The 57,671-nt window shown below is 51.7% G+C and carries 39 protein-coding genes and 1 other RNA gene; 30 read left to right on the forward strand and 10 right to left on the reverse strand.

Annotation, left to right across the window (positions count from 1 at the left end; translation table 11 throughout):
* Positions 1 to 265 precede the first annotated feature (265 nt).
* The 6 genes from B036_RS0124380 to lpxB all read left to right on the forward strand — a co-directional run bounded on the left by B036_RS0124380 (position 266) and on the right by lpxB (position 6,836).
* Positions 266 to 1,819, forward strand: coding sequence for a helicase HerA-like domain-containing protein (locus B036_RS0124380; RefSeq protein ID WP_020571363.1), 1,554 nt, complete (start codon positions 266 to 268; stop codon positions 1,817 to 1,819).
* Positions 1,820 to 2,106: 287 nt separating this feature from the next.
* On the forward strand, positions 2,107 to 2,595 hold the full coding sequence (locus B036_RS0124385; protein WP_020571364.1) for a DUF4442 domain-containing protein: 489 nt from the start codon (positions 2,107 to 2,109) through the stop codon (positions 2,593 to 2,595).
* Positions 2,596 to 2,893: 298 nt separating this feature from the next.
* Positions 2,894 to 3,214 carry an ArsR/SmtB family transcription factor gene (locus B036_RS0124390; protein WP_020571365.1) on the forward strand — a complete coding sequence of 107 codons (321 nt, stop codon included), beginning with the start codon at positions 2,894 to 2,896 and terminating at the stop codon, positions 3,212 to 3,214.
* A gap of 171 nt (positions 3,215 to 3,385) precedes the next feature.
* Positions 3,386 to 4,141, forward strand: coding sequence for a ZIP family metal transporter (locus tag B036_RS0124395; protein WP_020571366.1), 756 nt, complete (start codon positions 3,386 to 3,388; stop codon positions 4,139 to 4,141).
* Between the two features lie 246 nt (positions 4,142 to 4,387).
* Entirely contained in the window at positions 4,388 to 5,299 is a 912-nt protein-coding gene (locus tag B036_RS0124400) for a DMT family transporter (protein WP_020571367.1), read from the forward strand.
* A 355-nt stretch (positions 5,300 to 5,654) separates the two neighbouring features.
* Positions 5,655 to 6,836, forward strand: coding sequence for a lipid-A-disaccharide synthase (gene lpxB / locus B036_RS0124405; protein ID WP_020571368.1), 1,182 nt, complete (start codon positions 5,655 to 5,657; stop codon positions 6,834 to 6,836).
* Here the strand turns inward: lpxB and B036_RS34350 are convergent.
* The 4 genes from B036_RS34350 to B036_RS0124425 form a co-directional block, all read right to left on the reverse strand.
* A complete protein-coding gene (locus B036_RS34350; RefSeq protein WP_020571369.1) occupies positions 6,823 to 7,269 on the reverse strand; it encodes a YqaE/Pmp3 family membrane protein in 447 nt (148 codons plus the stop codon). The two genes, lpxB and B036_RS34350, sit on opposite strands and share 14 nt — an antisense overlap.
* Positions 7,270 to 7,397: 128 nt before the next feature.
* Positions 7,398 to 8,159 (reverse strand): creatininase family protein, encoded by a 762-nt coding sequence (locus B036_RS0124415; protein ID WP_020571370.1) that lies wholly within the window; start codon positions 8,157 to 8,159, stop codon positions 7,398 to 7,400.
* Between the two features lie 108 nt (positions 8,160 to 8,267).
* Positions 8,268 to 8,759: a hypothetical protein gene (locus B036_RS0124420; protein WP_020571371.1), complete on the reverse strand. Its 492-nt coding sequence runs from the start codon at positions 8,757 to 8,759 to the stop codon at positions 8,268 to 8,270.
* Positions 8,760 to 8,850: 91 nt separating this feature from the next.
* A complete protein-coding gene (locus tag B036_RS0124425; protein WP_020571372.1) occupies positions 8,851 to 9,837 on the reverse strand; it encodes an aldo/keto reductase in 987 nt (328 codons plus the stop codon).
* Between the two features lie 190 nt (positions 9,838 to 10,027).
* Here B036_RS0124425 and B036_RS0124430 point away from each other — a divergent pair, with 190 nt between their 5' ends.
* A complete protein-coding gene (locus tag B036_RS0124430; protein ID WP_020571373.1) occupies positions 10,028 to 10,657 on the forward strand; it encodes a DUF1684 domain-containing protein in 630 nt (209 codons plus the stop codon).
* A 200-nt stretch (positions 10,658 to 10,857) separates the two neighbouring features.
* Here the strand turns inward: B036_RS0124430 and B036_RS30920 are convergent, their stop codons facing one another.
* Positions 10,858 to 12,684, reverse strand: coding sequence for an ABC transporter ATP-binding protein (locus tag B036_RS30920; protein ID WP_020571374.1), 1,827 nt, complete (start codon positions 12,682 to 12,684; stop codon positions 10,858 to 10,860).
* 102 nt (positions 12,685 to 12,786) lie between these two features.
* Between B036_RS30920 and B036_RS0124440 the strand changes: the two genes are divergently transcribed.
* Entirely contained in the window at positions 12,787 to 13,362 is a 576-nt protein-coding gene (locus B036_RS0124440; protein WP_020571375.1) for an aspartyl/asparaginyl beta-hydroxylase domain-containing protein, read from the forward strand.
* Here the strand turns inward: B036_RS0124440 and purB are convergent.
* A complete protein-coding gene (gene purB / locus B036_RS0124445) occupies positions 13,359 to 14,699 on the reverse strand; it encodes an adenylosuccinate lyase (protein WP_020571376.1) in 1,341 nt (446 codons plus the stop codon). The two genes, B036_RS0124440 and purB, sit on opposite strands and share 4 nt — an antisense overlap.
* Positions 14,700 to 15,142: 443 nt before the next feature.
* On the opposite strand from purB, the gene B036_RS0124450 reads away from it, so the two are divergent.
* The 19 genes from B036_RS0124450 (at position 15,143) to B036_RS0124550 (ending at position 49,240) form a co-directional block, all read left to right on the forward strand.
* A complete protein-coding gene (locus tag B036_RS0124450) occupies positions 15,143 to 17,077 on the forward strand; it encodes a sialate O-acetylesterase (RefSeq protein ID WP_020571377.1) in 1,935 nt (644 codons plus the stop codon).
* A 238-nt stretch (positions 17,078 to 17,315) separates the two neighbouring features.
* Entirely contained in the window at positions 17,316 to 18,182 is an 867-nt protein-coding gene (locus tag B036_RS32620; RefSeq protein ID WP_020571378.1) for a thioredoxin family protein, read from the forward strand.
* A 191-nt stretch (positions 18,183 to 18,373) separates the two neighbouring features.
* The gene (locus tag B036_RS0124460; protein ID WP_020571379.1) at positions 18,374 to 19,357 is read left to right on the forward strand and encodes an NAD(P)H-quinone oxidoreductase; all 984 of its coding nucleotides are present in this window, start codon (positions 18,374 to 18,376) and stop codon (positions 19,355 to 19,357) included.
* Positions 19,358 to 19,575: 218 nt separating this feature from the next.
* The gene (locus B036_RS0124465) at positions 19,576 to 23,436 is read left to right on the forward strand and encodes a two-component regulator propeller domain-containing protein (protein ID WP_169435097.1); all 3,861 of its coding nucleotides are present in this window, start codon (positions 19,576 to 19,578) and stop codon (positions 23,434 to 23,436) included.
* A 108-nt stretch (positions 23,437 to 23,544) separates the two neighbouring features.
* A complete protein-coding gene (locus B036_RS30930; RefSeq protein WP_044103731.1) occupies positions 23,545 to 24,957 on the forward strand; it encodes a sulfatase in 1,413 nt (470 codons plus the stop codon).
* 61 nt (positions 24,958 to 25,018) lie between these two features.
* Positions 25,019 to 26,824 carry an alpha-L-fucosidase gene (locus B036_RS0124475; RefSeq protein ID WP_020571382.1) on the forward strand — a complete coding sequence of 602 codons (1,806 nt, stop codon included), beginning with the start codon at positions 25,019 to 25,021 and terminating at the stop codon, positions 26,822 to 26,824.
* 257 nt (positions 26,825 to 27,081) lie between these two features.
* Positions 27,082 to 30,243: a SusC/RagA family TonB-linked outer membrane protein gene (locus B036_RS30935; RefSeq protein WP_020571384.1), complete on the forward strand. Its 3,162-nt coding sequence runs from the start codon at positions 27,082 to 27,084 to the stop codon at positions 30,241 to 30,243.
* 27 nt (positions 30,244 to 30,270) lie between these two features.
* Complete coding sequence (locus B036_RS0124490) at positions 30,271 to 31,806, forward strand: RagB/SusD family nutrient uptake outer membrane protein (protein ID WP_020571385.1); 1,536 nt, start codon at positions 30,271 to 30,273, stop codon at positions 31,804 to 31,806.
* A gap of 280 nt (positions 31,807 to 32,086) precedes the next feature.
* Positions 32,087 to 33,733, forward strand: a complete 1,647-nt coding sequence (locus B036_RS0124500) for a sulfatase family protein (RefSeq protein WP_020571387.1) — start codon at positions 32,087 to 32,089, stop codon at positions 33,731 to 33,733.
* Positions 33,733 to 36,810 (forward strand): sulfatase-like hydrolase/transferase, encoded by a 3,078-nt coding sequence (locus B036_RS32625; RefSeq protein ID WP_020571388.1) that lies wholly within the window; start codon positions 33,733 to 33,735, stop codon positions 36,808 to 36,810. Before B036_RS0124500 ends, B036_RS32625 begins: the two co-directional genes overlap by 1 nt.
* A gap of 344 nt (positions 36,811 to 37,154) precedes the next feature.
* Positions 37,155 to 38,912, forward strand: a complete 1,758-nt coding sequence (locus B036_RS0124510; RefSeq protein ID WP_083926307.1) for an endo-1,4-beta-xylanase — start codon at positions 37,155 to 37,157, stop codon at positions 38,910 to 38,912.
* Positions 38,913 to 39,116: 204 nt separating this feature from the next.
* On the forward strand, positions 39,117 to 39,470 hold the full coding sequence (locus B036_RS0124515) for a hypothetical protein (RefSeq protein ID WP_020571390.1): 354 nt from the start codon (positions 39,117 to 39,119) through the stop codon (positions 39,468 to 39,470).
* A 213-nt stretch (positions 39,471 to 39,683) separates the two neighbouring features.
* Positions 39,684 to 41,747: an autotransporter outer membrane beta-barrel domain-containing protein gene (locus tag B036_RS32630; protein ID WP_020571391.1), complete on the forward strand. Its 2,064-nt coding sequence runs from the start codon at positions 39,684 to 39,686 to the stop codon at positions 41,745 to 41,747.
* Positions 41,748 to 41,848: 101 nt separating this feature from the next.
* Positions 41,849 to 43,531: a hypothetical protein gene (locus B036_RS0124525; RefSeq protein WP_020571392.1), complete on the forward strand. Its 1,683-nt coding sequence runs from the start codon at positions 41,849 to 41,851 to the stop codon at positions 43,529 to 43,531.
* A gap of 29 nt (positions 43,532 to 43,560) precedes the next feature.
* Positions 43,561 to 45,750, forward strand: coding sequence for a T9SS type A sorting domain-containing protein (locus tag B036_RS0124530; protein ID WP_020571393.1), 2,190 nt, complete (start codon positions 43,561 to 43,563; stop codon positions 45,748 to 45,750).
* Positions 45,751 to 46,093: 343 nt separating this feature from the next.
* The gene (locus B036_RS0124535) at positions 46,094 to 47,254 is read left to right on the forward strand and encodes a T9SS type A sorting domain-containing protein (RefSeq protein ID WP_020571394.1); all 1,161 of its coding nucleotides are present in this window, start codon (positions 46,094 to 46,096) and stop codon (positions 47,252 to 47,254) included.
* A gap of 176 nt (positions 47,255 to 47,430) precedes the next feature.
* Entirely contained in the window at positions 47,431 to 48,186 is a 756-nt protein-coding gene (lipB, locus tag B036_RS0124540; RefSeq protein WP_020571395.1) for a lipoyl(octanoyl) transferase LipB, read from the forward strand.
* 89 nt (positions 48,187 to 48,275) lie between these two features.
* Entirely contained in the window at positions 48,276 to 48,824 is a 549-nt protein-coding gene (locus B036_RS0124545) for an RNA polymerase sigma factor (protein WP_020571396.1), read from the forward strand.
* An 11-nt stretch (positions 48,825 to 48,835) separates the two neighbouring features.
* Positions 48,836 to 49,240 (forward strand): hypothetical protein, encoded by a 405-nt coding sequence (locus B036_RS0124550; protein WP_020571397.1) that lies wholly within the window; start codon positions 48,836 to 48,838, stop codon positions 49,238 to 49,240.
* Between the two features lie 114 nt (positions 49,241 to 49,354).
* On the opposite strand, the gene B036_RS0124555 is transcribed toward B036_RS0124550, so the two are convergent.
* Positions 49,355 to 50,575, reverse strand: coding sequence for a porin family protein (locus B036_RS0124555; RefSeq protein ID WP_020571398.1), 1,221 nt, complete (start codon positions 50,573 to 50,575; stop codon positions 49,355 to 49,357).
* Between the two features lie 327 nt (positions 50,576 to 50,902).
* Here B036_RS0124555 and B036_RS32635 point away from each other — a divergent pair, with 327 nt between their 5' ends.
* A complete protein-coding gene (locus B036_RS32635) occupies positions 50,903 to 52,291 on the forward strand; it encodes an adenylate/guanylate cyclase domain-containing protein (protein ID WP_020571399.1) in 1,389 nt (462 codons plus the stop codon).
* 291 nt (positions 52,292 to 52,582) lie between these two features.
* Here the strand turns inward: B036_RS32635 and B036_RS32640 are convergent, their stop codons facing one another.
* Together B036_RS32640 and B036_RS30960 are read right to left on the reverse strand one after the other, a co-directional pair.
* Entirely contained in the window at positions 52,583 to 53,269 is a 687-nt protein-coding gene (locus B036_RS32640) for a phosphatase PAP2 family protein (RefSeq protein WP_020571400.1), read from the reverse strand.
* Between the two features lie 146 nt (positions 53,270 to 53,415).
* Positions 53,416 to 54,147: a spondin domain-containing protein gene (locus B036_RS30960; RefSeq protein ID WP_020571401.1), complete on the reverse strand. Its 732-nt coding sequence runs from the start codon at positions 54,145 to 54,147 to the stop codon at positions 53,416 to 53,418.
* 359 nt (positions 54,148 to 54,506) lie between these two features.
* Here B036_RS30960 and ssrA point away from each other — a divergent pair.
* Positions 54,507 to 54,882: a transfer-messenger RNA gene (gene ssrA, locus B036_RS33085) on the forward strand.
* Positions 54,883 to 55,233: 351 nt separating this feature from the next.
* Here ssrA and B036_RS0124575 read toward each other — a convergent pair.
* Positions 55,234 to 55,668, reverse strand: coding sequence for a DUF3293 domain-containing protein (locus B036_RS0124575; protein ID WP_020571402.1), 435 nt, complete (start codon positions 55,666 to 55,668; stop codon positions 55,234 to 55,236).
* A gap of 105 nt (positions 55,669 to 55,773) precedes the next feature.
* Between B036_RS0124575 and yidC the strand changes: the two genes are divergently transcribed.
* Positions 55,774 to 57,645, forward strand: coding sequence for a membrane protein insertase YidC (yidC, locus tag B036_RS0124580; RefSeq protein WP_157472385.1), 1,872 nt, complete (start codon positions 55,774 to 55,776; stop codon positions 57,643 to 57,645).
* Positions 57,646 to 57,671 lie beyond the last annotated feature (26 nt).

Consider the following 57,671-nt stretch of genomic DNA (forward strand, 5'->3'; position numbering starts at 1 on the left):
CGCCCCTGCAACCCCTGCAACCAGAGCGCAGCGCCCCTGCACCCCCTGCAACCGGAGCGCAGCGCCCCTGCAACCCCTGCAACCAGAGCGCAGCGACCCTGCACCCACTGCAACCAAAGCGCAGCGACCCTGCACCCCCTGCAACCAGAGCGCAGCGACCCTGCAACCCCTGCAACCAGAGCACAGCGCCCCTGAAACTTGGAGCGTAGCGACTACCTTGCAACTTTCGTACCTTGTCGCCCAACAAGAAAAGTAAAACTAAAAGATGTCCAACCAAGACCAATTTCGCCAAGTCATTGAAGAAGGCTACACCTTCCAAGGCCCTAGTTTTGTACTGGGCGGCGCCATGCTCGGAGAAGAAACCCTAACGGGCGCGCTGGTCCGCATTCCCCTGGGAACCCTGAACCGCCATGGATTGATTGCCGGTGCAACGGGTACCGGTAAAACCAAGACCCTCCAGATCATTGCCGAACAACTGAGTAAGGAGGGGGTCCCGAGTTTACTCATGGACATTAAGGGCGACCTTTCGGGGATCGCAATAGCTAGTGGCGGGCATCCCAAAATTGACGAACGTCACGCAGCCATCGGGATTCCCTTCGAGGCCAGCGGCAGCCCGGTGGAATTGCTCACCCTCAGCGAAGAACCTGGTGCCAGGCTGCGGGCAACGGTCGTTGAGTTCGGCCCGGTGCTGTTCTCCAAGATGCTGAATTTGAATGATACTCAATCTGGCATCGTAGCGGTGACTTTCCAATATGCTGAAGAAAATAAACTTCCGCTGCTGGACCTGAAGGACTTCCGGAAAATCCTGCAGTGGATTACCGGAGAAGGAAAGGAGGAAATAGAAGCAGATTACGGTCGTATCAGCACCGCAAGTACTGGCGCGATCATGCGTCGAATTGTCGAGCTGGAAACTCAGGGCGCCAAGGAATTCTTCGGGGAGACCAGTTTTGACGTCGACGACCTGACCCGCCTGGACGAACTTGGCCGGGGCATGGTCTCCATTCTCCGACTGACCGACGTTCAGGATCGGCCGAAGCTGTTCAGCACCTTCATGCTGCAACTGCTGGCTGAGGTATACGCTACCTTCCCGGAAGAAGGGGACCTCGACCGGCCAAAGCTGGTGATCTTTATCGATGAAGCCCACCTGGTTTTTGAGGAGGCTACGGATGCGCTGCTCGATCAGCTGGAATCCATCATCAAACTCATTCGTTCGAAAGGGGTTGGGCTGTTCTTCGTGACACAGAATCCCGCCGATATTCCGAGTGACATTCTCGGTCAGTTGGGCCTGAAAATCCAACACGCACTCCGGGCCTTCACGGCTAAAGACCGCAAGGCCATCAAACTGGCCAGCGAAAACTACCCGTTGACCGATTTCTACGATGTGGATACGGTACTGACTGAATTGGGTACGGGGGAAGCCCTGGTAACGGTTCTGGACCGGAAGGGCCGGCCTACTCCGTTGGCGCGCACGATGCTTCGAGCGCCAGAGAGCCGGATGGATATACTGACCAATTCTGAGATTAAAGACATCGTTCAGCGCAGCCCACTCGTTCGGAAATATAACCAGGAGATTGACCGGGAAAGCGCCTACGAGATCCTGGAAAAGAAGATGGAGGCTGCCGCTAAAGCAGAGCACAAAGCTGAAATGGAGGAGCAAAAGGCGAAAGCCAGGAAAACCTCCACCCGCTCCCGGAGTAAGGAGAAATCAATTTTCGAACAAGTCATGAGCAATACCACTACGCGGCAGATTGGTCGTACGGTGGCGCGGGAGTTTACCCGGGGATTGTTGGGCGTGTTGGGGATTAAGACGCGGCGGTAGAGAATGAGAGAATCATGGAATGAGAGAATAGCTGCCGCACAGAAGAGCTCACTTCGCTCGTTTGGGCAGGCTGCATTCTATCCTCAATTATTCTCCCATTCTCTTTCAGGCGCGGTCGCAGGTACAAGGAACGGTAGAGGAGCAAGGATACGGCCTGCCTTAACGAGCGTAGCGAGCTCTCCCTTGCGGCAACTATTCAATCCTTCAATAACTCACTTATTCTCTTATTTCGTTTGGATCAGGAGATACTCACGAGAAACAGTCCAATAGCCCCAATAGTCCAAAAAATGCCCAATCTAATAGCCTCCGCCCTGGCCCGCATCGAAAAGCTGCCCAAAAGCCTGCAAAACCGGGCACTGAACTTCGCCCTTAGCCGCGCCGTACCATTTGTGGGGACGGCAAAAGTACACTACGAAAAGGTGAGTGAACGGGAATGGATCGCCTATGTACCTAATAAGAAGGGCGTCCAGAACCACATGAAGCAGGTACACGCAGGCGCGATGATCACCCTGGCAGAATCTGTGGCCGTAACGATGATGGGGATGAACCTACCGGCAGAGCGTTTGCCGCTGGTGAAAAGCCTGGAAGCTAAGTTTGTCCGGCGGTCCTCCGGCCGCATCCGGGCTGTCGCCCGGCTGACCGAAGAGCAGTTGCACCGGATTAAGACGGAGCCGAAGGGTGAGGTGGTCATCGAGGTCGATATCCGGGATGAAACGGGGGAGGTTCCGGTCGTCATCACTGTGGTGCCGGCCTGGACTACGCGGAAGAAGAAATGATCAGGTTTCAGGGACCAGTATTCAGCGGTCAGGACTAAGCATTCATGGACCAGAATTCAGTTTTCAGGATTCAGTCGTCAGGGGGCTGAACTCAGGTTTTACTGGATAGGCTGCCGATAAGAAATTCAAGTGTTGGGACCTGAAAGCAAAACCCTGAAGGCAGCATACTGGTATCTGAAAACTGGCTAATGAATCCTGAATCCTGAAAACTAAATACTGAATCCTGGCTACTGAATCCTAAGCCCTGAAAACTAATATCCCCAGCAACTTGTATCTTAGGGCAAGTAATCAACCACCAATGGAACAAGTGAAGCCTACCGCCCTCAACGAGCAAGAAGCCGAAAAACTGGAACGCATCGCTTTCATCCTTAAAACGGTGGCCCACCCGCTCCGCCTCGGAATTGTGCATTTACTGGAGCAGCATCCCCGCTTGAACGTCACGGATATTTGCGAAGCCCTCGGTTACGAACAATCTCTGGTCAGCCACCACCTACAAAATATGAAGCTAAAAGGTATCCTTTCCGTAAAACGGGATGGCCGCTCCATGATGTACTCGCTGAAAGAACGCGACGTAAGCCTGATCATCGAATGTCTCGAGAATTGTCAGTGCAATATGTAGTAAGTGATGTTTGATTGTTAATTCCTGATAGCCGGCCCCGAACGCTGACTCCTGAGCCCTGAACACTGCTCCCTGAACGCTGAACCCTGAACCCTGCTTCCTATTTCCTGAACACTTTGGGATAAAATGCGACATCGTCGCATTAACTTTGCAGCCGCTAGACTCCCTACTATGGCCCTGTGGCAATATCTATTACTTTTCGGCAGTGTTCTTCTCGGCGGCGGTCTTGCCCAAGCCCTGCGTGGACGTGAAGACCGGATGCGGAAAGATTATCTTCCGCTATTACTTTCCTTCAGTGGCGCCTACCTGCTGGGCATTGCGGCAATGGAAATGATGCCAACGGTTTTTCGCGAAACGACCTACCATACCGGGGTGTGGCTTTTGGGCGGATTTTTTGTTCAGCTGTTGCTGGAAGGCTTGAGCCAGGGAGTGGAACATGGCCACGTACACGCACACAAACAGGTTGGGTATCGTTATGGGCTCACTGTAATGGTCGGCCTCGGGTTGCATGCCCTGCTGGAAGGCCTGCCGCTGGGGACCATTGCTGAAACGGTGACGGAATTAGCGGGGCATGATCACGGTAATCTTGATGGGAACCACCTCTTGATTGGTATTGTTCTGCATAAAATTCCTGCGGCATTTGCCCTTGGTTTACTGCTCCGCTATTCTGGCTATTCCAAAAAATTCATGTGGGGATGTCTGCTGGTCTTCGCCGGCCTATCACCCCTGGGAGCAGCGCTCGGTGAAATCGTCAGTATTAACCCCATTTGGAGAAACCGCGTTTTGGCGCTGGTAATTGGAAGTTTCCTCCACATCTCTACCACCATTCTTTTTGAAGCAGATGGCGGCCGCGAGCACGGAATATCCGCCAAGAAGTTTGGCGTGGTAGTGCTGGGGATGCTGATAGCTTACTTTACGGCGCACTAAAAAGACGGAGCTTTTTCTTAGACGGGCTTCGCCCTCGGTAGTGTGTAGACGCTTCGCTTGTAGAAGGTAGGCTAACGCACGTGGCTGCTCGCTTCGCTCGATGTGTACGAGTTTTCTTCTTAGTGTAGTACTTAATGTGCTTAATGACCTTAATGGTAAAAAAGCCCCGCAATCGTAGAACCCTCCATATCCGACCACAGACCACCGCATAATAATAGCACCTTTGTCAAGACAACAACCCCAGTCATGGCAACACCTCCGGCTATCTCCGACCGGGACCGTAAAATTGGTCTCTTCCTAACCCTGGCGGGTGCGGTGCTCTTTTCCTGCAAGGCCATTGTAATTAAGTTGTCTTATCAGGATTACGAAGTAGAAAGTATTGTGCTTTTGGGCCTACGTATGGCTTTCTCACTCCCCTTTTTTCTGGGCATCGGATATTATAAACGGGCCCGTACGGGCGAACAGCAGGCTATGGAAGCCAAAGATGTTCTGCTGATCATGACTATTGGAATAATGGGGTATTACCTGGCCAGTTATACGGATTTTCTGGGGCTGCAATACCTCAGCGCGGGAATGGAACGGTTGGTTTTGTTCATCTACCCGACCCTGGTGCTACTGATTCAGTGGTTGGCCTTCGGGACGAGGATCAAGAAAGTCCAGTGGGCGGCTACTGCGATTTGTTATGCTGGCATCGCATTGGCCTTCAGCGGGTCAGATTTTTACATCGGAAATCAATTTTCACTGGGAGCAGGCCTGGTCTTTTTGAGTGCCTTGTTATACAGTTTTTACGTGATTGGCAGTGGCCGGCTCACCCCAAAACTTGGTAGTGTCAGATTTACCAGCGTAGCGTTGATCGCGGCAAGTGTGGCGGTTCTCTTCCATGTCTTCGCCGCAGGAAACACCCTGCTTGGCTTGCCCTGGGGCTTATATGGTTACGGGCTTCTGCTGGCCATTTTCTGTACCGTTATTCCTGGTTACATGGTCACGGAGGGCATCCGTCGGATCGGCGCCAGTAACGCTGCTATCCTGGGGGCGATCGGGCCGGTTGCGACCATTGTTCTCGAATATTTTGTATTGGGGGAATACCTGAATCTGGTGCAGGGGCTGGGGGCCTTGCTGGTCATTGTGGGGGTGGTGTTGATTGGGAGGAGTAAGTAGTCTTGTAGTTTGGGGGTCTTGTAGTCTGCGCTAGGTGCTCGCTCCGCTCGTGGAGCTTCGCCATCATCGAAAGGCTATGCTATATAATCTGGTAATGACAGCGCATAATGCTTTTGGTGGGTCAGCTCGCAGAGCTTGGTCGCACAGGTCTGGGTTTTAACCCAGATAGGGCAGCCAAATACCTTTATGCCAGAATACAACTATGTTGAGCAGTTAGGTGGAATACGGTTTGCCTTGTAGTACTTCTGGGCGGGACAAAGGAATTATCTTCGCCATGATATTCTCACGAACGATAGCGAGTATCCCCTGCGGTAGCGACTACAATGCTACCAGACCACCAGACCACAAGACTATTATGAAATACTACCTAATCGCCGGCGAACCTTCAGGAGACCTCCACGGCTCCTACCTGATTCGTGCGATCCGCGCCGAAGACCCTGCTGCGGAGTTTCGGGTTTGGGGAGGAGACCTGATGGCTGCGGCTGGGGCGGAGTTGGTGATGCACTATCGGGAACTGGCGTTTATGGGGGTGGTGGAAGTGATCCGGAATTTACCGACCATCCTGAAGAACCAGCGGAAATGCCAGGAAGACATCGCGGCTTACGCGCCGGACCGGCTCATCCTGATCGACTATTCTGGCTTCAATCTCCGAATTGCGAAATGGGCGCGGCCTGAAGGACTGGACATCAGCTATTACATCAGCCCGCAGGTGTGGGCGTCCAGGTCTGGAAGGGTAAAACAGATCAGGGCCAATGTGGATCGTATGCTGGTCATCCTGCCTTTCGAGGAGGCCTGGTATGCGGAGCGTGGGGTCAATGTTTCCTTTGTGGGGCACCCCTTGCTGGACGTCGTCCGGGAAGCAGAGGAGAAAGGGATAAAGGCGCAAGGGAATAAAGGGGCGCGGCCGCAGGATGCAAAGAAAGTTGAAGTGCAGGCGAACTACCAGACTACTGAACTACTAGACTATCAGACTATAATCGCCCTCCTCCCCGGTTCCCGCAAACAAGAAATTACCGTAGGCCTGCCGTTAATGTTGGCTGCTGCCGCCCGTCACCCCGAGCACCATTACGCGATCGCCGGAGCACCGGCGCAGGATCTTGCTTTCTACGAACGGATCATTGCATCCTGCGCGCCGCCGCCCAACCTGAGTGTAGTCATGAACGATACCTATGGCTTGCTTCAAAGGGCCGATACTGCCGTAGTGACCAGCGGAACTGCGACTCTGGAGACCGCCCTCTTCGGCGTGCCCCAGGTGGTGGTTTACAAAGGCAACTGGCTGGCCTATCGCATCGCCAAATGGATGGTCGGTGACCGCATCAAATACATCAGCCTCGTCAACCTGGTGATGGATGCCCCCGTCGTCCCTGAACTGATTCAGGCCGATTTTAACCCGGATAACCTGGCGGAGCACCTGCAAAAAATAATTGCCGGCCCCGTACGGGACCAGCAATTAAAAGATCTTCAGCGCTTGCGTAAGCAGCTGGGATCTGGTGGTGCAGCAACGCGTGCTGCGCGGGCGATCGTTACTTCTTCTTAGCGTTACCCGTTACTACCAGAAGGGCGTAGATGACGCCTGGAAGAAAGAACAATAAGGTTAGCAGCAGGCTGATCCAGAATTTTGTCCCGATTTCTTCGGTATACAGGAATACGGCGAGTGGTGGAAGCAAAATGGCCAGGATGACCAACAAAATAGTAGTGTCATCCGCAGCGCGGGTGCCATTTTTTACCTCTTGCTTGTATTGCTTGACGGCTTCCTTCATTTCCTGCTTCTGAGCTTTCTTGAAGGCGCGGCGGTCAGCCGGCGTCATAGCAGCTAGTTTAGCTTTATAAGCTTCAGCGGCTTCTTTGGCAGCTGTTTCGGATGAGTTGGAAGTTGCAGGGGGCGAAGCCGGAGCCACAATGATGGCGTGGGCGGGAGCACTGATGAAAAACATCAGGGCAAGGAATAGAGTAAAAGTACGTAATTGCATAAGCCAGATTTTGAATTAAGAGTGAGAGCAATAGTGCATAGAAGGGGACTTTAGGTCCACATCTTACGTGGTGAACCTCAGCTGAAGAACCAAGGTTCGGACTGGCAAGGTAACTTTTTTACTTTTCGTTATTCGTAGAAATTATCCTTTTCAATCTTTGACAGGTCAATGAATAATTGAGCAAATTTTTCCGTCACGTCCCGAAAGAATCTTTCGCCCTTTTCGGCGGTGGCTTTTCGGGGGTCGCCCGTCCCCGTGCTCTCCGTAATCTGTGACCAGGGGCGTTCCCGCCAAACCCAACCTTCCTTGAACGCCTTGATGCGGGGTTGCCGTTCTGCGCCGTCGCCAGCCTCTTGTAAAGGTAATACAAGGTCTGGCCGGAGGTGGAGTACCAGACTGGTTTCCACTTCATCGGCGTGGTCTCCGCCTTCTTCCACGTAATCGTCGCGGTCCAGTGCCTTGAACCAATTGGTTTCCACCAGCAACATTTCGGGGAACTCCACCCCGAGTTGCCGCAACATCGTCCGGAAGTTGTTGCCTCCGTGGCTGTTGAATACCACTAGTTTCTTTATTCCCTGCCGGTCCAGCACCGTAATCAAATCCCGAAGAATATGGAGCTGCGTACTGGGCATCAGGTTCATGTCAAGCCTGATGTCGTGCTGTCCGGTATTAACGCCGAAAGGGATACAGGGCAGCACGATCACTTTTGCACCCGCTTCCCAGGCAATGCGGGCGGCTTCGGCAGAGATGGCCTCACCTTCGATGATGTCCGTAGCGTAAGGCAGGTGGTAGTTATGGGCTTCTGTCGCTGCCCAGGGAAGGACGGCAACCTCGTAATCGGTGGATTTTACGGCTTTCCAGTTGGTTTCTGCCAGGACGTAGGGGCGCATGGGATGATGGTTTATTACGTAAGTGCGTAATATACACGTCAATCACAAACCCATTAGACATTGAGAGTGAACTAGTAGGTTGATTCAGAAGTCCCCTGAATCAATCCACTAGGCCGAAAGCAAATCCGGTTCGAAACCTTTCTCCCAACCCATGTACATGTAAAGGTGCTCACCAAAGTCAGGGGTTTCCCCGCGTAGAATAGCGGAACGCCAGGTTCGGGCGAAATAGATTCGGGAGGGCAGGTGCCAGAAGCTCCGGCAGTTTTTCAGGAATTTGAGTACGATCTTCTTTTCTCCCCGTTGCAGCAGTCGGTGTGCGAGCAGCATATTAGGGCCAAAAGAACCCATTATTAGGGAGCCCGGAATTTTGCTGGCTTTAATCAGCTCCATCTTCGCAGTGGGAACATCATTATTGTCCAAAGCCATAAGGCCGAAGTAAATATGACGCATGTGCAGGGCGAACGTATAAAACTGGCCACGACCAAACCTGGCCGAAGCGTCTTCCCATACGGTAAGAATGCCATCGAGGGCCGCAAGCTTTTTGTGCTTATAGGCTTTATAAGCTAATAAAGGGTACTCATTTAATTCTGTGCTAGGCATTGGTAGGTATTTATTTGACGCTAACCTATGGCCTGCGTTCAAATCCACCTAGTCCCTTCGACAAATTCAAGCAAATAGTCGATGAGGTGATTTACCACAACTGATGCACCCCCGCCTTCACCATCTCCTCATAAATGGCATTCATTCCATCAATCTGCTCCTGCGTCAGTGGCGGCATTTCCGGAGCGGAAATATTGGACGCCAGGTGCTCAATCTTCGATGCGCCGGGGATGATGCAGCTTACTTCGGGGAACCGAAGAATCCACTGTAGCGCCCGGGGTGCCAGATTTTTCTCTCCGGGGAAGAGTTGTTTCATGCGTTCCATGGCTTTGAGCCCGAGGGTGTAGTCCACCCCGCTAAAGGTTTCCCCTTTGTCGAATCCAGCACCGTCGCGGTTAAAGTGGCGGTGGTCTTCTTTGCCGAAAGTGGAATCTGTATTGAATTTCCCCGTCAGCAGGCCGGAGGCCAGCGGTACCCGGACGATGATGCCGACGTTGCGCTCCCGCGCCTCGGCGAAGAACAATTCCGATGGTCGTTGGCGAAAGACGTTGAAGATGATCTGTACCGTGGTCACGTTATCGTACTGCATGCCCTTCAGGGCCTCCTCTACTTTTTCAACGCTTACTCCGAGGTGCTGGATCTTGCCTTCTTCCTTTAATCGTTCGAACAGACCAAAAATTTCCGGGCGGTAGTAAACCTCCATTGGCGGGCAGTGTAGCTGGATCAGGTCGAGGGTCTCCAGCCCCGTCCGGCGCAGGCTGTCCTCCACGTACCCACGCAGCGCTTTTTCAGTATACCCTTCGTTAAGGTGTGGCGTTATTTGACGGCCACACTTGGAGGCAACGTAGATCCGCTCAGAGCGGGAACGGACCACCCGGCCTACCGCCTCCTCACTAAGGCCGGCAGAGTATACATCCGCCGTGTCGATAAAATTGACGCCGGCATCAATGGCAGCGTGGAGAATTCCCTCTGCCACCTGGTTACTGAACGGGTCTCCCCATTTGCCTCCCACCTGCCAGGTGCCAAGGGAGATTTCAGAAACGGAGAAATTGGTTTTGCCAAGGGGACGGAAATTCATGAAGTTGTTTTAACGGTGTAAAATAGATGGAAGCCATTTTCCAAACCAACCACTGGGCTTACTGGTTGAAAGACCCTGCTGCTTTTATTCTGTGATTGCACCCGCGGCCGCGCCAAAGGACAGTCAGCGAGTCGAATGGCCAGGCAGTCAGATAGTCAAGCCCTCCGTATCTTGCCGAAAATCTAAACCTATGCGACTTCTGCTTGGCTTTTGTCTTGTCTTAGTTTTTACTGCTTGCAACACCGCTAAAACGACCGCGCGCGCCTCCGAAAATGACGCCGCTACCCACCAGGCGGAACTAAATGCTACCTACCTCGATGCTAACCGCTCGATACTGCCGCCCGAAAAACTGGCGAAGCTGCAAAAACTTGGTGGACTTCCATTTTACAGCATCGATCCTGCTTACCGCGTTACCGCAAAGCTTGAGCGCTTCGAAGCACCTGAAGTGATCAAGATGCAGACCAGCTCTACCCGATTGGCCGAATATGCAATCTATGCCCTGGCCACCTTCGAATTGAACGGGAAAGCCGTTTCCATCCCGTTATACAGAAGCCTGCGGATAGACATTGCTCCGAAGTATCGAAACCTGCTATTCCTGCCCTTTAAAGACCATACTTCCGGAAAGACAACCTACGGTGGCGGCCGCTACCTCGATCTTTCCATTCCGGACGGCGACGAGTTGGTGATCGACTTTAACAAGGCCTACCATCCGTACTGTGCGTATACCACGGGCTATTCCTGTCCGGTCGTTCCGGAGGACAATTACCTCGATATGGCGGTCGAAGCGGGGATTAAAATGGTGGATTTAGAAGAACAATAGTAGTCACAGAGTCGGAGAACAGCTGCCGCACTGGGATGATCGCTTCGCTCGTGTTTTATGCTGGTCGGGCAGGGGCAAGCCCCGCCCGCACCAGCGTCAAGTTTGGCAGCCGCGTTCGCGCAGCGAACACGGGATGATTCTGCGCTAGCCAGTAGGGGCGGGGCTTGCCCCGCCCCGCTGGCGAAAATTTAGCTGGGAAATCACTCCACCTCCTCCAGTAGCTGACTATCATACAATTCAGTATAAAGACCATCCTGCCCAAGCAACTCGGCGTGGCTGCCGCTTTCCACGATCCGGCCCTTGTCGAGAACGACGATGCGGTCCACACTCCTCAGCGTTGACAGCCGGTGGGCGATGATGATGCCTGTTCGGCTGGCGTCGGATAAGGCGGCATCAATGGCCTGTTGGATTTCCTTCTCTGCCTTATTGTCCAGCGAGCTGGTTGCCTCATCGAAGATCACAATGGGAGAGGCACTTGCCTCCAGAATGGCCCGGGCAATAGCAACGCGTTGCCGTTGCCCTCCGGAGAGTTTAATGCCCCGTTCCCCTACGGCTGTTTCGTACCCTTCGGGCGTTTCCAGAATGAAATCGTGGGCCTGCGCCTTGCGAGCGGCGGCTTCGATTTCTTCCTGGGTGGCAGTTGGCTTACCGTAGGCAATGTTTTCGCGCAAACTCCGATGGAAAAGGCTGGGGTCCTGAGGCACCAGTGAAATTTTTGCCCGGAGGTAAGCCTGGCGGAGCTCCCGGATATCCGTCCCGTCGATCAGGATGGCGCCTTCATCAACGTCCATGTGCCGTTGGAGTAAGGTGATGAGGGTAGACTTGCCCGAACCACTTGGCCCAACGATGCCCACTTTCTCTCCCGCGCGAATGCGGAAATTGAAGTTGGAGAATACGTCGGAGCCATCGGGGTAATTAAAGGAGACGTCCTGGAAGTTCACTTCGCCGTCTGAAATGCCGTCGGGAATGGCCTTAGGTGCGTCGTTGATGTCGGGGGCTGTCCGGATGTGTTCCATGAACTTGTTGGCATCGGCGTAGGCCTGGGTCATAGCGTTAATCATCCGGGAGAAATTCCAAACCTCCTGGGAGATGTTGTTGGAATAATAGAGGATAAGCACGATGGTACCTGCGCTGATTTCACCCCGCATCCAGGAGCGGGCACCGATGAGCAGAACGCCGACATCAAGGATGACGAGTAGAATGCCCTGCAGACCGTTTCGCCACCGACTCCAGTATTTGTTGCGGTGTCGTGCCCGGTGAAGTACCTCATGACGTTCTTTGTAATGGCCCTTTTCGCGGGTCTCCGCCCCAAAGGTCTTTATGGTCATTGCGTTGCTCAGGTTGTCGGCGAGCAGGCCAGTCATGCCGGAGTTGAGCTCGGCAACTTTGCGCTCGAGCACAAATTTCTTGCGCGATACCAGCACTACGACAACGAGGTACACCAAAAACCATACAATGATGCCCAGCGCACCGATTGGGAAAATAAACGCGAGTGCGCCGAGGCTACCGAAGAACACGATCACCCACCAAAAAAAGGTAAAGGTGCCGTGGTCCATGAAGACGTCAAAAGCACTCCGCATTTGGCGATGGTCGTTCAGCAGCGAACCGGCAAAATTGTTGACGAAGAATTTACGACCATGCTTGAGGTAATCTCCGAACATGCCGATCTCGATGCGCTGGATGGTGCCCAGACGAAAGTGATCGAAGAACCAGTCGCCAGCCCGAAAGGCCCCAATACGGAGCGCATAAAGGAATCCTGCAATGGTGATGTAACCGAGTAGGACGGCATACTGAGCTTGCCGCGCAGCGGCATCCAACCCGTTAATGTCCGTCGTCATCCCGTCAATGATTTTCTGGTAGTAGATTGGTACGAGGATATTGATGGCCACGATACCGATAGCGTAGCATATGTAGATGCCCACAAAATACCAACGGTAGGGCCTGGCCGCAGCGGCCCAGTAACCTAGGATTTGGCGGAAACTTTGATACACCGCTGTGGCGGAGGGGCGGGTTGTTGATTGTTTCATGGCTTGGTCGTGAGTGGGGAGCCGTTAACAATCCACAACGTTGAAAAATTCCCGAAATCTAATATTATTTTTTATCCTGTGCTAAAACCTTCTTGTACCCCTATGATTCCCGACCGCGTAAAACTTAGCCTTTTTTTTGATACTGCTTTACTCCAGGCAGACCTGCTACATCTTGAGCGACTTGGTATCGGCTGGACGGATCACTTCGTTACCAGAAATTACGCAGGCTCATGGTCCATCCTTCCCCTGCGGGCCAACCGTGGGGCCGTCCATCCAATTCAGCAAATTTACTCTGACCCTGCTTCAAAAGACTATGTCGATACACCCATACTTGAACACAGTCCTTACCTGAAGGAAGTATTAGCGGGATTTCATTCCACCCTTTACGCTGCCCGGTTGATGCGGCTGGGAACAGGCGCTTTGATCAAAGAACATCGGGACCACGATCTGGACGTTGAAGGCGGCTGTGTCCGGCTGCACATTCCGATTCTAACCAACCCCAAAGTCCACTTTATGCTGAACGGTCAAAGGGTGGTTATGGAAGCAGGAGAATGCTGGTACCTCCGGTTATCCGATCCGCACAGTGTATGGAATGATGGGCCAGACCGTATCCACCTGGTGGTCGATATGTTGGCAAACGATTGGGTGAAGGAGCAACTCCTGATAAAGGTGGCCTAGAACCGGCCCACATAAGTCTCCGGCCGAATCAATTTCAACTCCGCCTTGATGGCGTCACTGACGTTGAGCCCGTCAATAAATTCGTGGAGGATTCCTTCGTTGAAGTGCGTCCGCCCGCGGGTCAGTTCCTTCAGGGCTTCATAGGGCTTGGGGTAGCCTTCCCGGCGAAGGACGTTCTGGATAGCTTCGGCGCAGACGATCCAGTTGGCTTCCAGGTCGGCAGCCAGCTTCTCCTGATTCAGGACCAACTTGCTGAAGCCTTTGTCGATGGCTTTAACCGCCAACAACACGTGGGCCATGGGCAAGCCGACGTTGCGGAGAACGGTGCTGTCCGTCAGGTCGCGCTGCAGGCGACTGATGGGAAGCTTGTCTGCCAGGTGAGTGAACAGCGCCCGGGCGATGCCGAGGTTGCCCTCCGCGTTCTCGAAGTCGATGGGGTTGACTTTGTGCGGCATGGCCGAACTGCCAATTTCGCCGGCGATGGTTTTCTGGCGGAAGTACTCCATGGAGATGTACTGCCAAATGTCGCGGCACATGTCGATCAGGATGGTGCTGATGCGGTTGAGGGCGTGAAAGATGGCCCCGAGGTTGTCGTAGTGCTCAATCTGCGTAGTTGGATAAGAACGCTTAAGGCCGAGGCTTTTACTGACGAACTGGTCGGCAAAAGCATGCCAATCGTAATCCGGGAAGGTCACGTAGTGGGCGTTCATATTACCGGTGGCACCGCCGAATTTGGCGGGGATGGGTACTTCCTGTAGCTGGCGCAGCTGCTCGCGCAGCCGGTGTGTCCAAACGCTGAATTCCTTGCCCAGCAGGGTAGGGGAAGCGGGTTGGCCGTGGGTCTTGGCCAGCATTGGCACCTCTGCCCAGGCCATGGCGTGGCGGTCAACCATGCTGACGAGGCCTTCCAGTGCGGGACAAATGACCTCTTCCAGCGCATCTTTGATGGTAAGGGGAATGGCCGTGTTGTTGATGTCCTGGCTGGTGAGGCCGAAGTGGACGAACTCCAGTACGTCTTCCATCCCAGCTTCGGTCATGCGCGCCTTGACAAAATATTCTACGGCTTTGACGTCGTGGTTGGTGGTCCGTTCCGTAGTCTTGATTTCCTCCGCATCGGCATCCGAAAAGTTGTGGACCATCTGATTGAGATCGTCCATTTGTGCAACGGAAAAATGCTGTAATTGGGGCAAGCCAAGTTGGTGAAGCGCCTGAATATACCGTACTTCAACGAGGACGCGGTACCGGATCAGGGCGAATTCACTGAAGTATTCCTGTAGTTCCTTGGTTTTGCCGGCGTAGCGGCCGTCAATGGGGCCAATGGCACGAAGTGCGGACATGTAGATGGGTTGAAAAATGAAAGAGGACCTGGAGGATAGTCACGGTGATTGACAGGCCAGCTGAGGTTAATGGACCACAAAAGTAATAAGCGCAGGGCAATCATAAGATCGCTCGTCGGCCGAGGCGACTGCGTGGCAGCCTGACTCGTCCGCCGGGAGATCGGAACCACCCGCTAAATTGAGTCTCTGCTCGTCGGACGAGTCAGGTCGTTTCTCCCCCCTCGACCGACAAGCGGAGCCTTAGTCTTTTCAGGCGAGGACGCAGGTGCAGGGAACCGGATTAAAGAAGCAATCAAAGTGGCCACAGACGGTTCTATAACCACAACCTTGCTCCATCCACCTCCCTTTGCACCTGCGGCCGCGCCTAAAGCGTATTTCAAACCGTTTCGTAATCCTTCTTATCACTATTTTTCGCATATTCACCTTCCTTAAAAGCCAAATCCATGCGTACCTCCCTGTTTGTCCTGTCCTTCCTCCTTTTATCCTTCTCCCCTACATTGGCTCAGGACCTCCAACTGTTCGAGTCATTTACCAATAATGCCGTACTGCAACGCAACGTTGATCATCCGGTTTGGGGGTGGACAAAGCCCGGCCGGACGGTGAAGGTGCTGTTTGGTGAACAAAAACTATCGGTCAAAGCAGACAACCAGGGCCGCTGGAGGGTTTCGCTGCCACCAATGGGCGCGGGTGGCCCGCACCGACTTTCGGTTCTCTCCGGGAGGGAGTCTATCCTGCTGACCGACATTTATTTTGGTGATGTTTACCTGCTCTCCGGACAGTCAAATATGGAGTGGAAGCTGACGCAGTCGGACCCCGACGGCAGCCGCGCCAAAGCCATTGCCGACCCCATGATCCGGGAGCTCAAGGTTAAACGGACCTACGACAGTACGCCGCGTCAGCACCTGGACGTAAACGGCGGATGGATAACCGGTAATGCTGAAGGCATCAGCCAATTCAGTGGTGTCGGCAGCTATTTTGCGCACTACGTGCGCAAAGAAGTGGATGTCCCCATTGGCCTTTTACATTCCAGTTGGGGCGGAAGCAGAATCGAACCCTGGATGAGCCCCGAGGCATTGGGCATGGATGCGAACGCTGCCCTTGCTAAGAATAAGGAAATGGTAAAGGAGGCCGGCCTCCCCGCCCGCAAGCGTTTTGCGGTAGATTTCCCTGGTCGCGATATTCCTACCTCGGACGACGGAGAAGACAGCGGCTGGCTCACGCCCGGCTATAACGATAATGGCTGGCCAACCAGAGAGATGCCCGGCCATTGGGAGGGTAAAGGTTATCGGAATGTTGACGGTGTTTTCTACTTCCGTAAGAAATTTACGCTGACGGCGGCCCAGGCAGCCGGTAAGGCGACCCTGCACCTCGGCCCGATTGACGATGGAGACTGGACGCACGTTAACGGAAAATTTGTAGGCAGTAATCCGTCTGCGTATTCTAAAGACCGGGTCTACGAGGTCGAACCAGGGGTGTTAAAGGCTGGAGAAAACCTGCTGGCCGTTCGGGTTGTCGATACCGGTGGCGAAGGTGGGTTCACCGGACCAGCCGATAAAATGAAGCTAGTGACGGCCGGAGGGACTGTCGCGCTGGATGGCGATTATAAATTCAATATTGGAAAATTCACCGTAGCTGCCGGCAGTTACAATCAGGTGCCGGTCGTGCTGTATAATGCTATGATCGCTCCGTTGGAAGGTTACCCGCTAACCGGGGTCCTTTGGTACCAGGGAGAAAGTAACGCCGGTGAAGGGGACGCCGAAAAGTACGCCAACCTGATGCGTGGCCTCGTCAACCAGTGGCGCGGCTTCTTCAAGAATGCCAAACTGCCTTTTTATTGGGTACAATTGGCAAATTTCCGTGAAGCGGTCAGTTCCGCCGATGAGCCGGGCTGGGCTGTACTTCGCCAGAGCCAAACAGCCGCCACTGATCTGCCGATGACCGGACAGGCCATCATCACCGATATTGGGGAAGCGGACGATATTCACCCCAAGAATAAGTGGGAGGTCGGTCGCAGACTTTCCCTTCACGCCCTGAAAGACATTTACGGTAAGAAAGTGGTGGCGGATAGCCCTTCGCTCAAAAAGGTCCACAAAATTGAAGGCATGACCGTGCTGGAGTTTGAAAACATCGGCGGCGGACTGATGACCAAATCCAAAGACCGCTACGGCTACGCCAAGGGTTTCACCGTTAAGGACAAGGCTGGTAAATGGCATTTTGCGCAGGCGCTGCTCGATCCGGCGGACAACATGGTGGCGATCGTTAATCCGGCGGGAACGGGTATCACCATGGTTCGGTACAACTGGGCGAATAACCCCGATGGGAATTTGTTTTCTAAGGAGGGGTTGCCGGTGGATGGGTTTGAGGCTTCGGTGGAGTAGGAGCCAGGGACGGCCTGCCCCCGCCCATACGGGCAAGGTGGCCCGCCTTTCGCTAATCGAGAAAAGAGTGCCTTCAGGAGGTCAATACGGACTGGGTAAGCCCCGTCCATAGATGGTGCTTCGTTGATATGGGCTTGCACCTAAGAACTAGCTGGCCATCATCACCGGTAGTAAAGTCTTTTCAGTTTTCGCTGTAACCATTTTCCTGATTCGAAGTAATCAAAGAAAATAGCCACTGATGAAACTACTCCTACTGTTTACGTTCACGTTGCTTACCAGCACGTTAGCCTACACCCAAGACCTGAAAGTAATCGACCAAAATTACGATGAAGCATTAAACCTTGCTGCTAAAGAAGGGAAACTTGTTTTCGTTGACTTCTACACAACCTGGTGTGGTCCGTGCAAAAAGCTGGATAAGTTGATTTTTCAAAATGACTCCATCAGAAAAGAGATGGCCAGGGATTTTGTATTGCTTAAATACGATGCCGAAAATGATAGCTTATACCATCTTTCAAAAAAGCACCACGTAAGCAGTTACCCGACCGGTCTGATACTTAATGCAAGAGGCCGTGTTGTAATTAGGAAGTATGGCTTTCCGGGTGATGGTTTCAAAGCGCTGTCACAAAATGTATCAGCATTTTTGGAGGAAGGATTTAAATTAAACAAGGCCAATAAAATACTGCCAGGATACGCTGAGAAAATTGATGTTACCCAGTATCCCAAGTTTTACATCGACTACGTCAATCGGACCAATACCAAGATTGACCCCGTAGAGTTTGCTGAATACTGGAAGGTTGATCAGGATGTATTCTCCGAGGGGTACTTTTCGACATTATTGTATTTTTCCAGCGAGGAAATTCCTGATGCTGTAGCTGACGTTCTCCTGGAAAATAAGGAGAAGTATTCAGCGCTGTTTAGCACGAATAATGTGAACATAGCCTTGATGTTTTTGACTTTTAAGAAATTCCAATCAGCCATTTCGAATGACAGTCAGGCTGATTTTACCAAGGCAAAAGAATATGCTGGAAAAGCATTGTCGGAAGATTTTGCGGCGCAAACTATATCAAGGTATGAAGCGGAGTTTAACGAATCAGGTAAAGAGTAAAAAGGCACAGCTGGTCTGTAACTATTGGAAGCAACTGGCAATGCAGGGAGTCCGAAAACGGTAGTTGCCTGAAGAACCCGGCCGATTGGCGGCGGGGGATGCACGAAACTTCTATTTTTGGCAGACCATTAGCTTCTGGTTGCTGCTGCTTAGCTTCTGGTTTCTAGCCGCTAATTTCCTAACTTCGCCCCATGAAAGCCATCACCGTAACCTCCCCCGGCGACGCCAACCAACTCCAGATCACCGAAGTGCCAGATCCGGTAGCCGGAACAGGGCAAGTTCTCGTCTACGTAGCCGCCACGGCGCTGAACCGCGCCGATATCCTGCAACGGGAAGGGAAGTACCCACCTCCGCCCGGAGTGACGGACATTCTGGGCCTGGAAATGGCCGGTACGGTGATTGAAGTGGGAGAGGGCGTAGAAGGCTTTGAAGTTGGCGATAACGTATGTTCGTTATTACCCGGTGGCGGTTACGCCCAACTGGTGGCCGTAGATGCCGCCATGCTGCTGAAGCTGCCGGAAAACCTGTCTTTTACTAAGGCTGCAGCCATCCCCGAGGCTTTCCTGACCGCCTTTCAGGCTTTACACCTGATCGCTAAAATACAACCTGGGGAAACCGTCCTGATCCACGCTGGCGCGAGTGGGGTAGGGACTGCCGCCATCCAACTGGTTAAACTTGCCGGCGCTCATCCGATCGCTACCGCCAGTGGCATGAAGCATCAGCCGCTGCTCGACCTGGGCGCGGAGCGTTGTATCGATTACCGGACCGAAGACTTTGCTGAAGCTGCCCTTAACCAAACCAATGGCAACGGTGTCAACGTAATTCTTGACTTTATTGGCGGGCCGTACCTGGAAAAGAACCTCACGGCCTTGGCTATGGAAGGGCGGATGGTCAGCCTCGCCGCCCTGGGCGGCGCACGGGTGGAGGGCATCAGCCTGGCCCCCATTTTACGCAAGCGGCTACAGTTGACGGGGACGACCCTGCGCTCCCGGTCCAAAGCGTACAAACACCAACTGGTAGCGGAGTTTCGCGAGCGTATCTGGCCAGCTTTTGCCGACCGATCCATTCGTGCGGTCGTCGATACCATTTACGATTGGGAAGGCGTGGCTGATGCCCATAAATACATGGAGGCAAACGCCAATGTGGGGAAGATTGTATTGACAATTGGGGAGTAGCGGCGCTACGCCTTTGCTCCGAAAAGCCATTCTTCGCACCTGCGCCCGCGCCTTCTTAGTCGATAATAAAGTAGTCTGAAGTCAAATAACTAGGAAATATTACCGACTATTTGCTTACCGATTATTTGACTAATAAACCCCTACCTTGTCCTTTGCCCTACACGTTAACCTTCGGGGCGAGAAGTCATATGCCAGGTCATTCCCTCAGATTCATACTATTGGTTTCCCTATTCCTGTCGCTGCCCAGTGGGGTAGTAAGTGCCCAGGCCCAGTATCGGTTCGATCAGATGACGGCCGAACAGGGTTTTCAACAAAGCATTGCCTTCCACCTTGCGCAGGATACAGTCGGTAATCTCTGGGTAACTACTGAAGAAGGTGTACTTCGTTTCAACTCCAGCGAAACGTACAATTATAGTCCGGGAATCGGCTTGCCCGCAGGTTTTGGGGAAAGTATTAGGACGGTCCACGTCGGCCCATCCGGATCCGTTTGGATCGGCGGAGAACGGGGTGTGGCGCGCTATATTGCTACCATTGACGAGTTCGAATTATTGCCTGCCGGACAGGCTGGCCCCCGACTGGTGAAAGATCTGGTAGAGACGCCCAAAGGCGACCTTTGGATTGCTGGTTTTAATGGCTTGTGGCGTTATGACCCGAAGACGGACGAGACAACCCGGATGGCCAACCTGCGCAACCTGGAGACTTTATTGCTCGAAAATAATACCCTGCTGTTTGGTGTGTCCGATGGCCTTTACTTTCTAAACCTGCTGACCGGAGAGTGGGCCAAAACAAAGCTGGAGATCACGGCTACTGCCATTGCTAAAGCTGACGGCGGCTACTTAATAGGAGGACAAAAAGGCCAGCTCTTTCTACTGTCGGAAGATTTCAAAACGTTTATCCAACTCGACGAGTATGGAGCCTTGCCCATACGCGCGATGGAACGAAGCGGTGACGGCGATTGGTTCGTAGCGACCGATGGTGCCGGTATTCATGTATATGACTCCGCCTTCCAGAAGAAGAATAATTATCGTAGTGATGTGGACAACCTCCGGTCCTTGTCCAGCGACGGAGTTTATGACTTGCTTACTGATCGCGAAGGCATTTTGTGGGTCGCAACCTACGGGGGCGGGGTGAATAAACTTGATCCTTACGGTAATGTTTTTCGTCACCTTACGCACGTCCCGAATACGGAACAAAGCCTGGCGCATCCATTTACTAGAGCAGTTCTGGAGGACGGAGAAGGACGTATCTGGTTCGGAACGAAGGATGGAATTAGCATTTGGGATCGGAGCACTGGGCGATGGAGTCATTTGCTGCAGGAAGTTCCTGACCGCTCCCGGCAAATTGTTACGTCCCTGACCGAGCAGGGGGAGAACGTTTGGGCTACCACTTTCCAGGGAGGTCTCTTCCGGATTCGTAAACGGGATTTTCAAGTAGCGGCAGTCCCTTTTGCCAATGCGGAAGACGAGCGACAGGGACGCATTTTTACTTCGGCGCTCGACGAGGACGGTTATCTATGGATAGGAGGGGTAAACATGGACGTTTACCAGATTGGGTCAACGGGCACGGTGAACTCCTTCCCTGTACAACAAGTGAAGGTAATCAGCGCTGTGCCAGGTGGAGGGGTGTTGGTGGGTAGTAAGTTGGCGCTGAACCAGATAAAAGCAACGAAGGGCGGGGCCGCAGGTGCAAAAATTAATTCTTTAGAAGCATTGGACGTCTACAGAAAAACTAAAGACTTCTCTTCCATCAATGCTATTCTCCCCCTTGCCAATGGTATTATTTACCTAGGCACCAGTGGGGCGGGCTTACTTCGGTATGACGTGGCAACCCAACAGATTACTTCTCTCACCGTCGAAGACGGTCTGCCTGTTAACGTAGTACAAAGCCTATTATCTGACGCTAAGGGGCATATCTGGGCGGGGACTTCCCGGGGTCTGGCCCGGGTAGAGATGTCCGAATCCGATACCCTGGTCAGGGTTTTTACAAAGGCGGAAGGGCTACTCAGTACGGAGTTCAACTACGGCAGTGCGGTGCGGCTGCGGGACGGTGAGATGTTGTTCGGCGGCTTGGAAGGGGTGAGCATGTTTAACCCCGCCTCGGTGAAGACTGCCGGCACCACACCTACAGTAGTTTTAGAAGACCTATTTCTCTTTAATGAACGCCAGGCTCCCGGCTCCGGCGCCTTACCCGCACACATTAATACACTGGATCGGTTGGACCTGACCTACTCTCAAAATGCCCTGACCTTTCATTTTGCCGGGATCGCGCACGCTTCCTCCGGTAGGGTTCGGTACCGTTGGCAACTGCGAGGGTTGGATGATCGCTGGAGTAAACCCTCTACGCTGAATCAAATTAATTTTACCAACTTGAAGCCTGGCAGCTATGTCTTTCGGGTAGAAGCCGCTACCCGTCCAGGAGACTGGGGGCCAACTAAAGAGTTGCTGATTGGTATTGCACAACCCTGGTGGAAAACCTGGTGGGCCCGCCTGGTTTACCTTTTATTGGCGGTGGTTGCGGCGTATGCGGCCTTTAGAGTTTCTCGGGCCCTGATTCGGCGGCGCAACGCCGAACGGCAGATTGATTTCTTCAACAACATTACCCACGAACTTAAAACACCGCTGGCCATTCTGCTGGCTTCACTGGAAGATGTTACGGAAACGACCGACCAAGTAGGGACAGAGACGAATCGAAAAATTCGGGCCACAATCAAACGCCTGAACTCCCTCTTTGAGCAGCTTTTGAACTTCCATAAGGCTTCGTCTTCGGGGAAGTCCCGGCATGTGGTGGTTTTTACTCCCGGTGACCGTGCACGTGAGCTTACGACGCGTTTCGGCCCATTACTAATGGAACGCGAACTTACTCTGTCGGTAAATGATACCTACGCCCCGCCCCGCTTGCACTACGACCAGGACATCTTTGACAAAATTGTCTTCAACCTGGTATCTAATGCCGTCAAATACTCCCGGCCAGGTGGCAGTATTACCGTCGAATTGGGGGCTGCCCCGGAGGGGCAGTTGGAACTGAAGGTCTCTGACACGGGTATCGGCATCCCTGCCGATCAACAGAAATACATCCTCAGGGAATACTATCGTGCCCGTAATGCGATTAACAGCCAGCTGCCGGGGACCGGACTGGGCTTGATGATGGTGAAAAGCATGGTGGAGAAAGAAGGGGGAAGCATTCGTTTTAGCAGTAAAGAAAATCAGGGAACGACTTTCTACGTGATGATGGAGGACCGTAAGGCAGATTATAAACCAGCTATTACCGACAAATCAGTTGTTCCCCTGAAAGTGGAAATAGCAGAAGAAACAGCTGAGTTGAAATCGGCTCATATTTTGCTGGTGGAAGACAATGATGAACTGCGCGCTCAACTTAGTAAACGGCTGAGTAAATTCTTTAAAGTGACCACCGCCGCCAATGGCAAAGAAGGCCTGGAAAAGGCGGCCGAAATTTTCCCGGACCTGATCCTCACGGATCTGATAATGCCAGAAATGGACGGAATGGAAATGAGCCGTGCAATCCAGGCAGATATTCAACTCAATCATATTCCCATTTATTTACTCACCGTGTTGCATAACTCAGCGCAGAAAGTGGAGAGCATTGCCGCCGGGGTGACCGAGTATTTGGAAAAACCCGTCAACTTTGACCTGCTGTTAGCTAAGATCACCAACACCCTTTCCTGGCGTAAGCGGATGCGGGAGCGCTACGCTGCGCAGGATGAGGCTGATCGGGCTGATCAACACCGGTCTGACCGGGAGTCGGAGTTTATTGGTAGCCTGGAGGAGTTTATGCTGTCCAATATCGCTAATGACTCGCTTTCGGTCCAGGACCTCTGCCGGCATGTAGGCATGAGCCGTACTTCTTTGTACATGAAGATGAAGAATCTGATTGACCTGTCACCACAGGATTTCATCATTCATACCCGCCTCAAAGCGTCCCGGCGAATGCTGGCTGAAACGGACGAGACGGTGAAGGGGGTGGCTTACGAGTGTGGGTTCTCCAACCCAAAGTATTTCAGTACTTCGTTTAAGAAGAAGTATGGGATGTCTCCGGTGGCGTTCCGTAAGAGTTTGGTTTGAAGCGATAATCGGTTGCAGAACGAACCTTTTTAGATGATGGTAGGACTGGAGCGAATCCGGCAGCAGGTAAGTTTGTGATAACAACTTATCATCCACAGCCCTTTGTTTATGAGATATCTTTTGATCATTATACTGTTCAGCTCTTGCCGTTTATCATCCACCAATAATCCGCCGACACCTACTAACGTACTTTTCATCCTGGCGGATGATCTGGGAATCAACGCGCTGGGGTGCTACGGCAATGAATACGTGGAAACACCGAACATTGACCGGCTGTCCCGGGAGGGAATGCGCTTCAGCAACGGTTACAGCGCCGACCCTACCTGCGCCCCTTCCCGTGGTAGCATCATGACCGGTCAATACGTCCCCCGCCATGGAATTTACCGGGTAAGCGACCGTTACGAACAGGATTCGATTACCCTGGCTGCCATGCGATACCTGCCGCCTGCGAACCATCGTCCGGAGGGAAAAGGCGTCGGCCTGGATCCGACAGAGATCACCCTCGCCGAAGCCTTCAAAGCTGGTGGCTACGCCACCGCTGGCTTCGGAAAGTGGCACCTGGGCCAGGGAGCGTCGGCGATGGGAAGGCAGGGCTTCGACCAGGCGGTAGAGACGACCAAACACTACGGTTTTAAGGCAGAACCCGCCCAGACGGATATCCTCGTCAACGAGTACAATGCGGATTACACGACACGCAAGGGCATCGCTTTCATGAAAGAGATGAAGGCTGCGGGAAAGCCGTTTTTCCTTTATATGCCTTATTACCTGGTGCATAAGCCGCTAGAGCCCAAGCCAGGAATCCTTGCCTATTTCAAGAAGAAACACGGCGATAAATTGAGCATGGAAACCCTGCAGGTGCTGGCCATGATCAAAAGCCTCGATGAAAGCGTTGGCCAGCTGCTGGCTGCGCTCGAAGAGCTGGGCGTCGTAGAGAATACCCTGGTTGCTTTCGTATCAGACAATGGCCACTACAAAACGAACGACGCGATTTTCAACCGACCGTACCGGGGCAATAAAGGGGAAACCCTGGAGGGGGGAATCCGGGTTCCGTACATCTTTCGGATGCCGGGTCGGATTCCCGCAGCTACTAAAAATGCTGCGCCTATTCTGCACATCGATCTGTACCCAACACTACTTGACATGGCCGGCATCGACCGCCCAACGGAACAGGTACTGGACGGTGAAAGCCTGGTGCCCCTGCTGGAGGGCCAACGCGTAGACACCAAACGCGAAGCCCTCATCTGGCAGTATACCAACTACGCTGGATACAATGCAAAATGGGGGAACTTCCGGTCGAGCTGGGTCAACGTCATCCAGTCAGAAGGATACAAGCTTACGGAAGATGTGGAGACGGGAAAGTACACACTTTTCAATCTGAAAACGGACCCCTACGAAGAAAGAGAGATTGCAGCCAGTAATCCTGAAATCATTGCCCGACTCACCGCCCGGCTGGCCAGCTGGAAGCAACATACCGGGGCGGAAACACCCCGCAATAATTCAGAATATTCCGGTAAGGATTGAGCCGACAATCATCGCTCTTAAAACTATTCTTTGCACCGGCGTCCGCGCCCCAAAAGTTATCATGCGCTTATTCTTTATTATAATTGCGACCCTTCTTCTCTTCTGCAACGTTCAGCTCGCTGCTCAGAAAGCCGAAGCCTATAAAGCCCAATGGCAGTTCCCGCCAAAGGATAAAAGTATGGTAATCACCGCCGAACAGCAGCGGGAGATCGCCGCCACGGAGGAGGAAATGAAGTGGTTTAAAGACGCCAAGTTTGGCATCTTCGTCCACTGGGGCCCGGCCCTGCAGGTAACTGACGTGCTGAGCTGGGGCCGCCTGGGCGAACGTCCCGCCGCCAACAAACCCGCCACCAACGGTATCCCGGCCAAGGTCTACGACCGCCAGTACCTGAGCTTTAATCCGGTAGATTTTGACGCCGACGAGTGGATGGAGCAGGTCAAATCATTCGGTGCCCACTACCTTGTATTTACGGCCAAGCACCACGACGGCTTCTGCATGTTCGACGCGCCGAATACAGATTATGACATCGAGCATACCCCCTTCAAACGCGACATCTGCAAAGAGCTGGCTGAAGCGGCCCGTCGCCACGGCGTGAAAATATTCTGGTACTACTCCCAGCCCGACTGGACGCATCCGGACTGCCTGCGAGAAAACCACTACGAAAGCTACCTGCCGTACATGAAGGAGCAGGTCGAGCACCTGTACACCAATTACGGCCGCATCGACGGTGTATTTTGGGATCACCTTACCTCGAAATACTGGCAGTGGGACAGCTACCACCTGCTCAAAGACATGCGCAAGTGGCAACCCGGCTTGCTGAGTAATCCCCGCAGCGGCTTCGGCTGGCCAGACAATGACCGGCGCGGCGACTATGACACCCCCGAACAATCCCTCGGCCCGGTGGATCATCCCCGCTACTGGGAAGCCTGTCTGACAATGACCGATAAATGGCTTTACCACAAAAACGGGCCGATCAAAAAGGCAGAGAATGTGCTGGGGATGCTGATCCAGGTCGTCGGCAACGGCGGCAACCTGCTGCTGAACCTGGGACCGAACGGCGAAGGTACCTTTGTGAAAGAAGAAGCCGCAGAGGCCGCCAGGGTGGGGGGCTGGCTTCAGCAATACGGCAATACATTATATAACACCCGTCGTGGAATTTACGTCGGCGGCGACTGGGGCGCGTCTACCCAACGTGGTGATACCCTTTACCTGCACGTGCTGGAAAAACTGGCCAATGACGCCGCCGCTACCATCTCTCTGCCGCTGTTGCCGGTAGGTATTAAGTTAGCGGAGGGCGTCACGCTCGGTTTTAAAGGTTACCGGATTGAGAACGATCGTTTGTTACTTGACTTCGATCGTGCGGCCTTCGGTATGAACCTGGACAACATCGTGCAACTGGTGCTGGAAGAAGCTCCGGTCAGCTTCGAGCGCATTCCGACCTGGGCGGGGGAGCCGCTGGCAAACGATAAGTTTAAGGTGTCGGCCTCCAGTTTCAATAATCAGAAGCACCATCCCGAGGCGATTTACAATACTAAGGGCAACGTCTTCAGTGAAGGCATTCACCTGAAGGGCTGGTGGGAGCCGGAAAAGGAGGATGAGCAGCCGGAGCTGACGTTGCATTTTCCGGCGCGGACGCGGGTGCAAACCGTGTTGATGAGCGAGAATATGCGGTCACACTCGGTCCGGGACTACGCACTGCTGGTGCAGCGAGAAGCCGGGGGAGATTGGCACGAGGTCTACCGGGGAGACGTAATCGGTGAGGGGATGCGGGTGAAGCTGTCCGGGGAGGCTATTCACGGTGTGAAGCTTCGAATTAGCCAGAGCGCTTATGCTACGCGGATCTCGGCTTTTAATGCTTACGAGTAAATTGTCATACTACTGGATATTTTCATCTTCCTACTCAATTCCCGATTGATTGCTCAACTGTTCTTCGATCAATTCCGCACCCGCTCTGCTTCCCAACCTTAAACTGCACCTGCGGCCGCGCCTAAAAAGCAGAGATTTTACCCAATCCAAGTATTCACAGCCCTTTCAGACGATTTACGAACCCTATTCGACGGTGATTGAACCTGGAAACGCTCCTTCAACCGGTACCTTGCGGACCAATTAAGTCGCCAAGTATTATGCAAAAACATCACTACATTCTTTTCTGTCTGCTCCTTACTACCGTCGGTCTCTTCGGGCAACGAACGATCACCGGTGTAGTGGAGGATAGTGATGGATTGCCGCTCATTGGCGCTACTGTATTGATAAAAGGAACGGGCCGTGGTGCGGCCACGGATCTGGACGGTAAGTACGTAATAGAAGCGTCCGCAACGGATACGTTAAAGATCTCCTACACGGGATATGAGGCGCGTAATGAAGAGGTGGGCACCCGAACGGTTATCGATTTTACGATGACATCGGATGTAGAACTACTTGATAAAGTAGTCGTGATCGGCTACGGCTCGGTGAATAAGCGGGACCTGACCGGCTCGGTTGGCTCAATGGAACCCACGCTGGAGGAAGCAAGTCAGTTTACCAACGTCCAATCCTTGTTACAAGGAAGAATAGCGGGGGTGACCGTCAGCTCCAATGGTGGAGAACCTGGTTCTCCTTTATCGATTCGTATCCGGGGGGCCAACAGCCTGCGTGGAGACAACGAACCATTGTACGTGATTGACGGAATCATCGTCAACTCCACAACGGAAGATGCGGCTGACCCCCTACAGGGAGGCAGCTCCTTCCTGGCTGCCCAAAACGGGCTGACGGGACTGAGCCCCCAGGACATCGAAAGCATAGAGATACTAAAGGACGCTTCCGCCACGGCCATCTACGGTTCACGGGGAGCTAACGGTGTGATCCTTATCACGACAAAGCAGGGGGAAAAAGGAAAAGTAAAACTGACTTATAATGCTTACGGTAGAGTAGGGGATGCTGCTAATCTGGTAGAGGTGCTGAGCCCCTCAGAATATGTGGACTACCAGAACGATGCCCGCGCAGCACTGAGCTTTGCCCCCCGATTTTACACCTTCGCTGATGGAACGATCACCGAGTTTGTTGACAGTCCCGAGTTTATCGAGGCCAATGCCGATAGCCTGGGCCGCTTGCAGCCGATCAACTGGTTTGATGACGTATTCGAGCCATCGTTCAGCCAGTCTCACCGCCTGAGTGCCTCCGGCGGAACGGAAAAGGGGAAGTTCTTCCTGGCGGGGGGATACATGACGAACCGCGGGTTGGTACCCAATGCTAAGGTTCGTACCGGGGATATTTTGGCGAAGTATGACCATAAATTCAGCGACAAACTTAAAGTAAGTACCCGGGCAAGTGTGTCCTCCATCCGTAACCAGGCGAGTAAAGGGACGGAGAACCTGGGGGGTGCCAACAACAGTATTATCCGTCAGGTTGCACTCTCGGCACCATTGCTCGGGTACTCAGAGAACAACCTGATTGAGGGCGTAGAGGAAAGCCTCGACGGCCCCCGAGCGTGGCTAAGCGACTACGACGACGATAGCCGGGAGTTCCGAAGCCTGTTTAGTGTATCGGGAGATTATCAAATATCGGATGTGTTTACTTACCGTTTGCAGATTGGCGGTGATTACCGCAAAAAGGAAAGAAACGTCTGGTACGGTCTTGGTCTGCAACGCGGCCTGCAATCCAACGGAGAAGCTGGAGAAAGCATCCTGACCCGCCTGCGGTATAATGTGGACAATACACTGATGTTCAAGAAAAAGATCGGCCGTGGCCAGAAGATCAGCGGTACCGTTGGGGTAGTATACGACGTGACTAACCTGGACCAGGAAACCTTCACCGCCAATGATTTTCCCAATCCGGAACTACGGTACGACGGCCTGGACCAGGGACGCGCCTTTACCCCCCGTTTATTCGACAGCCGGGACGAGCAGTTGCTCTCCTTCCTTGGTCGTATCAATTACAGCTACAAAAGTCGCTACCTGCTGACCGCATCGTTTCGTTCAGATGGAACAAGTAAGTTCGCGCCGGGCAACAAATACTCCTTTTTTCCCGCTCTGGCGGCCGCCTGGAGGATCAGTAATGAGGACTTTCTCAAGGACCAGAATCTGATCAGCGACGCAAAACTCCGCGTAGGATACGGTTTGACCGGAAGCCAGGCCATCCAGCCTTACCAAACCCTCGCGCGCTATGGGCCTACCGCAGCACTGCAATCGGATGCCAGCGGTAATCCAATCGATGCGCAACGCCCGCTCAACCTGGCCAACCCAAACCTTCGTTGGGAAACAACCCGACAGTTGAACGCTGGTCTTGACTTCGGCATACTGAATGATCGGATCACGGCTACGGTAGATGTATACCATAAGCAAACCTCTAATTTGCTACAGCAGCTCAACGTGGGGCCTTCCGCCGGTTTTTCTACCATCACCACCAACCAGGGCGATCTGGTAAACCGGGGCGTGGAATTTGCCGTTAGTGCCGCAATTCTGAACGGTAAGTTCAAATGGAACGTATCGGCCAACATTGCACGGAACCGCAACGAGATTAAAAACCTGGGATTACCCGAGACACAGTTCGGCCAGGAGCGCTATTCCGCCTTTGTGGGCCGACAGGTATCCGGTGGAACGTTCTTCAAAGCTCCTGCTAATATTTTCATCGAAGGGCAGCCCGCAGGATTATTCTACGGTTATGCCACTAACGGCATCGTTGCTAACGCCTCCGATCTGGAAATTGCGCCGAGTGTACAGGGTATAGAGACGGTGTTAGGAGACGTGTTTTATGTAGACCAGAACGGAGACGGCAACATTACGGAGGCCGACCTGACCATCATTGGTGATCCTAATCCGGACTTTAACTACGGCATCGGAATGAATTTTGCTTACGGCCAATTCTCCCTCAACTTCCTTGTTAATGGAGTACAGGGCAATGAGATTGCCAATGGCAACCTTTCCCGCAGCGGTTTTGCCCGGGGATTATCTGACAACATTCGCCGCGAAACCTATTTGAACGCCTGGACGCCGGAAAATCCGGAGGGCACCTTCCCTCGTCTGAACTACCAGAATCAGGGAGACTTTGTGGATCGTTTCATCGAAGACGGTAGCTTTCTACGGCTCTCCTACGTTAGCTTGGGCTATTCATTACCGGCAGAAACAATCAAAGGAATCACCAACGCCCAGCTATTCTTCTCCGGACAGAACCTCTTCGTCCTCACTAAGTACTCGGGTTTTGACCCGGAAGTGGACAGTTTCTTCTCCGACCCCCTGAGAAGGGGTGTTGACTGGAGTTCTTTTCCGAAGCTACGCTCTTACACCATTGGCCTGACGGTCGGATTTTAATCGACCACCTAAAAAAAGTTAAGCATCATGCATAAGTTAAATAAAATCAGTCTTTGGGTATTGTTCGTCTTCCTGGTTGGCTGCGAAAACGGCATCCTGGAAGAAACACCCGATACCTTCCAGAGCGAAGCTCAGGTATTTGAGACCGAAGAAGGCGTAGAAACGGCACTGAATGGTTTGTACTACGCCTTTTCAGAGCAAAATTACCACGGTGCTGCTTTTCACAACCTGCTGATGCCGGTATCTGGAAAATTCTGGTCGAGCCAGAATGCTAACCGGGATGCTACGGGCCTAAACTGTGGTGCCAGTAACATCTCCCTGGTGCAGCTGTGGGCACAGACCTACCAGGTCATCAACGAAGCCAATCTTATCATTGATAATCTGGAGAACGGAGATGTTGCCCTTAGTAACCGGGATGCGGTACTCGGGCAGGCCTACTTCCTGCGGGCGGTTACTTATTTCGATCTGGTTCGAATCTTTGGTGACGTTCCCCTGCGGACCGAGCCAGTGGAACTGGGGACACTGGACCTTCCCCGAACCGACAAAAACGAAGTCTACGCCCAAATCGTCGCCGATCTGGAACTGGCCCGTGTTCTGATGCGGGACGACTTACCAGGCCGTCCCAAATCCACCGCAGCTACGGCCTACCTCGCCAAAGTATATCTGACCCGGGCGACGACTGAGGGGAATGCCTCTTTCCTGGATGCCGCGCGAACCGAAGCACTGGCAGTTGTCAATGCTAATATTTACCAGTTGACAGCGACCTACGCCGAGCTTTTTGACCCGACCAATGAAAACACCTCAGAGTCCATCTTCGAGCTGCAGTACGGGCACACCGGTGGTGTTCGTATTTCGGATTTTTCCCGAATTTACACGCCCAGGGGAAGCATTTACTCCTTGCCGAATGTACCTACCTTCGGCCGGGTGCGGCCCAATAAGGAAACCTTCGATGAGCACGTTGATACTTATCCGGGCGACCCTCGAGTTGATGCTACTTTCTTATACGACGAGTACCAAAGAGATGGCGCCCGCCGCACGATCTACCCCGAGCGGACCAATGGGAACGACGGCTACGCCGTACTTCGGAAATACCTGGACGAAACCTACAACGGTACCACTACTCAGCGCAACATGATCCTAATGCGATACGCCGATGTGTTGCTGATGCTGGCTGAGATCGAAAACGAAATGAATGGTCCGGAAGCAGCATACGTTTACGTCAATCAAGTAATGAGCCGCGCCCGAATAATGGCGGATGGTAGTGCCGCACCGCAGCCCCTTGATTACGCCGGTCTGACCCAGGAAAGTTTCCGTGAAAAGATTCGTACCGAGCGCCGTTTCGAACTCCTGGGTGAAGGCCACGTCTGGTTTGATACTCGCCGCTATGGCTACGATTTCCTGCTGAACGAAGTGATCATTCCCCACAATGAGCATCCAAATTTCGACAACGGTAAAGACTTCATTTACCCTGATGACCAAAAGAATTTGTTGCTTCCCATTCCGCTGACCGAATTGTCGGGAAATAGTGCCGTTGACATCGGGGACCAGAATCCTGGCTACTAGTGGGGGAGTGCCTCCAGGCCAAGCTTAATTTTCTTTCCGTCGGCCTTCGCGGCGCTCCAACCATTTAATAATTTACCATGACCAACGGAAACAGCATCGTTCCAAAATGGGCTTTCCTTGTTCTATTACTGATCTTCCTTCTCTTTGGGGAAGCTCCTGTCAGAAGCAACTACGGACCGGTCTTTAACGATACTGCATTGCCAGATACAGCCCATCACCAGGATATGCAGACTTTACTAATAACAGATAGTTCAATGAATAGTCTCGAAGCAAAATAACCATGAAAATTAACCGTAACCTAACTTACTTATTGCTTTTAGTGCTGACCGCGCTAGCGTTTACCACCTGTAAATCAGGCACCTCACCTGATGACAAAGTCGGAATGACTACGGCGGTAACTGAACGACCTAACGTTATTTTCATAATGGCCGACGACCTGACAACGCAAGCCATCAGCGCCTATGGCGACATCTACAAAGACATCGCTCCAACACCCAATATGGACAGACTCGCGCAGGAGGGCATGCTCTTCCAGGATGTGCTGTGCACCAACGGTATCTGCGGCCCCAGCCGTGCAGCCATCTTGACGGGAGACTACAGCCATAAGAACGGGTACTATAAAAACGAAAGTGGCGGCCGCTTCGATACAAGTAAATGGACCTTTCCTCAAGCATTTCAGGCGGCCGGTTATCAAACAGCTTTGTTTGGGAAGTGGCACCTGGGAACCGATCCTGTAGGTTTCGACAATTACAAATTTCACGCAGCGGCGGGCCAGCAGGGACTTTACTGGAATCCGCTCTACAATATCAATGGTAAGGAGGTAAAGCATGAAGGATACGCTACTAACCTTAGCACCGACTTCGCCATAAACTGGTTAAAGGCTGACCGCCAGCAAGACCAACCATTCCTGATGCTTCTGCAATACAAGGCCCCACACCGCCCCTGGGAACCCGACCGTAAATACGAGCAGTTGTGGGATGACATCGAAATGCCTTATCCCACTTCTTTTAATGACGATTACAAGGGCCGGGAACTCACCGCAGGTGATACTGAAATGACGATGGAACACCTTAGTCGTCGTGACATGAAGCTAGAGCGTCCCGAAGGCCTGAAGGGCAAAGAGAAAATCAAATGGGACTTTTTCGGCACTAAGAATGAAGAGATTGTACAACCTGAAGGTATGACTGCTGAAGCGGGTAAAAAATGGCGCTACCAACGCTACATCAAGGATTACCTGGCCTGCGTAAGATCTGTAGACGATAACATCGGAAGAATACTGGATTATCTGGACGAAAACGGCCTAGCTGACAATACGATGATCGTGCTCACTTCCGATCAAGGCTTCTACTTGGGAGATCACGGCTTCTTCGATAAACGCTTCATATATGAAGAGTCTTTACGGATGCCATTTATTGTACGCTATCCTAAAAAGATCAGGGCAGGTTCAGTGAATGAGGACGTTATTACTAACGTTGATTTCGCACCTACTTTACTGGAGACAGCTGGTATTGAAGTGGAGACGGACATGCAAGGCCGCAGTTTCGCTGCCGCCCTATCCGGTGATACGCCTGCCGACTGGCGCCAATCGATGTACTACCACTACTACGAGTTCCCATTCTGGCACCATGTACAACCTCACTACGGTATTCGGACGGATAACTACACCCTGGCCCACTTTTATTACAGTATTGACAAGTGGGAGTTTTACGACAATGAGAAAGACCCCGATCAGGTGATCAACCGAATAAACGACCCGGCCTATGCTGACGTCATAAGCAAGCTGAAGCTTGAACTGAAAGCACTAATGAAAGACTACGATAATGACCTGCCACTCGCCGAGTATCGGAAGATTTCCGATAAAGATTTTGGAGAGATCGTTAAAAACGGGGAAGGCGTAAAAGACATCATCACCAACAAAAAGAAATAATGAAAAATATTACTAACACCCTTGCTGGTCTGTTGCTGTTGATTTTTGCCTGTGGCAGCACAGCTCCTCTGACACAACAACCCTCGCTGACAACTGAACGGCCTCATAATATTCTATTTATTGCCGTGGATGATCTCAAGCCACTGCTTTCCAACTACGGCCATAAAGAGATGCATACCCCCAACTTCGACCGATTGGCTGCGATGGGCGTAACGTTTACTAACGCTAACGTACAGTACGCCGTTTGTGGCCCAAGTCGGGCCAGTATCATGACCGGTTGCTTCCCCGATCGAACGAAGGTATGGGACCTGCATACCGATTTTCGAAAATCCGGCGATGGCCTGGTCTCTATGCCGGAGTACCTGATTTCCCAGGGCTACGAAACTGTTGGCATCGGTAAAATCTACCACAAAGGCAGCTCCGCACCTGGACACGACGGCAAAAGCTGGTCGTTGGGCCATACGCTTCCCGACGATTATAATGCATCGACCGGTAAGCCAATTATCAACTATCAGAGTGCGGAGAACCGTGCCCGCTTCGCGGCCATTATGGCCAAAGCGGAGACTAAAGGCATTGATAAGACCGGTCAACAGCGTGCCTACGCGCTCAAACAGCATAAGCCAAGTACGGAGAGTGCACCGGTTCCTGACGATGCTTACCAGGACGGTGTGTACACCAAGGCTGCCATTGCCCGACTTAAGGAGTTGAAGAGCAGTAAGAAACCATGGATGATGGCCCTCGGCTGGCAGCGTCCTCACCTGCCCTTCGTGGCCCCGCAGAAATACTGGGACTTGTACGATCGGGATAAGATCGACCTTTCGGGAATCCAGGAGGTAGCCGAAGGCACGCCAGAGATTGCCTACCATAACTTCGGAGAGATCCGCAGCTACACCGATTTTCCCAAGGAGGCGGTACTGGGTGACGCCATCCCTGAAGCAAAGCAACGGGAATTGATCCACGGCTACATGGCCTGTGTCTCCTACATCGACGCACAGTTGGGAAAAGTGCTGGATGAGTTGGAAGCTTCCGGCCTTGACGCAACGACCAACATAGTGCTATGGGGAGACCACGGATTTCATCTGGGGGATCACACCCTATGGTGTAAGCACAGCAACTTCGAGCAGGCGACCCGGATTCCTTTTATGTTTGCTGGCCCCGGTGTGGCAAAAGGTACGCAGGTGGCCATTCCCGTTAACTTGGTCGATGCTTTCCCCACCTTATTTGACCTGGCGGGGGTGAAGCCGAGTGCTCAGGCAGAAGGCAAAAGTCTGGTGCCGCTGCTGGATAATGATCCGAAGACTACCGTCGAGCAGGATTTTGCCATCAGCCAATACGCCCGTGGTGGAAAGAAAAATCCTACAATGGGATACAGCCTCCGGACGGAGCGCTACCGGTATACCGAGTGGCATAAAGGGTACACCAGTGCCGATACTTACTCTAACGATAATATCGTCGGGGTAGAATTGTATGATTACGAAAAAGATCCGTTGGAAACACAGAACTGGGCGAAGGATAAGGACTACATGAAAGTGGTACCAGGACTCAAAGCACAATTACAACGGTTCCTGGAAAAGCAACGGAAGAACCTAGCGAAAAGTCCGGGTGTCGGTGCCTTGGAAGGGAAACCGATGCTGGTTCCAGATGCACCATCCGGTGATAAGAAAATGGAAGGTGCTCAGCATACCGTGAAACCCCAGGGCAATGGCCGCGCGGCCAACGCTCTTGGCGAAAAGCCAAATGTACTGCTTATCCAGGCAGACGACTTAGGCTACTATGATTTGAGCCTTACCGGATCCCGGATTTACCAGACGCCGAACATTGATCGCCTGGCCGCCTCTGGTGTCAGTTTTGAGCAAGCCTACAGCAACTACCCCCGCTGTACACCCTCGCGCTATGCATTGATGACGGGAACTTACCCGGTAAATGAAGACCACGGCCACCTGATCGGTATTCCGCAGGAGCGCAATTTTGCTCAACTGCTGGAAGAAGTTGGCTACAACTCCTTTTTCGTAGGGAAATGGCACCTCGGCCATGATAATAATAGCCCTACAGCGTTTGGCTTTAACGCTTCCTACGCAGCCGGACACGCCGGTGGGGTAGGGCAACGGTTCTTCCCATTTAACATCAAAAAAAATGGGAAACGGCATAAAGAACAAGTGCCCAATGTGGAGAAAGACGGTAAGGAAGGTGATTATATCTCCGATCTGATGACCGACAAGACGTTGGACATGCTGAAAGCCAATGATAAGAGCAAGCCCTTCTTCGCGGCCCTGGCATTCTATGCCGTGCACACGCCACTCGAAGCAAAACCGGAAGATCGGGAGCGCAACGCCAAAGAAATTGCTGCTTTTGACTTTGGCGACGGCCCGGAGTACATTAAGGAAGGAGCAGGCCGTCGCAAAATGCGGCAGGATGACCCCGACTACGCAGGAATGGTGGAAAACGTGGATCAGAACGTCGGCCGGTTACTGGATTATCTGGAAGCCAATAACCTTACGGAAAACACTATCGTCGTTTTTACTTCGGACCACGGCGGTCTTTCCAATGACGGTAATAAAAACCAACGGCATCTGGCCACTTCCAACCTCCCATTACGGGCGGGAAAAGGATGGCTTTATGAAGGAGGAATCCGAGTGCCCTTGATCGTAAGCTGGCCAGCGAAACTGGCCCCGCGGACGGACAAACAGTCCATCGTACTGGGCATGGATATTTACCCGACCATCCTGGATTTAGTGGCCGATAAGCTGGTCCCGAACATCGATGGTAAAAGCGCGGAGAAGGTGCTTGAAGGGAAGGAGGATTGGGCAAATCGTACGGTGTTCTGGCATTCGGCCAAGGCGCGGCCACACAGTACGGGTGATGCGGATATGAGCGTGGTCCGGTCCGGCGCCTACAAGCTGGTACAATACAATGAAGACGGTAAAACGGAACTTTATAACCTGCTTGATGACCCAGGAGAGACAAAGAATTTAAGTCTAGAAATGCAAGCAAAAACCAAGGAGTTGAGTGTCTTACTGAATGCCTGGAAAGCGGAATACCTGGTGCCGGAGAAGATGAAACTAAGGGTGAAGGGATAGCGGGCGCGGCCGCAGGAGCAGCGGGAAGGACCAGGGAGCAGGGTGCCTGGATGATCCCGTAGGGATCGACCTTTAATTACCCTGGGTGAGGCGGCACGCCGAAACCCGGGGTAGTGAGTGGAATGGCAACAAAACGGCGCGCAGCGCCGCCAATATTCTAGGACCACAAGGAACCCGGATATAAGCCCACGTCCAAATCTTTCATCTAAGAGAAATATAAGTTCGGGTCTTGCTGTAGTCACAGGGTTTTCGAAAACTTCTGGAGGATCTCAATAACAGGTAATCGGAAGAAACAATCTTAAGGTATCTACGTCAATAATCCCGATGCCAAATAAAATAACCCCATGACAAGATTTCTAACCCTTCTATGTTGCCTTTTACTTACCACCTGCGCAGCCCAGCCACAGCTACCGTCGGGCCAAAGTCTGCTCCACCCAGTTCCGCCCGCCCGACTTAATTTTGCGAAGGAAGGTTTCGGTGGTGTGAAAGCTTACCAAAACAAGGAAGGGCAAACCGTTATGCGGCTGACCACGACGACCCGGCCCGATAATATCTACAATCTTTCACGCTCCATCCCCCTGAAAAACGGGACCTTGAAGGCTGGCCGGGTGCTGCTCCTGTCCTTCGAGGCCAAGACCGAGCAAGCCAGCCTGGAAACGGGAGAAGGTAAACTATTATGTCTATTACGCCAAAGCGAAAGCCACAAAGACAACCTAAGCCATACCGTGAGTATCGGGAGTGATTGGCGGACGTATAACTTTCCCTATACGCTCACAGAAAACGTAGCGTCCGATAAACTCATCCTTAATCTCCAGTTCGGCTATCCGACGCAGGAGGTTTTGGTTCGAAAGGCTGATCTTACGTTGTACCCGGTGGGTACTCGGGCGGAAGACCTGCCCCGCACCAAAATAACCTACGCTGGCCGGGAAACGGATGCCCCCTGGCGCGACGAAGCCGCCCGCAGGATAGAACGACACCGCAAAGGAAGTTTCAGCCTTCAATTCGTTGATGCCCAAGGCAACCCAATATCCGATATGCCAACCCAGGTCAATCTTAAGCGCCACCATTTCGGTTGGGGCGCTGCGGTCAATGCACAGGCGATCGTCAAGGATCCCAAACGGATGGATCGTATTGCTCAGATGTTCAATACCATTGTATTCGAAAATGACCTGAAGATTAAACGATGGCGTAACGAAGAGTATCGGAATAACACGCTGTCCATAATGGACAGTCTTGCGGCCAGAAACGTTGCGGTGAAGGGACACGTATTGATTTGGCCTGGCTTCCAGTATCTCCCCCCAGTAATCCGGGAGAATAGGGGTAACCCCAATCAGGTAACTAAGCTGATGGATCGGCATGTGGAGGATATTCTTCGGCGAACAGCTGGGAAGGTTAGTCGCTGGGACGTAGTTAACGAGGCCTACTCCAATCGGGACCTCCAGAAAATCACCGGCTCGGAAGAAATCCTGTACAACGGGTTCCGAAAGTTGGCAGGCCGGGACAGCACTGTTGGCCGATTTACCAACGAATTTGGGATAATCAGTAGAGGAGGACACGATTTGGAAAAACAGCAATGGTACTACGACTACATCAAAAGAGTAGATGAGCAGACAGATGGACTGGTGGATGGAATCGGTATCCAATGCCATATGGGGTCTGACCTTACCCCACCAGAACGGGTGCTTGAACTGCTGAACTATTACGGTGAGTTGAATAAGCAAATATCCATCTCTGAATTTACTATCGACCTGGATGACCCGGAGCTCCGGTTTGATTATACCCGAGACTTTCTGACCATTGCCTTTAGTCACCCTTCGGTAAGTGAGTTCCTCTTTTGGGGATACTACGGCGGCACGCATCCGAAAGCTTCCATCTTCACCCCCGACTGGAAACTTGGAGATATGGGGTTGGCTTTCCAGTCATTGGTCCACCAGCAATGGACAACCGAGGTGAGGGGCGATACGGATACTGGCGGTCGGATTCAGGGACGTGGCTTTTATGGCGACTACGAATATCAGTTCACGATAAATGGCCAAAAGAGGGTGGGGCACTTTAGTCTGGAATCCGGGGCTGCCGCAGTATTGACACTGATGGTGGAATAGTCCGAGGCGTCCCATTGCCCCGTTAACCTCCCTTGCACCTGCGGCCTCGCCCAAAAGCTATAATTTTTCCTAAAAAGACCTTGATGTTAGTGTTTATGCGGTGTTTAGACGCAAAACATACCCTTTCAAACGCTGAGTGGACCTATAGTTAGGGCTATTGAACGTGCTTTGTGGTAACGAAATCAGATAACAAAATAACCGATCATGCCTTACTTAAAATCAACTCTTCTCCTTCTCCTTACCGTCTGCTGCCTGGGGACGGGCTTTGGCCAAAAAAGCAATAAAGTGGAAAAGATGGCCATGGAGAAAACAGAAAAACTCAACCAGGCGATCATTGCCGGAGATGCGGAAGAAGCACTTACGGCAGCCCAAGCCAAAGAAATCACCGCCCTGTACGTACAGATGACCAAAGATGTACGCGCTGTGAAAAAGGCCGGAGGTGCAGCCGATGCCATCAAGGCAGAACAAAAAACGATCCGTAAGGCCGTCAGCCAGAAAATAAATAAGGAGATCCTGACAAAAGACCAGCGTGCAGCCAAGCGCAAAGAGAAAGAATAAGCGAACGGCTACTTCTGGAGACTTCCAAAGTCGCATCAGGGAATCATGCCGGGTCGAGCGACTGTGTCGCTAGTCGTCCTTAGACCATTGCGACTCAGTCGCACAACCCGGCCACCCAGAATTCTGACGCACTCCAATATTTCTTTTCTTCCTCAAATCATTATCAATGCTGTTTCGGTCCTGGGATCGATTTAAGCTACTAATTGCTAAATCATGCGTAAACATCTACTTCTTACTTTTGCTGTTCTGCTTTTTTCCTGTTCCCTTTTCGCTCAGGCTACGATTACCTGGGATGGTGGCGGTGCTACCACTGACTGGAATGATATGTTGAATTGGGATGGCGACGTCGTCCCTACTGCCGTTGATAAGGCGGTGTTCAATACCAACGTTACTGTGACCGGTACCGCTCCCGCGGCACTCGTACAACTCCAATTGGCCAGTGGCGCCCAGGTCATTTTCGATCTTGACCTGACGGTGGGAGACGGCACTACGGCTGGAAATACCATCGAACTATTTTCCGGAGCCCGCCTCGTCATCGAAAACGGCCGGAGCTTTAACCTGCTGCCCGAGGCCAACAGTAATGGCTTCCAAATAGGAAGTGGTGCCACCGGTGCCACCGTGAACGTTAAAGGAACCGCCTCAATGACGATCACAGGCGGAAAGCATGGTGTAAATATCGCTAATGCCACGGCCTCGTTCGTGCAACGGGGCACTACTATGATCATCAATTCCACGGGGAACGGCATCCGCCTAACGGACGGAGAATTTATTAATTCAGGAGGGCTGATGATCACCGGAGCCGCACTCAACGGTATTGACAATGCTGCAAATTTCACCAATTTTCGCAGCAGCACTACTGTGCTGACGATAACTAACGCTGTAGGTAGTGGGATCAAGAATAAGGCAACGGGCATATTTATCAACGATAAAGAAATTATCATTACCGGAGGAGGCGTAACCAGCGATGGCATAAACACCGAAGGTGCTTTTACCAATATGGAGAACTCCGACATCACCACTTCCGGAATGGACGACGACGGTATCGAAGTGGTAGCGGGCACCTTCGATAACGATGGGGCCATCACTACAATGGCAAAGACGGGGGCAACCAGCGCCAACAATGCCCTGGCGATTACCGGCGGTATTCTTACCAATACGAGTAATAATTCGCTTAATGCGGACGGTGGAGACACAGGCCGTGCAATTGGTATTGCAGCAGCAGGGTCCTTGTTAAACACTGGTACAGTCACCCTTACGGGAGGTGACGATGGTAACCGGATCAACTCAGGTGGTGATGTTACAAATGATATTGGAGGAACGATTGACCTGACCGACGGAAGAATCAATACCTCCGGAACGCTGACTAACAACGGCCTCATCATATCTACCCGGGGCGCTGCGGGCATCTTCAATACAGGAACTGCCACTAACAACGCATATTTCACTTACGGTGGCGGTAATTTTGCAAGTGGCTCTGGAACTTTTGATGACCAGGGAATTGACCTGGATAAAGGTAGTAGCTGGCGTATCGACGTGATGAACGGTTGTTCGGTAAAGCTGGCTAACGTACCTTATGAGTACGAAGAAGGCAGTACTTCCGTAGGCACTTCCGCAGCAGATGGTACGTTGACTTTTGACGACATGACTTTCAGTGCGGCTGACATTAACATCAAGCCGGTTGGCCTCAGCTTCCCTACTGGCCTGAAAGTCCGCCTGCAAAACGCTACCTGTAACCCCGCCCTTCCCATTGAGCTTTCCGCGCTGGAAGCAGTCGCTATGCCTAAGTCGATTATGGTGAAGTGGACCACCGCCACGGAAATTGACAACGACTACATCGCCGTTGAACGCAGTATCGCCGGCGCCGTCTTTACCGAGATCGGCCGCGTAGCCGGTTATGGTACCCGCAGGTTTGCCGCCGATTACGAGTTGGAAGATGCTTATCCCGTATCCGGTACCAACTACTACCGCCTGCGTCAGGTTGACCAGGATGGAACCACCACTTACAGCCACGTCGTGAGTGCTGATTTTGCGGGCGCGAACGCAGGTGCAATGAAAGTTTTCCCAACCGTGGTCTCTGCTGGGGGGCAACTCAACGTTGACCTCAGGGAGATGTCTTTTGCGGTCCTGGTCCTTGCCGATGCACACGGACGCCAGGTTAGTACCTATCAGCTTGAAGGCGGAGTAGTAGCCAGCCTGCCAATCCCTAATCTCCAACCGGGAATGTATTACCTCCGTAACAGTGGCAACGCAGTCACCACAAGATTTATCATTCAGTAGGATGTTGCCTAAGTGTTTTTCGTCATTAAAACTGATGTTCCGGGAGGAATAAGGATAATCCAATTCCTCCCGGCTTTTTTGTCGCTACTAAAAAATCTATAATGAAGTATTTTTCCTTTTTACTTGGCTGTCTTTTTCTTTCCTGTTCCCTCTCCGCCCAGTACATCTGGGATGGTGGTGGCGACGGTACTTCCTGGAATGATGCCTTGAACTGGGACCGCGATGAGGTGCCCGCCACCGATTCGATGGTCGTCTTCTCAGTAGATGCTACGGTAACAGGAACAGCTCCTAATAATCCAGTCAGCGTTCGTATCAACAGTCAGGCCAACGTGATTCTGGATATGGATCTGACGGTCGGCAATGGTAATACTGCTGAGCACGCCATAACCTTTGGCGACACTTGTAGTCTTGTCATAGGTGCCTCCGGTACCATGCGTACAATCGTCGCGAACACTACAAATAATAAACACGGGATGGTCATTTTTGGCGGCTCGGAAATGGTGAACATCACGGTCAGTGAAGGATCGACCTTTGAGTTGGTATCCGGAGTGAGCGGTATCAACCTGGCTAACGCTAATTCTACCATAACGAACAATGGCAGCATCATTCTCCGGGAAGGATTAAAGGATGGAGTCCGTGTAGTTGGCACCTTCATCAATAACGGTACCGTTACCGGTGACGCACTGGAGCGCGACCTCTTCAATGTGAAGGATGGGGGAGTACTCAACAACTCCTCTACCGGAATGATCATTTCTGATCAGCCTGGAGACGACGGCATCGACTTGATTACTGGAGCTTCGTTCCTCAACGACGGAACCCTGATGTTGACGGCTAAAGACAATGCTTCTTCCGGCAACAATGCTATTGTCGTAGGTAATCCTACTTCCGCTGCTAATTTCGTCAATAACAGTACCAGCGTCGTTCTTAACGGAGGTGGGGGAGACGGAGACCTGTCTGGGCGGACACTGTCCATTGATACCCTAGGTCTTATGACTAATAACGGCGTAATTACCATTAGTGGAGGAGCTGAAGGTTCCCGGCTGTATGTAAAAGGGAACGCAACAAATGCTGTGAACGGAACCATTGACCTTACGGATGGCCGCTTCAATGTTAGTACGGCAGGCACTTTTACGAATAACGGTTTAGTCAAAACAACCAGAGAGGGCTCCGGTGGTTTCGTAACCGGGGTAGCAGTCAATAATGCTTTCTTCGATTACACCAGGAGTAACCAGTTCGCTGCTGGATCAATGGGAATCATCGTCGATATGGGCTTTAGCCTTAATAACAATGACGTGCGTGTCAACGCAATGGGGGCCTGCACCGTGGACCTGGTCAACGCGCCCTACGAATGGTTCCTCAATGGAATGTCTTATGCTACGGCCTCCGATACCGGGGCTTTTACCTTCGCGCCAATGTCGTTGATCGCGGATTCAGTAATGCTTACTACAACCATCCCTGGCGTGGAGATCAAGGTGGTCAATGTTTGCCAGGAGGCGGTGCAGACAAACGGAGTCTTCAGCCCCGCAGTGCGGGCAGTAGACTTGCGCGCGTACCCGAACCCGATTCGGCGGGACGAAGCGATTAAGCTTGATCTGAGTGGCTTCCGTACCGAATCCATTTCCTTTCGGGTGGTCAATGCCTTTGGGCAGAACTACGGAACCTACCAATTGATCGGAGGCGGCACCGCCACATTGTCTCCCGCTGGATGGAGCCCCGGTACTTACCTTATTTCTTCGGTCAGTACTAAACGGAGGTTCGTGGCAAGAGTGGTGGTTTTAGAATAACTATTTGCTGTCTCTAAAATATGCCCGGTATGAAAATTTTCACCTTGTTGTCGGTATGGTTAATGCTTTCATTAACCCTAACGGCTCAGACAAGTTATTACGTCAATCAACAAACTGGAGATGACGGTAATAGCGGTACTTCTGTATCTACTCCCTTCGCCTCAATTGATCCCGTATTCAAGGGGAGTAATGCCCTGGTTTCACCCGGAGATGTCGTTTACCTGATGGGGGAGTTTACCAATGAGAGTTACAACGGGAACTATGTATTCGATTACGGCGGTACGCCCTGTGATCCTACGGATGATAATATCAATGATCCACACATCTGGTTGTCGGAGAATACCATAAATATCAGCAATGTCCACGGTACACCGGGAAATTATATCACCATCCGGCCTTACGATGGTAGTACCATTTTAAAAGGAGACGGGAGTAATATTTTCCGGGTTAGAAATTGTTCTTATCTGAGGATTGAAGACTTTGAAATTCGGGGAGAAGCTTTTAATATTTCGCTTCAGGAGGCGTTTGCCTTGCAGTTTCTATTTGTTGATCCTAACTTATATCCTGATCCTGATTTTTCCAATCTCAGCCGTACTCAGGTTTCCCGTTACGTTGACCTTTGTTTATCGGAAGCCCAAGTGGAGGCCCTTACTTTTCCGGGAGCCGCTACTTATCCCAATGGTGTTCCTCGACCGAGTTATGTTGACACCCGGGGAATGTATTTAACGGACGTCCACCACGTTGACATCATTGGTAATAACATCCAAAGGATGCCTGGAGGAGGGATGCGTGTGGCTAGAGGTGAATACGTCAACATTATCGATAATGAGGTGGCATATAATTCGCTTCGATCCTACACCGGCACCCATGGTATGGTCGTTACCCTGGCCCAATCCGCCATTTCTGCCGGATCGGACCCGAATGATGACGACACCTATCGTATCAAAATTTTACGAAACAGGGTGCATCATAACTACAACGAGATATACTCCTACGATGCCAAAAAGACTGCTATCACCGCTCGAATCGATGAGGGTAAGGGCATCTCCCTGCAAAGAAATGAGGCAAGTAGCTGGAATAACTCCGGCTCCCGCTTCCTGGTGGCCAACAACCTCAGCTACTGGAACGGGTTCAGCGGCGTGCACACCAATCAGGGTAAGCACATGGATTTCATAAATAACACCTGCTACCTCAATTCCTATACGAATACGGAAACCTACGTGAATCCGCCGATAGGTGTTGGCTACGATCCTTTTTCCGGTTATGATCCTTATGCCGGGTACGCCCCCAGTGGTGGGAACATCGGCATCAGCGCACAGAACAGCGAAGACATCGTAATCAAGAACAATATCTCCGTGATTGATGGAGACCTGGAACGGTTTGCAATTTCAACCGATGCGACCAACGGGATTGATGATGACGGCAACCCACTGGTAGTGGAAAACAACCTGATATTTATCAATGATGCTGGCCAACTCGGTAACTTCCGGGAAGACTCGGACATTACGGCAATTGATGAAAGGACCATCATTGCTGACCCGCAATTTACTGATGCGCTCGCGGAAGATTTCTCCTTGCTGGCAGGTTCTCCGGCAATTGGACACGCTGACCCGGCGGTGGCTCCGGCTGCTGATTTTAGTGAATTTCCAAGGGATGGCGCTCCAGACGCAGGAGCTTTTGAGGCCGTAACTTCCTTCCCTGTAGACTTGGTCTCCTTTACGGCTCGCCGACACGGAAAACTGGCCGCGTTGCTCAACTGGACGACAATGAATGAGCGGGATAACGACTACTTCTCCGTAGAACGTTCCTCCGATGGAAACACCTGGTTGGAAATCGGTCAGGTCATGTCACGGGGAAATCAAGGTAGCGTGAACGGCTATGCGTTGACCGACGACAACCCGGGAAATGGACTAAACTATTATCGGCTGCGACAATTCGATTTAAATGGATCGTTCTCCCTGTCCGGTGTACAGGTCGTAAACTTTGTTGATGAGAACAATCTATTGGTATATCCCAATCCTGCGCAAAATTGGTTCGAGGTGATTGCTGTGGAAGATATGGAAAATGTCCGTTTATTGAACGCAATGGGGCAGGATGTGACGACCCAAGCGACGATTATTGTCCGGGACGATCGAATCAAGGTCGGAGTAAGCAACCTACCGCGTGGCGTATACTTTGTTCGCTTGGGAAGTCGATTAACTAAAGTATGGATACAATAACTAACATTGCCTGTTACTTGGCTAGTATTGGGCCCCGATAACTATCGGCGCGCCTGATTAAGCAGAGAGTCCGTAGACAAGTAGCCTAGTAACCGCAACGAGAAAGATTGTGAATTTTTCTTGTAGAAAGGTTGAGAGAACCACATAGTCGTGACTACTTTTGCAGCGTTGCAGGAATTGAATTTCCGAAGTCAACCTATTCAATTAAGGGAGTAAAGCGATGCTTTCTACATTTTACTGATGTAGTGGTTCCGCGCTAATTTCTTTAAACCTTTTTAACAAGTGGTGCCAAACCCGGGCACCCTGCCTTTACAAGACACCACGCTTTTAAATCCTATTATACATGCGTTTATTTTACACCCTACTCACGGTTATCGCCGTGTGTACTCTCGGCCAGGCCCAGAGCGTCATCGGTCAGGAAAATGCTCCTACTGTCGGAGATTCCTGGTCTCTTTTCTTCTTATCTGTTCCTTCCGCCCAATTCCCCGTTCCGGAGGTGGGTACCTTCATGGCCTACGATTTTACCGCAGTGGGGGACCTCATAGATGAAGATTTTGAAATTCCCATTAAAGATGTTCCACTCGATAGCCTGAGCCGAATCGACATTCTTGCCATCCCAACCGGAACAGACGAACCCGCCTTTGACAGCTTGCCCGAGACTGCGGTACGCTCCAGTTTTGTTTTCCCTGAACTAGACGATGACGGAAATGAATTCGCTTTAAGTGACGTGCTCGACGTTACCGAGGAAGGCGTTTTTCTGCTGGCGGAGTCGGACTTTGACTTCTCCACCGGAGAAATCGAAATCCTGATCGAAAGGCTGGAAGCACCCGAGCAGATTTTTACTTTCGGCCAGATGCTTGGGGACACTGCCAGGTCTACTGAAATTACCGTTGAGGATAATATTGAATTTGGAACTCAAGACTCCACATACTACACCGAGACCAGGGTTTATGCCGGTTTCGGAAGCCTTAAGACCTGGTTTGCGGAGTATGAAGAAGTAGTCGTTTACAAGACTTTTTCTGAGTTTCGTTATTATAATCGTGACTTAGGGACAGACGATCCCTTCACCATCGCCAGTGTACAGCTTTCCGTTACCTATGATTTCATTCGCCCGGGCAGCTTCGCCCCGGTGGTATGCTATTCTTACGACACCTTTGATCGTGATGGCCTGACGCCACCTGACAACGTCAACTTTAGAGTGGCAGTACCGACTAATCTGACGGATATTACTAACGTAAATACCGACCGGTTTCGGCTTTCTGTGTCTCCCAATCCTGCCAACGAGCGGGTCACTGTGGCCTTTGAGCATGCGGTGGCCGGACCAGCGAACCTCAGCTTATTTAACGCTGCCGGACAAGAGGTGCTGCACCGTGACCTGGGGGAACTGCCCGCTGGAAACCATCAACTACCGCTTGAATTTTCTACGAAACTGCCCGCCGGAACATATTTCCTGCGCCTCAGTGATGGGGTGGCTACTTCAGCGGCTCCGCTGATTATTAAATAGTCAGATAGTTTATAGTCCATAGTCCATAGTCAGGTAGTTTTGGACGACTATTTGACTATGGACTATCTGACTACCGACTAATAAGGCGCGGCCGCAGGAGCAAGGGAAAGTATTGTGTAGCAGGGTTATGGTGCCTGGCTAATCCAAACTGCCATTGATGTGTTTCTTCTTCAACAATGAAGCCAACCACTCAATTTCCACGGGTCTACTTCAATGACCTCCATCGGATGCCCTACCAGGAAGCCTGGGACCTGCAAATGGACCTCCATGCCGCCACCGTAGCCCGCAAAAAGGCCAACCGTGAATTGGTCAAAACCGGTACCACTCCCGGCCCGCAACACCACCACCTGCTGTTTGTCGAGCATCCGCCGGTGTACACCCTCGGTAAATCCGGCTCGGTGGACCACCTCCTGCTCAACGAGGACCAGCTCCGCGAACAAGGATTTACCTTTCATAAAATCAACCGGGGCGGAGACATCACCTACCACGGCCCCGGCCAGCTGGTCGCCTATCCAATCCTGGACCTGGATGAGTTTTTTAACGATGTGCACAAATACGTGCGTTGCCTGGAAGAGGTCGTCATCCGTACTTGTGCCGATTTTGGCGTTCTGGCCGAACGCGACGAGGGCTTCACCGGCGTCTGGCTCCCCGGTGACCCGGCGCGGCGGCAGCCGCGCCGCAAAATCTGCGCCATCGGCGTCCACCTCAGCCGCTGGACGACCCTGCACGGCTTCGCCTTCAACGTCCGCCCCAACCTCACGCACTTCAATAACATCGTTCCCTGCGGCATCAATGATGCCGACCGGGCAGTGACCAGCCTAAGTGTGGAAGTAGGTCGGCCCATCGAACTGGCCGAAGTCAAACCCTTCGTCAAACGTCATTTTCAGGAAGTCTTCAATTTTTCCTGGGCGGAACCCACCACGGCGGTCTGACGTTGCATCTTTAGGGCAAACCTGCAACTTGTAACCTGCAACCTGTAACCTGCAACTTGCAACCTGCAACCTGCAACCTGTAACCTGCTATGACCGAGCAACAACTCATCTCCGGCTGTAAAAGCAATGACCGCCGCGCGCAGCGCATGGTCTATGACCGCTACAGTCCGGTAATGCTGGCAGTAGCCCGGCGATACACCGCCCGGGATGCAGATGCAGAAGATGTGCTGGTGTCGGCTTTTTTCAAGGTTTTTGATAAGATCGGCACCTTTACCGACAGCGGTAGCTTTGAAGGCTGGATTCGTCGCATTGTCGTCAACGAAGCCCTTATGTTGTTGCGTAAAAAACATGCCTTGAAACAGGCTTCTGAACTGACGGATGTTAATCCTACCGCTTTCGCCGTTCCCGCCGAAGCAGCCAGTCGCCTGGCTGAGGCAGACATCATGAACCTCCTTGACCGGATGCCGCCCGGCTACCGTACCGTCTTCAACCTCTACGTGGTGGAAGGCTACAAACACCGGGAAATTGCCGAGTTACTCGGCATCAGCATCAATACCAGTAAATCTCAGCTCATCCTTGCAAAAAAACGCATGCGGGAGCAATTGGAATTGCTGGGCTATACCTCCCATAACCAATAAAATCAAGTCTTATGGCAAGCTTTGATCCATTCGAGAAAGAATTTCGCACCCGGGCCCAGGGCCTGCGTCGCACGCCCTCTAACCAGGGCTGGAACCGCATTGAACAGCGGCTGGACCGTCGCCGTCGTGGCGGCGCCTCTATCTTCGGCATCCGGCCATGGATGATTGCGGCACTGGTGCTGATCGTTGCCGGCGTGTCCATCATTTCCAATATTGCAGAAGACCGTAATAATCCCCTGGCCAAAAGGGCCGAGTTTATGGAGGAATTGTCTTCCCCTTACGTCCCGGAGCAGACCTTCGAGCCTAAGGAGTACTTTAATGGCATCCCCGCAGAAGTGCTGGAAGCCGGCGCGGTGGAACGGGACCCGGATTTCCGGGAGGTGCCGGTGGCGCGGAAGTACCAGGTGCGTGGGTAGGGGCGGAGCGAAATCCTCGTTGAGCATATAGTCAACGTTTCTCATTGACAAAAATGTTACAACTACAGTATTAGTAAAAAATGCTTCGATTAGTTTAACCCGAATGGGTTTTATCTATAGTTGATAACCCGACACCAGTCTGAAGCCATTTACCGATGAGGTGCCACGGATAAATTTGCTTGGGATAAAATCCCTTTGATACTTGATGGAAAAAGTAAATTTCTCCTTTATCATTAGCCCCAAGCCTAAATAGCCATTAAAATTAGAGGGGGATAATTCGAAGGAAGATGAATTGTCGTCATAGGTAACTTCTCTGGTAAGGTACCAACTGTATCCAATGGAAGCATCGATGAATAAGCTTACTACTGGTTTAGTCAATGGGTAATATCGAAGTCCTAGAGGGATTTCAACCGCACTGTAATTAATATTTAATATGGTTGAGTCAACAAATGCTCTATTCTCGAAAAAGAGTGTACTCTTCTGCTTGTGATGCAGAAAGTTTGGACTGGTAAAAAAGCGAAGTCGGTTATTTAGATAGGAGGAGTTTAATTCAATTTCAAAGCCAGGCCTAAATAGGAGTTTCCCACTGTAAGGCACTCTTCTACCATATGCGGGGTCTAGTAGAATAGTTACGTTAGCTAAAAATACTCCGGGCTGGACGGAAAAGTTTATTTTTTTGTTTTCGCTTTTATCTTCTCTATGGTCCACGAATGGTGCGTTTCTGCAGGTGTTTTCGACTATGAAAAGTCGCCTTAGGTGTTTTTCAGTGTAGGAAGTTTTTCCAACTGCTCTTTCGTCTCGGTCATCACAAGACAAATCGGTTTTCAATTGAGCTCGGTAAAAATCATTCGTCAACACTTGGCCAGAAGTACTAATGTAATCCCGATTAATCAATTCAGTGATCTCTACGTTTTCAACCTGATAGAAAAATTTCGTGGTTTTTGGCTGAGAATAAGAGTATAAACTTACTTCTCCCATTACTATCGGTCTTAGTAGGGTACTCTCTACTATAAGGTCAGGATTTCTCGTACTCGGCAAGTTCCCGGTAATGGAAGATGACTTATCTATGGCTACTAGCTTTCTGATAAAATAGGAGCCATCTTCAATTTTAATTTCCTTTAATGCCGCTGTCTCAATACGCTTAGAGTTCCCCTCTTCTGTGCTTTTTATAGTTATAAATTTGGGGATATAACGCCAACCTAAATCCTTAATTAATACTACTTCCTTACTACCATCAAGATAAGCAACGTATCCGGGTTTGAAAGTAGCCTGTCCATAAATTGAACCCGTAAAAAAAAACAGCGCTATCAGCTGAAGGATGAAACTTTTCTTCATAATGGGTACTCTTTAAACCTACTACTTCCTCGTCTACTTACCAAAGAAGGAAGTATTGGATATTCAGAAAATAGATGGAAGAATATTTTTGGTAATGTAACATATCTACAACTCAATAATGCTAGCCTTTATTTTCACTACCGCCTCCCATAGGGCACTTAGTAATTATCGCTTTGAATTTCCAAAGCTAAGAAAGTAAAGTTTCTATTTCTTGGCCAAAAGACTTAACCCTCGAAGAGATACCCACTTGGTCCTGCCACCAAGAAGTAAAAGCCTCCCAAAACGATCAAATGAACTTAATAACCAAAAAGTAAGTAATATTGACGCATGTTTCGCCTCCTTATCCTCCTGGTAATCCTCCTTTCCGCCCCCGCCGTATCCGCGCAGGCAGATAACTTCGACGGTCAGGTAACAGCGATTGAACAGCTGATCGAAAAGAAACGATTCAAAGGCGCAAATGCCCAGGCTAAAGCCTTAGTGGAAAGTGGACTACAGGCCCGGCTGCCCCTGGTGGAAGCTGAAGGACGACTGCTTCTCGGGCTTAGTATTCTGGAGGATCCGAAAGCTACGGCAAAGGAACGGGTGGCGGGGATCCATGAATTACGAAAAGCCGCGCAGGGGTTCAGAAAAGACAGTAAACGGGATAAGGTAGCGGAAGTAGTTGCCTTGCTGAAGGAGTTTGCGGGCGATGAATCTATCGACCTACAGCAGCTGCCCTCCTCCCGACCAGATAATTTGCCCCTCATCCCATCCGCCGATTCCCTGGAATCGATCAGCCTGGAAGCCATCGTCAGTTTGCAGCAAAAAGAGATTACTGCGCTTAATGACAGCCAGCTGCGACAGGTTATTCTATTGGAGCGTCAGCAAAATGCGCTGGATGTCAGTGAGTTTTCCAGGCTTAACGACAGCGTACTGTTGCTCCGGCAGGAGCAGATCATTGACCGTCAGCAAACGGAAGTCACCACTCAGCGGCTGCAGCGGAACCTGTTGATCGGTTTGGCCCTGGCCACGCTGGTGGTTCTGGGCGTCATCTATTCCCGTTTCCGTTCTTCTCAGCGCTACCGCGCTAAGCTGGAAATACAAAACGCCATCATTGTCGAGGAACGGCAACGATCAGAGGAACTGCTGCTCAATATTTTGCCCGTTTCCGTAGCAGCAGAACTGAAAGAAACCGGAAAGGCTACCGCCCGGCTTTACGAATCAACGACGGTGTTGTTTGCAGATTTCAAAGGCTTTAGCCGGCTGGCTGCATCTACGGAACCTGAAGTATTGATCAACTTACTGGATGAAGCCTTCCGGGCCTTCGATGAGATCATCTCCGAGCATGGTCTGGAAAAGATCAAGACCATCGGTGATGCCTATATGTGTGCCGGTGGCCTGCCCGAAGAAATCAAGGACCACGCCCAACGGGCCGTCCGCGCGGGCCTTGCCATGCAAGCCTACCTTAACGGCAACTCGAATTTTGATGCGCGCATTGGCGTGCACTCCGGGCCAGTGGTTGCCGGTGTGGTGGGCAAGCATAAGTTTGTTTATGATATTTGGGGGGACACCGTTAACCAGGCCAGCCGGCTCGAAGTAGCCGGAGAAATCGGCAGGGTAGCGGTATCGCGTACTACGCGTGATTTACTTGGGAAAGACTTCGTTTGTGAAGCTGCCGGTTCTTTTGAAGCAAAAAATATTGGGCTGATGGAGCGGTTCTTCGTTACGAAGTCGTAAAGCCTCACTTTTACCGGATTTACTGTCCAGCGGCACACTACTGAACATTTTTTATTTCAGCTCGGAACTTCCTGTCGCCACCGAGTGCTACTTGTTGCAAGGGTTGCAGTAGTTGCAGGGGGTACAGCACCTGCAATTCTTATAACTAAATTCCTTAGAAGCAGCCATTCCAGCGATTTAAGCAAAATGTCCGGCAGTGTGGTCCAGAGGTCATGCTATGGTTAATTGGGCAAGCGCATTTTCAGGCGGGAACGCAGGTGCAAGGTGAGTTAGAGGGCACCCGCCCATTGCTCATTCTACCTTTCCCTGCACCTGCGGCCGCGCCCCCTTCTTCCCCCTGCTGTACCAGCTTACGAGTCCGATAAGCAACAGGAGCCCCAGCAGAAAGCCTCCTACTACATCGGTAAACCAATGCGCACCCAGGTACATGCGGGAGAAGGGAATGGTAATAATTAAGAATATGGACAACCCGCCAACTAGTCGGCGTACCCACACCGGCCAATGTTTATTCCGGTACACCAACAGGGCAAGGAAACCGAAGAACACCACGTAAAACGTCACGTGACCACTGGGGAAACTCGCATTCTGGAATTCCCGGATCACGCGTACCAGATCAGCAGTGGGCCGGGTACGGTCGAAGAGCCGTTTGATGAGGGAAATAATCGGGATGGCACCCAGGCTCATTACCAGGAAAAGCGCCTCCCTGCGTTTCCGGAGAATTAAGAACGTCAGGCAGCTCGTTCCTACCGTAATCAGGCCTCCCGGAATGGTCGCGAACCAACTAATTATCCACATCAGCTGGTCAAGCCATTCTGATTGGTACCGTTGCACTCTGGTAGACATGCGTACGTCGAACCCCTGGGAAGTGAACACAAAAACTAAAATAGAAAGCGCAGCAAAACCTACTATGATCGCGGTGATGATGTGGAGTAACAGTCGCTCGTCCCGGCGAAATAAAGCAATGATTCTTTTTTTCATGTAAATGGAGCCTTTGCCTTAGAAACACAAGATGGTAGTCGTGGTGTTCGGCCACGTGACCGAAGGTCAGTTCAGTAAATAAAAAGACGGCTCCCCTGAGCAGGAGGAGCCGTCGAAATTACACTGTACTGGGATTAATTTTGAGTCTAAATACCGGGTGCGATCGTCACCTTAATCACGGAGTTAGTCGCTGGGATTGTGAAATTATGGCGGTCCGCTGCTCTGGCAATGTTTTCGTCTTCATCTGGTCCAACGTTAGTAGCCATGGCGTCTTGTACGGGCTTTTGGTCAGGTCCGGTCCCGGGAGCAGTATCCTGCTCCGTACCTGCATCGTAAACATTTACGCGGCTGGTGAGGTCACCGGAAAGCGGCGTGGTACCGTTGAATAATTCGACGCCGCCGCCAGAGAAGGCGTAGAACCAGTCGTTAGATTGTACAAACATGGTCTCGAACTGAAACTTGTCTCCGGGAACGGCCGAAACGGTAAAGGTTACGGACTCGCCGGCAAATACGGCCGGGCCGTTGTCCGGACCACCGGGGGAGGTCTGTGCGGCAAAAGATTTTACGTTGGAATCAGCCCCCAGAATGGCAAGCATCTCATCAGGGAAACCGTCTTCGGCAATTCGTGCGGTTCCGAGGTTGGCTTTTTGCCCGACTTCAAACATCGGGTCACCACCCGCTGCAAATACTGCCCAGGTTGGTGGGCTGAGCGGAACGGTACCCATGGCCCGGTCAGTGGCGACGGTTTGAGGGGTCGAGACGTTCTCAATGGTGACGGTAAATTGGGTAGGTAGTACCATATTGTCATCGTCGTCTTCGCAAGAACTAATGAGTGAAACAATACCGATGAAGAGGAATAATCTGAAAAAGTTAGTCATTTGGTTGGTTTTTTGGTGATGACACCGGCCCGATAAAGGCCATAGTTAAGGGTCATCAAATAAAAAGAGTAAGCGAATAAAATCAGGTTTGTCGTTGTTTCGCTTACTATAGGTACGTAAGCGTACCATCATCCGGATTACCGGAACATGGGCTAAGGTTATCTGCCGACATTATTAGTAGTTACCCTGCTACTCACCGAACAAAGAGGGCAATAAGCACGATAATTCACGTCCCATTTTTGAGGAATGCCCGGAACTTCTTTAATCTATAATTTCTTTCCTCCTCTTCGCAACCTTGCGGCATAACGGACTGTTTACTCCATGAAGGTCCGCAAGTTTACCCACCGCGGAGTCCTAACGGGGACGTACCGGAATCGACAGGGGAGTAAGCTTTGTAGTAAGCACGCCGGAGCATGATTGGTTACTCCGTAAAAAATAACGATTACAATTCTAGTTGGCACTCCCAGCTACGCTATGGCAGCCTAATCTTAGATTAGAACCATAGTATATAGGCCGCATGGTTGAGGTTCCATACACATCACGCCGCCTTCACCCCTTTGGGACTAGTCTCCGACCCTAATCCGAGTCATGAGGCGAAATTTAGGATTTAAGGTCCGGACATGAGAGGTCGACCAATCTCCCCCCGGACTCGAAAATTTTGACTGGCCGATAAGCGTGTAGAAAGCTGCCTTGCGCTTTCGCTGGACGCGAGTTCGACTCTCGCCGTCTCCACCCGTCTGGGGGAATTTCTTTCACAGGAATTCCCCCAGTTACTTTATCTCCGCTACGCGCGGAGCAAGAGAAGTCTTAGTCTTCGGATTAAGGCTTACCCTGCCTCGAACTTCCGCCAAAGTTCGGGGCTTTTTGTTTGGCAGAGAGTGAGTTGGTGAATTAGTGAGTCACTGAGTGGCTGCCGCCGTTGCCACTCATTTCGCTGCGCTCATTCGCCTAAGGTGAGCAAGCAAAGCGCCGCGAACGGCCCTTGCGGCAGCCCAATCGCCAATCGAATATCTGTCTCGCCTGCCTCATGCGGTAGCCCAATCAAGAATCGAGAATCACCAATCGAGAATCGAGAATCGCTTCTCCTCAAACCCAAACCAAAAACGGCACCCCCGCCACCTTCCCTTCAACCACTGCGTTTTGTCCGAACACCCTGGCCAGTTCGTGCACTTCTCCCGACGGAACGTCGAAAAGAAATACACCGATCTCGGTGGGCCAGTTGCCTTCGGGATCCCGGCCTGCGGCCGGGGCAAATGGTAGCCCACCTACCCGTAATAATTGGTGGAGACTTTCCTGCCTTTCGGTGTTATCCGCCGGAGAATACAACACAGAACGTGGGTTGAAGGCCGTCAGGAAAGCGTATTTTCTGTAGCCTTGCTCGGTCAGCCAATCATCAAAATCAGGGTGATGCTGACCTATTTTTAGCACAAATTCATGGAAGACATATTCAGCTGATGTATAGCTTACATTCAGCTGCTCGTCGTAATGTGCGGGGCGCTCGTCGGAGGAAGGTGCAGACATAGTATTTGCTTACGTACCTTTGCGGCCCTTTAAGGGCGTTAGCGGCGGATATGAATCGGTCAGGATGCGCTTCAATAATACGGAAAAAGTAACTATCGTATGGAGATGGACAGAAGTACCGTCATCGGCCTGGTGTTAATCCTGGCAATTTTTACGGTTTGGCAAGTGATGGTCGCACCTAGCGCCGAAGAACTGGAAACGCAGCAGCGCTACCAGGATTCAATCGCTTTACTAAATCAGGCTGAACTGGCCCCCGCTCCGGTAACGGAGGCCTCAGCCTTTACACCGACTGACCTGCAAGGGCTAACCGATTCAGCGCGGACCGCCAGGTTTGGCAGCGAGTTCGGCGCTTTTGCCATGGCAGCCGCAGGTGAGGATAAGGAAATTAAAGTTGAAAACGACCTGATGATCGTCACCTTTAGTACCAAAGGTGGAGGCGTAAAGCAGGTCGAGCTCAAAGAATACTTTAAGATAACGGAGAATGAAGACGGCTCCGAGAATAAGCTACCGCTTTATCTGCTGGAGGACCAGAAAAACCGCTTCGAGTATATCCTGCCGGTCAACGGTGTATCTGGAGAGGGCATCAAAACCAGTGACCTCTACTTCGAGCCTGTCCTGGAAGGCCAAACTGTGATCATGCGGGCTCCAGCCTCCGGCGGTGGCTACTTCGAGCAACGCTACGTACTGCGCGACAGTACCTACCTGATGGACTACGACTTGCGCTTCGAAGGGCTCAATCAGGTACTTGCTCATAATGAGACTATCCAGTTACAGTGGGATAACCACCTCGATAAGATCGAAAAGAACAGCCAGTACGAAGCGAGCTATTCGACGATGTACTTTAAGCCCATCGATGATGGCTCCAGCTATTGCTCCTGTAATGGGTCGGATACGGAAGAAGTACCGGAAACTAAGCTGAAATGGGCTGCGGCCTCTCAGCAGTTCTTTACCGCTGCGCTGATCGCAGACGATGCCTTTGCGCCTGGAAGTAAATTTGCCACCATTGCACCCGATGATGTTGATCTTTCTACCGATCTCAAGCAGGTTTCTGCCACCATTAATATTCCGGTGGGCAAGTCCGCTTCTGAGGTCATTGGTATGCAGTTCTACGTTGGCCCCAACGAATTTGAACGCTTACGGGCCATTGGCTACGATATGTCTGACGTCATCAGCTTCGGTCGGTCCATTTTCGGAGGGATCAACCGCTGGGTCATTCGGCCACTGTTCAATTTCCTTTCCAGCTTCATTGGAAACATGGGTATTGCCATTCTTGTACTTACCCTGATTGTGAAATTAATGGTGTACCCGCTGACGTATAAAATGTTGGTCAGCAACGTAAAAATGCAGTTGCTCAAGCCCGAGTTAGAGAAAATGAAGGCGAAGCTGAAAGACGATTCTCAGGCGCAGCAGGTACAGCAGATGAAAATGTACCAGGAGTATGGGGCGAGTCCGTTAGGTGGCTGTTTACCGATGGTATTGCAAATGCCGATTTGGTTTGCCTTATATCGTTTCTTCCCCGCTTCGATCGAGTTCCGACAAGAGAACTTCCTCTGGGCCAATGACCTCAGTACTTATGACGTACTGACTAAGATCCCTGAATGGATTCCCTTCATGCAGGGGCACATCAGCTTGTTCGCCGTCCTGTGGGCCATTACCACGGTTATTTACGCTTACTACAATAGTAAGCACATGGATTACAGTGCCCAGCCGATGATGAAGTACTTCCAGTACATCATGCCAATCATGTTCCTCGGGTTCTTCAATAGTTTTGCTTCCGGACTGACGGCTTACCTCCTCTTTTCCAACACCTTCAACATTGCCCAAACGATCATCACGAAGAACTTCCTGATCGATCACGATAAACTGAAGGCCAAAATGGATGCCAACAAGAAGAAGCCCAAAAAGACCACCGGGTTCTCCGCAAGGTTGCAGGAGGCCCTTAAGGAGCAGCAGAAGCAGCAGGGGAAGAAGAAGTAATCAGGTTGTCGGGTTGTCTTATCTGA

It is taken from the genome of Neolewinella persica DSM 23188 (assembly GCF_000373105.1).
Taxonomy (GTDB): domain Bacteria; phylum Bacteroidota; class Bacteroidia; order Chitinophagales; family Saprospiraceae; genus Neolewinella; species Neolewinella persica.

What these genes read in the sequence shown, in the direction of transcription:
- B036_RS0124550 (WP_020571397.1), top strand. Translation starts at nt 48,836, where the DNA reads ATGGCAAGCTTTGATCCATTCGAGAAAGAATTTCGCACCCGGGCCCAG.
- B036_RS30920 (WP_020571374.1), bottom strand. Translation starts at nt 12,684, where the DNA reads ATGAAACAATCAACAACCCGCCCCTCCGCCACAGCGGTGTATCAAAGT.
- lpxB (WP_020571368.1), top strand. Translation starts at nt 5,655, where the DNA reads ATGAAATACTACCTAATCGCCGGCGAACCTTCAGGAGACCTCCACGGC.
- B036_RS0124380 (WP_020571363.1), top strand. Translation starts at nt 266, where the DNA reads ATGTCCAACCAAGACCAATTTCGCCAAGTCATTGAAGAAGGCTACACC.
- B036_RS34350 (WP_020571369.1), bottom strand. Translation starts at nt 7,269, where the DNA reads ATGCAATTACGTACTTTTACTCTATTCCTTGCCCTGATGTTTTTCATC.
- B036_RS0124475 (WP_020571382.1), top strand. Translation starts at nt 25,019, where the DNA reads ATGCGCTTATTCTTTATTATAATTGCGACCCTTCTTCTCTTCTGCAAC.
- B036_RS0124420 (WP_020571371.1), bottom strand. Translation starts at nt 8,759, where the DNA reads ATGCCTAGCACAGAATTAAATGAGTACCCTTTATTAGCTTATAAAGCC.
- B036_RS0124575 (WP_020571402.1), bottom strand. Translation starts at nt 55,668, where the DNA reads ATGTCTGCACCTTCCTCCGACGAGCGCCCCGCACATTACGACGAGCAG.
- yidC (WP_157472385.1), top strand. Translation starts at nt 55,774, where the DNA reads ATGGACAGAAGTACCGTCATCGGCCTGGTGTTAATCCTGGCAATTTTT.
- B036_RS0124390 (WP_020571365.1), top strand. Translation starts at nt 2,894, where the DNA reads ATGGAACAAGTGAAGCCTACCGCCCTCAACGAGCAAGAAGCCGAAAAA.
- purB (WP_020571376.1), bottom strand. Translation starts at nt 14,699, where the DNA reads ATGTCCGCACTTCGTGCCATTGGCCCCATTGACGGCCGCTACGCCGGC.
- B036_RS30960 (WP_020571401.1), bottom strand. Translation starts at nt 54,147, where the DNA reads ATGACTAACTTTTTCAGATTATTCCTCTTCATCGGTATTGTTTCACTC.
- B036_RS0124535 (WP_020571394.1), top strand. Translation starts at nt 46,094, where the DNA reads ATGCGTTTATTTTACACCCTACTCACGGTTATCGCCGTGTGTACTCTC.
- B036_RS0124545 (WP_020571396.1), top strand. Translation starts at nt 48,276, where the DNA reads ATGACCGAGCAACAACTCATCTCCGGCTGTAAAAGCAATGACCGCCGC.
- B036_RS0124490 (WP_020571385.1), top strand. Translation starts at nt 30,271, where the DNA reads ATGCATAAGTTAAATAAAATCAGTCTTTGGGTATTGTTCGTCTTCCTG.
- B036_RS0124530 (WP_020571393.1), top strand. Translation starts at nt 43,561, where the DNA reads ATGAAAATTTTCACCTTGTTGTCGGTATGGTTAATGCTTTCATTAACC.
- B036_RS32630 (WP_020571391.1), top strand. Translation starts at nt 39,684, where the DNA reads ATGCGTAAACATCTACTTCTTACTTTTGCTGTTCTGCTTTTTTCCTGT.
- B036_RS0124385 (WP_020571364.1), top strand. Translation starts at nt 2,107, where the DNA reads ATGCCCAATCTAATAGCCTCCGCCCTGGCCCGCATCGAAAAGCTGCCC.
- B036_RS0124515 (WP_020571390.1), top strand. Translation starts at nt 39,117, where the DNA reads ATGCCTTACTTAAAATCAACTCTTCTCCTTCTCCTTACCGTCTGCTGC.
- B036_RS0124510 (WP_083926307.1), top strand. Translation starts at nt 37,155, where the DNA reads ATGACAAGATTTCTAACCCTTCTATGTTGCCTTTTACTTACCACCTGC.
- B036_RS0124425 (WP_020571372.1), bottom strand. Translation starts at nt 9,837, where the DNA reads ATGAATTTCCGTCCCCTTGGCAAAACCAATTTCTCCGTTTCTGAAATC.
- B036_RS32625 (WP_020571388.1), top strand. Translation starts at nt 33,733, where the DNA reads ATGAAAAATATTACTAACACCCTTGCTGGTCTGTTGCTGTTGATTTTT.
- B036_RS0124555 (WP_020571398.1), bottom strand. Translation starts at nt 50,575, where the DNA reads ATGAAGAAAAGTTTCATCCTTCAGCTGATAGCGCTGTTTTTTTTTACG.
- B036_RS0124500 (WP_020571387.1), top strand. Translation starts at nt 32,087, where the DNA reads ATGAAAATTAACCGTAACCTAACTTACTTATTGCTTTTAGTGCTGACC.
- lipB (WP_020571395.1), top strand. Translation starts at nt 47,431, where the DNA reads ATGAAGCCAACCACTCAATTTCCACGGGTCTACTTCAATGACCTCCAT.
- B036_RS32635 (WP_020571399.1), top strand. Translation starts at nt 50,903, where the DNA reads ATGTTTCGCCTCCTTATCCTCCTGGTAATCCTCCTTTCCGCCCCCGCC.
- B036_RS0124525 (WP_020571392.1), top strand. Translation starts at nt 41,849, where the DNA reads ATGAAGTATTTTTCCTTTTTACTTGGCTGTCTTTTTCTTTCCTGTTCC.
- B036_RS30930 (WP_044103731.1), top strand. Translation starts at nt 23,545, where the DNA reads ATGAGATATCTTTTGATCATTATACTGTTCAGCTCTTGCCGTTTATCA.
- B036_RS32620 (WP_020571378.1), top strand. Translation starts at nt 17,316, where the DNA reads ATGAAACTACTCCTACTGTTTACGTTCACGTTGCTTACCAGCACGTTA.
- B036_RS0124460 (WP_020571379.1), top strand. Translation starts at nt 18,374, where the DNA reads ATGAAAGCCATCACCGTAACCTCCCCCGGCGACGCCAACCAACTCCAG.
- B036_RS0124450 (WP_020571377.1), top strand. Translation starts at nt 15,143, where the DNA reads ATGCGTACCTCCCTGTTTGTCCTGTCCTTCCTCCTTTTATCCTTCTCC.
- B036_RS0124430 (WP_020571373.1), top strand. Translation starts at nt 10,028, where the DNA reads ATGCGACTTCTGCTTGGCTTTTGTCTTGTCTTAGTTTTTACTGCTTGC.
- B036_RS0124415 (WP_020571370.1), bottom strand. Translation starts at nt 8,159, where the DNA reads ATGCGCCCCTACGTCCTGGCAGAAACCAACTGGAAAGCCGTAAAATCC.
- B036_RS0124440 (WP_020571375.1), top strand. Translation starts at nt 12,787, where the DNA reads ATGATTCCCGACCGCGTAAAACTTAGCCTTTTTTTTGATACTGCTTTA.
- B036_RS0124400 (WP_020571367.1), top strand. Translation starts at nt 4,388, where the DNA reads ATGGCAACACCTCCGGCTATCTCCGACCGGGACCGTAAAATTGGTCTC.
- B036_RS32640 (WP_020571400.1), bottom strand. Translation starts at nt 53,269, where the DNA reads ATGAAAAAAAGAATCATTGCTTTATTTCGCCGGGACGAGCGACTGTTA.
- B036_RS30935 (WP_020571384.1), top strand. Translation starts at nt 27,082, where the DNA reads ATGCAAAAACATCACTACATTCTTTTCTGTCTGCTCCTTACTACCGTC.
- B036_RS0124395 (WP_020571366.1), top strand. Translation starts at nt 3,386, where the DNA reads ATGGCCCTGTGGCAATATCTATTACTTTTCGGCAGTGTTCTTCTCGGC.